At 64.8% G+C, this 46,130-nt stretch carries 35 protein-coding genes; 25 read left to right on the plus strand and 10 right to left on the minus strand.

What is annotated here, in order from left to right:
• Positions 1 to 159: 159 nt before the first annotated feature.
• Positions 160 to 1,692 (minus strand): type VI secretion system contractile sheath large subunit, encoded by a 1,533-nt coding sequence (gene tssC, locus QUG03_RS22830; RefSeq protein WP_107799468.1) that lies wholly within the window; start codon positions 1,690 to 1,692, stop codon positions 160 to 162.
• A 15-nt stretch (positions 1,693 to 1,707) separates the two neighbouring features.
• The gene (tssB, locus tag QUG03_RS22835; RefSeq protein ID WP_500821077.1) at positions 1,708 to 2,214 is read right to left on the minus strand and encodes a type VI secretion system contractile sheath small subunit; all 507 of its coding nucleotides are present in this window, start codon (positions 2,212 to 2,214) and stop codon (positions 1,708 to 1,710) included.
• A 504-nt stretch (positions 2,215 to 2,718) separates the two neighbouring features.
• Here tssB and tssK point away from each other — a divergent pair.
• The 12 genes from tssK to QUG03_RS22895 all read left to right on the plus strand — a co-directional run bounded on the left by tssK (position 2,719) and on the right by QUG03_RS22895 (position 16,151).
• Positions 2,719 to 4,062 carry a type VI secretion system baseplate subunit TssK gene (tssK, locus tag QUG03_RS22840; protein WP_500821078.1) on the plus strand — a complete coding sequence of 448 codons (1,344 nt, stop codon included), beginning with the start codon at positions 2,719 to 2,721 and terminating at the stop codon, positions 4,060 to 4,062.
• The gene (locus tag QUG03_RS22845) at positions 4,059 to 4,721 is read left to right on the plus strand and encodes a DotU/TssL family secretion system protein (RefSeq protein ID WP_107799465.1); all 663 of its coding nucleotides are present in this window, start codon (positions 4,059 to 4,061) and stop codon (positions 4,719 to 4,721) included. The genes tssK and QUG03_RS22845 overlap by 4 nt, the downstream gene beginning before the upstream one ends.
• Positions 4,722 to 4,733: 12 nt before the next feature.
• Positions 4,734 to 6,377, plus strand: coding sequence for an OmpA family protein (locus tag QUG03_RS22850; protein WP_500821079.1), 1,644 nt, complete (start codon positions 4,734 to 4,736; stop codon positions 6,375 to 6,377).
• 125 nt (positions 6,378 to 6,502) lie between these two features.
• Positions 6,503 to 6,988, plus strand: a complete 486-nt coding sequence (locus QUG03_RS22855; protein ID WP_107799463.1) for an Hcp family type VI secretion system effector — start codon at positions 6,503 to 6,505, stop codon at positions 6,986 to 6,988.
• A 148-nt stretch (positions 6,989 to 7,136) separates the two neighbouring features.
• Positions 7,137 to 9,758, plus strand: a complete 2,622-nt coding sequence (tssH, locus tag QUG03_RS22860) for a type VI secretion system ATPase TssH (protein ID WP_500821080.1) — start codon at positions 7,137 to 7,139, stop codon at positions 9,756 to 9,758.
• Positions 9,759 to 9,950: 192 nt separating this feature from the next.
• Positions 9,951 to 10,808, plus strand: a complete 858-nt coding sequence (gene motA / locus QUG03_RS22865; protein WP_500821081.1) for a flagellar motor stator protein MotA — start codon at positions 9,951 to 9,953, stop codon at positions 10,806 to 10,808.
• Between the two features lie 15 nt (positions 10,809 to 10,823).
• On the plus strand, positions 10,824 to 11,753 hold the full coding sequence (gene motB, locus QUG03_RS22870) for a flagellar motor protein MotB (protein WP_107799461.1): 930 nt from the start codon (positions 10,824 to 10,826) through the stop codon (positions 11,751 to 11,753).
• A gap of 19 nt (positions 11,754 to 11,772) precedes the next feature.
• Entirely contained in the window at positions 11,773 to 12,516 is a 744-nt protein-coding gene (locus tag QUG03_RS22875; RefSeq protein WP_227103703.1) for a class I SAM-dependent methyltransferase, read from the plus strand.
• Positions 12,503 to 13,828, plus strand: coding sequence for an HDOD domain-containing protein (locus QUG03_RS22880; protein ID WP_227103701.1), 1,326 nt, complete (start codon positions 12,503 to 12,505; stop codon positions 13,826 to 13,828). Before QUG03_RS22875 ends, QUG03_RS22880 begins: the two co-directional genes overlap by 14 nt.
• A 5-nt stretch (positions 13,829 to 13,833) precedes the next feature.
• Entirely contained in the window at positions 13,834 to 14,637 is an 804-nt protein-coding gene (locus QUG03_RS22885; RefSeq protein WP_227103699.1) for a TrmH family RNA methyltransferase, read from the plus strand.
• A 30-nt stretch (positions 14,638 to 14,667) separates the two neighbouring features.
• Positions 14,668 to 15,228, plus strand: coding sequence for a hypothetical protein (locus tag QUG03_RS22890; protein ID WP_500821082.1), 561 nt, complete (start codon positions 14,668 to 14,670; stop codon positions 15,226 to 15,228).
• Between the two features lie 110 nt (positions 15,229 to 15,338).
• Positions 15,339 to 16,151 carry a rhomboid family intramembrane serine protease gene (locus tag QUG03_RS22895; RefSeq protein ID WP_500821083.1) on the plus strand — a complete coding sequence of 271 codons (813 nt, stop codon included), beginning with the start codon at positions 15,339 to 15,341 and terminating at the stop codon, positions 16,149 to 16,151.
• 20 nt (positions 16,152 to 16,171) lie between these two features.
• On the opposite strand, the gene QUG03_RS22900 is transcribed toward QUG03_RS22895, so the two are convergent.
• The 7 genes from QUG03_RS22900 to trkA all read right to left on the minus strand — a co-directional run bounded on the left by QUG03_RS22900 (position 16,172) and on the right by trkA (position 24,884).
• Positions 16,172 to 17,290, minus strand: coding sequence for a 2-methylaconitate cis-trans isomerase PrpF family protein (locus QUG03_RS22900; protein WP_486636988.1), 1,119 nt, complete (start codon positions 17,288 to 17,290; stop codon positions 16,172 to 16,174).
• Position 17,291: 1 nt separating this feature from the next.
• Entirely contained in the window at positions 17,292 to 18,515 is a 1,224-nt protein-coding gene (locus QUG03_RS22905; RefSeq protein ID WP_500821085.1) for a multifunctional CCA addition/repair protein, read from the minus strand.
• A gap of 15 nt (positions 18,516 to 18,530) precedes the next feature.
• Positions 18,531 to 19,478 carry a complex I NDUFA9 subunit family protein gene (locus QUG03_RS22910; protein ID WP_500821086.1) on the minus strand — a complete coding sequence of 316 codons (948 nt, stop codon included), beginning with the start codon at positions 19,476 to 19,478 and terminating at the stop codon, positions 18,531 to 18,533.
• Between the two features lie 203 nt (positions 19,479 to 19,681).
• A complete protein-coding gene (locus QUG03_RS22915; protein WP_500821087.1) occupies positions 19,682 to 21,577 on the minus strand; it encodes a lytic transglycosylase domain-containing protein in 1,896 nt (631 codons plus the stop codon).
• A gap of 80 nt (positions 21,578 to 21,657) precedes the next feature.
• Positions 21,658 to 23,112 carry a TrkH family potassium uptake protein gene (locus tag QUG03_RS22920; RefSeq protein ID WP_227103684.1) on the minus strand — a complete coding sequence of 485 codons (1,455 nt, stop codon included), beginning with the start codon at positions 23,110 to 23,112 and terminating at the stop codon, positions 21,658 to 21,660.
• Between the two features lie 3 nt (positions 23,113 to 23,115).
• Positions 23,116 to 23,508, minus strand: a complete 393-nt coding sequence (gloA2, locus tag QUG03_RS22925; RefSeq protein WP_199226016.1) for an SMU1112c/YaeR family gloxylase I-like metalloprotein — start codon at positions 23,506 to 23,508, stop codon at positions 23,116 to 23,118.
• Between the two features lie 2 nt (positions 23,509 to 23,510).
• Positions 23,511 to 24,884: a Trk system potassium transporter TrkA gene (trkA, locus tag QUG03_RS22930; protein ID WP_107801804.1), complete on the minus strand. Its 1,374-nt coding sequence runs from the start codon at positions 24,882 to 24,884 to the stop codon at positions 23,511 to 23,513.
• 183 nt (positions 24,885 to 25,067) lie between these two features.
• Between trkA and QUG03_RS22935 the strand changes: the two genes are divergently transcribed.
• The 7 genes from QUG03_RS22935 to QUG03_RS22965 all read left to right on the plus strand — a co-directional run bounded on the left by QUG03_RS22935 (position 25,068) and on the right by QUG03_RS22965 (position 33,207).
• Complete coding sequence (locus QUG03_RS22935; RefSeq protein ID WP_500821088.1) at positions 25,068 to 25,799, plus strand: glutathione peroxidase; 732 nt, start codon at positions 25,068 to 25,070, stop codon at positions 25,797 to 25,799.
• Between the two features lie 148 nt (positions 25,800 to 25,947).
• On the plus strand, positions 25,948 to 27,342 hold the full coding sequence (locus QUG03_RS22940) for a dihydrolipoyl dehydrogenase (RefSeq protein ID WP_500821089.1): 1,395 nt from the start codon (positions 25,948 to 25,950) through the stop codon (positions 27,340 to 27,342).
• 517 nt (positions 27,343 to 27,859) lie between these two features.
• The gene (locus tag QUG03_RS22945) at positions 27,860 to 28,591 is read left to right on the plus strand and encodes a DUF1120 domain-containing protein (protein ID WP_500821090.1); all 732 of its coding nucleotides are present in this window, start codon (positions 27,860 to 27,862) and stop codon (positions 28,589 to 28,591) included.
• Between the two features lie 135 nt (positions 28,592 to 28,726).
• A complete protein-coding gene (locus QUG03_RS22950; protein WP_500821091.1) occupies positions 28,727 to 29,455 on the plus strand; it encodes a fimbria/pilus chaperone family protein in 729 nt (242 codons plus the stop codon).
• Positions 29,456 to 29,470: 15 nt separating this feature from the next.
• The gene (locus QUG03_RS22955) at positions 29,471 to 30,142 is read left to right on the plus strand and encodes a DUF1120 domain-containing protein (RefSeq protein WP_500821092.1); all 672 of its coding nucleotides are present in this window, start codon (positions 29,471 to 29,473) and stop codon (positions 30,140 to 30,142) included.
• Between the two features lie 33 nt (positions 30,143 to 30,175).
• Positions 30,176 to 32,653: a fimbria/pilus outer membrane usher protein gene (locus tag QUG03_RS22960; RefSeq protein ID WP_500821093.1), complete on the plus strand. Its 2,478-nt coding sequence runs from the start codon at positions 30,176 to 30,178 to the stop codon at positions 32,651 to 32,653.
• On the plus strand, positions 32,650 to 33,207 hold the full coding sequence (locus QUG03_RS22965) for a DUF1120 domain-containing protein (protein WP_500821094.1): 558 nt from the start codon (positions 32,650 to 32,652) through the stop codon (positions 33,205 to 33,207). Before QUG03_RS22960 ends, QUG03_RS22965 begins: the two co-directional genes overlap by 4 nt.
• A 10-nt stretch (positions 33,208 to 33,217) precedes the next feature.
• On the opposite strand, the gene QUG03_RS22970 is transcribed toward QUG03_RS22965, so the two are convergent.
• Positions 33,218 to 34,525: an MFS transporter gene (locus QUG03_RS22970; RefSeq protein WP_235089064.1), complete on the minus strand. Its 1,308-nt coding sequence runs from the start codon at positions 34,523 to 34,525 to the stop codon at positions 33,218 to 33,220.
• A gap of 99 nt (positions 34,526 to 34,624) precedes the next feature.
• On the opposite strand from QUG03_RS22970, the gene QUG03_RS22975 reads away from it, so the two are divergent.
• The 6 genes from QUG03_RS22975 to QUG03_RS23000 all read left to right on the plus strand — a co-directional run bounded on the left by QUG03_RS22975 (position 34,625) and on the right by QUG03_RS23000 (position 45,886).
• Entirely contained in the window at positions 34,625 to 36,007 is a 1,383-nt protein-coding gene (locus tag QUG03_RS22975; protein ID WP_500821095.1) for an ATP-binding protein, read from the plus strand.
• A complete protein-coding gene (locus QUG03_RS22980) occupies positions 36,004 to 36,648 on the plus strand; it encodes a response regulator transcription factor (RefSeq protein ID WP_107799444.1) in 645 nt (214 codons plus the stop codon). Before QUG03_RS22975 ends, QUG03_RS22980 begins: the two co-directional genes overlap by 4 nt.
• Positions 36,648 to 37,424 carry a DUF2861 family protein gene (locus QUG03_RS22985; protein ID WP_235089059.1) on the plus strand — a complete coding sequence of 259 codons (777 nt, stop codon included), beginning with the start codon at positions 36,648 to 36,650 and terminating at the stop codon, positions 37,422 to 37,424. The genes QUG03_RS22980 and QUG03_RS22985 overlap by 1 nt, the downstream gene beginning before the upstream one ends.
• Before the next feature lie 83 nt (positions 37,425 to 37,507).
• Positions 37,508 to 39,772 (plus strand): glycoside hydrolase, encoded by a 2,265-nt coding sequence (locus tag QUG03_RS22990; RefSeq protein ID WP_500821096.1) that lies wholly within the window; start codon positions 37,508 to 37,510, stop codon positions 39,770 to 39,772.
• Positions 39,773 to 40,176: 404 nt separating this feature from the next.
• A complete protein-coding gene (locus QUG03_RS22995) occupies positions 40,177 to 42,768 on the plus strand; it encodes a TonB-dependent receptor (protein WP_500821097.1) in 2,592 nt (863 codons plus the stop codon).
• Positions 42,769 to 43,315: 547 nt separating this feature from the next.
• Positions 43,316 to 45,886: a TonB-dependent receptor gene (locus QUG03_RS23000; RefSeq protein ID WP_486636998.1), complete on the plus strand. Its 2,571-nt coding sequence runs from the start codon at positions 43,316 to 43,318 to the stop codon at positions 45,884 to 45,886.
• Positions 45,887 to 46,130 lie beyond the last annotated feature (244 nt).

Genomic DNA, 46,130 nt, shown 5'->3' on the forward strand with positions numbered 1-46,130 from the left:
GAAGGGCCGGCCCAGGGTTTCGTCCAGGGTGAAGGATTCGACCGACAGCAGCTCGGCCGGCAGTTCGGCGATCTTCAGGTGATAAAACTGTTGCGGCGGCATGGCGGAGTCTCCAGGTGGACTTGCCCCTCGGGCCGTGGAGGCGGCCCGAGGGAGCGCTTAGTTCTTGGCCTTGGGCATTTGCGAGACCAGGGACAGGTTGATGTCCAGGCCTTCCACCTGGAAGTGCGGCACGATGAACAGCTTGACCTTGAAGAAGCCCGGATTGTCTTCGATGTCTTCGACGACGACCTGGGCGTCGCGCAGCGGGTGCGAGGCTTGCAGTTCGTCGCTGGGGTCGGTCATCTCCGTGACCAGGAGCTTGATCCAGGTGTTGAGCTCCAGTTCCAGCAGACGGCGGTCCTTGGTGGCGCCGATGTTTTCGCGCTGGATCAGCTTCAGGTAGTGCGCCAGCCGCGACAGCAGGAAGATGTAGGGCAGCCGCGCGTTGATGCGGCTGTTGGCGCTGGCTTGCTTGGTGTCGTACAGCGCCGGTTTTTGCGTGGAGTTGGCGGAGAAGAAGCAGGCGTAATCGCGGTTCTTGTAGAAGGACAGCGGGATGAAGCCCAGGTTGGCGAATTCGAATTCGCGGGTTTCCGGTATCAGCACTTCGGTGGGGATCTTCACCTGATTGCCTATGCCCAGGTCGTACAGATGAATGGGCAAGTCTTCCACCAGGCCGCCGGCCTGCGGACCGCGCACTTGCACGCACCAGCCGTTGCCGATGAAGCTGCGCACCATATTGGCGGCAAAGGCGAAGCCGGCGTTGGTCCATAGGTAGCGCTGATGGTCCGGGCCTTTGACGTTTTCGGCGTAGTTGAAGCTGCGCACCGGCACGGTGTCGGGGCCGTAAGGCAGGCGGGCCAGGAAGCGCGGCAAGGCGAGACCGATGTAGCGGGCGTCGTCGCTATCGCGGAAGCTGCGCCATTTGATGTATTCCGAGCGGTCGAAGTAGTTGGCCACGTCCTGGATGGCGGCGACTTCGTCCATGCTCTCCTTGCCGAAGAAGGCCGGTCCCACGGCGCCGATGAAGGGCATGTGGGCTGCGGCGGACACTTTGGCGATGTCGCGCAGCAGGGCGATGTCCTGCGGGCCGCGGTCGAATTCGTAGTTGGAGATGATGGCGCCTATCGGTTCGCCGCCGGGGGTGTCGTATTCCTGGATGTAGGTGTGTTGGTACAGGCCGCTCTGAATCACTTCCGGCGCGTCGTCAAAGTCGTTGCGCAGGTCTTCCTTGCTGACGTCCAGCACTTCGATCTTGACGTTTTTGCGGAAGTCGGTGCGATCCACCAGGAAACGCAGTCCGCGCCAGGCGGATTCGATTTGCTGGAAGGACGGGTTGTGCATCACCGCGTCCAGCTGACGGCTGATTTGCGCGTCGATGCGGGCGATGTGAAAGTCCAGCAGGCTTTTGTCCAGGCGGTCCACTTTTTGCGAGGATTCCTGAATCATTTTCAGGAATACGTTCACCGCCACGGCGATGCGCTCGTCCAGCGGCGCGTCCGACATCGCTTCCGCGGTTTGGTAAGCCTCGATGGGCTGGGCGCTGGCCACCGGGGACAGGTTGATCTTGGCGCATAGCGATTCATACACGCTGGCCGGGGACTCCAGCACGATGGTGTCCTCGGGCTGCTGTTGTTTTTGGGTCGACATGAGCGGGCTCCTGATTTAGTGGGCGGCTTGGCTGAGCGGGATGATGCGTTCCAGTTCGCTGCGCAGGTTGGCGGAGAGGGAGTCGTCGCGCAGGATTTTTTCCAGCTCGCGGCGGAAGGAGGCGTTGTCCAGCAGATTGGCTTTGAGGTCGCGCAGCAGATTGCGCATCGCCAGCAGCGCGCGCAGTTCCGGAATCCGCGCCGCCACCTGTTCCGGGTGAAAGTCCTTCATGGCCTTGAAGTCCAGTTCCACCGCCATTTCGGAACCGTCGCCGGCCAGCGTGTTTTCCACCACCAGCTTGGCCTTGGGGTTGAGTTCGGCCAGCACCGCGTCGAAGTTGTTTTTGTCGATGGACACCTTTTCCCGTTCCGCCAGAGACCGCTGTTCCTGGCCATGGCTGTAGTCCCCCGCCACCAGCAGTTTCAGCGGGAGTTCAACTTTCTTCTGCGCTCCGCCGGTATGCAGGTCCAGCTTGATGTTGACCCGCGCGGCGGGCACTTCGTTTTGAAAGCTTTCAGCCATGGTGTTTCCTCCTGCGATCAAGGTTTGAAGCATGTCCATTTCCCATGCGGGCAAATGGGCGGTTGGCCATGTTTCGCGTCGTCGCCGTATTTTTTGGCGATGCGCGATCTGGCGGATATTCTGTGTTTTCCCCTTTTTTATTTAGGTCAACAAGCTTGCGTTATTTGATTTTGTATTTATGTATTTTTCGTTTTGTTTTTCAATGTTAACCAGATTATGTGGTTTGAGGCAATATGGTCGTTGGGTTGACAGGGTGGCTTGTTTGGTGGCTAGAATACGCCATGTTTATGGCTTCATGCCTTGTTGATTTCAATGTCATAAATAGTTTATTTGTTTTTTTGGATTGATTTTATGGTTTAATTTTTGAAAATGTTTTTTTGTTTTTATTGATTATTTATTTTTGATTTTTTATTGTGATTGGCTTGCTGTGAATTTTCAAAAACTCCGTGCGCTGTTTTCAATGTTACGGCGTGCTGTTTCAGAGCCTAATCAGAGGTTGTCCGCATGAAAGTTTTTCGTCCGATGTGGGTGGAGGGCGCTTTATTGTCCCCTCAGCATTTTCAGCAGCAGTCCTTGTGGTTTTCCCATTTGGCGGCCTTGTTCGGACGTTTGGCTCAGCCCTATTTTTGGGGCTGTTGGGAGGTAGAGTGGGATGAGGCCGCGCTGAGCCTGGGCAAGCTGAAGCTGGAAAGACTGCGTTTGGTCCTGCCGGACGGCGCCGTGGTCGACTGCGCCGAGGCGGACCGCTTGCCGCCGGCGCGGGATTTTGCCGCGCCGGCCGAGGCGCTGAGCGTGCAGGTTTTTCTGGGCTTGCCTTTGTGGGAGGCCGGGGGAGGCAATTGCGAGCGCGAAGGCGAGACGCCGGCGCGGCCCAGGCGGCAACGTTGCGAATACCTGGAAGTGGAGGACTTGTACGACGGCCCGCCGGCGGAGCTGGCGGTGGAGCGCGGCAATTTGCGCTTGCTGTTGGAGTTTGAGGAGCGGGCTGACTATGTCTGTTGCCCCTTGCTGCGTTTGAGCCGCAACGGTCAGGGAAGATGGACGCGGGATGCGACGTTCTGGCCGCCGGCGCTGCGTTTGGACACCGCGCCGGGTTTGCTGGACATGCTTGGGCGGATAGAGGAGATGCTGCTGGCGCGCAGCCGCCAGTTGTCGGAGCGCCGCCGCGAGCGCGGACACGGCTTGGTGGATTTTTCAGTGTCGGACGCGGGCCTGTTCTGGTTTTTGCACTGCGTGAACAGCGCCTGGCCGGTGCTGGCGCATTTGCGGCAGACGCCGGCCAGCCACCCGGAAACGCTGCACCAAGCGTTGGCGCAGTTGTGCGGCATGCTGTCCACGTTTTCGCTACAGCAAGATCTGGCGGATATTCCCGCTTACCGGCATGAAGACGCCAGGCCGGGTTTCCTGCGGCTGGAAGACTGGATCAGGGGCTGCCTGGATACGGTGATCCCCTCCCAGGTGGTGTCGGTGCCTCTGCAGAAAGGGGAGTCGTCGATGTGGCATGGCCAGTTGGCTGATCCCAGGCTGGGCGAGCAGGGCGGCTTTTATCTGTCGGTGAGGGCGGATATGCCGCCGGCGCAGTTGCTGGAGCGTTTTCCAGCGGTGTGCAAGATCGGCGCGCCGGAGGATGTGGAGACCGTGGTCAGCACCGCTTCCGGCGGCGTGCCTTTGAGCGTGCCGCCGCGTTTGCCCGCCGCCTTGCCGGTGCGGATGGAAAACCTGTACTTCGTTCTGGACGCCGGCCATCCGGCCTTCCAGCGCATGCTGGCCGCGCAGGCGTGCTCTTGCTATGTGCCCGCGTCTTTGCCGGGCGTGGTGGTTGAACTCTTCGTGGTGTTGAAATCATGAGCAAGCAATTTCCGCCGGAGGCTTTGGCCCGCAGTTTCCGGGACACCGCGCTGACGGTGTCGATGTTGGCCGACAAGGACGCGCCGGAGCATGTGGAGGATTGGCGCGAGCACGCGGCCGGACTGGTGAGCGCGACGCGCGAGGCGCTGCGTCAGGCCGGCGCAGGCGAGGCTTTGATCGAGCGGGCCAGTTACGCGCAATGCGCCTTGCTGGACGAGGCGGCGCTGCGCCGACTTGAGGGCGCGAAGCGGGCGGCTTGGGCGCGGGAGCCTTTGCAAGTGCGCTTTTTCAACAGTTATCAGGCCGGTGAGGTGCTGCTGGGACAGATGCGGGCGCATTTGGCGCAGCCGGCCGCGGAGCCGGCGCTGGGCTGGTGCTATGCGATGGTGCTGGCCTTGGGGTTTCGCGGCGGGGAGGACGACGCGGCCAGTCAGGTCCTGTTGGGGCAGTTGAGCGCGGGCCTGCCTGCGCCCTTGCCGCTGCCTTCCGGCGAATTCGACGGCGGGGTTGCCATGTTGCGCGGCGGCGCGTCCCGGCGTTTCCGGCGCTTGGCTTTGCCGCTGGCCGCGGCTGGGGCGGGCTTGCTTGCGGTGTGGCTTGCGCATGCCGCGCTGAGCGGCTGGTTGAATGCCGCCGATGCCGCCTTGGCGTTGACGTAAAGGGGGCGGGCGATGCGTATTCACGCGCATTTTTTCTGTTTATGGGCGCTGTCGCTGGCGGCGGCCTTGTGGTGGTTGGCGCAAATGGCGCCGTGGAGCGGGGCGGCGCGCCTGGGCGCGGGGCTGGCGGCTACGGCGTTCTGCTTGGGCTGGGCGGGCTTGAGGCTGCGGCGCTGGCGCCGCGACGGCGCGACGTGGGAGTTGTTGCTGCCGGGTTTGCTGGATTTGCCGCAGGGCTGGCGCAGCGGGCGCGCTGCGGTGGTGGAACTGGAAAGCCGGCGCGGCGCCTATGTGGCGGTGGAGGACGGCGTGCTGAGGGTGATGGTGCCGACTCCGGCTTTGCTGGAGCGCGCGGTAGCGGAACTGGTGGCCTGGCGGCGGGGTTCGCCGCCGGACGCCTTGGCCTTGCGTTTGGACGCGGCGGCCGAATGCAGCGAGCCGGCCTGGTTGGGGCGCTTGCAGGCGTGGCGACAGGCGATTGCCGACGTGGAACGTCGTTTGGCTTGCCGCTTGCCGGTTTATTTATTGGTGGGATTCCCCGCGCCGGCGCGCAGCGCGGGCATGGACGGCGCTCTGGGCGTGGTGTTGCAAGGCGCTCCGTGCGCCAGCCTGCGGCAGTGGCGAGAGCGGTTGGAGGATTGGCGCGGCCGGATGGAACTGCAGCCGCCGGCCTTGGGCGACGAGGGCGCGCGAGCGCTTTTCGATTTGCGTTTGCGCGCCGGCGCGGTGGGAGGCTGGCTGGGCGCTCAGGTCTTGCCCGCCATATTGCAGGGGGCGACGCCGGCCCCGGCGCCCGGCTTGCAGGGCATCGCCTTGCTGCCGGCTCAAGGGCGGGACGCGGCGCTGTCGCCGTGGGGCCGTTGCCGGCAGGCCTTGAGCGGTTTGGCTGTGCGTTCGCTCAGCCTGGACACGGGCGAGCCGGAAGGCGTGCCTGGAAGCTGGCTGTTCGGTTTGGCGCCGGGCGCGCGCTTGCCTGCCGTCTGGCGGCTGGTTTTGAGCCTTTGGCTCTTGGCTTGCCTGACGGCCGTGGCGGCGTTCGCCGCTTCGGCCTGGTCCAACCGAGCGTTGCTGGAGCGCTTGTCGGCCAATGTCGCGCATTATCGCGCGCTGCCGATAGAGCGGGACGAGGCGCGTCGCCAGGCGCTGCTGACGCTTGAAGGCGACGCGCGCGAGTTGCGGAGCCATGTCGATCTCGGCGTGCCTTTGCGCTTGGGATTCGGCTTTTACCGGGCTCAGCCGTGGCGGGAGCGCATTGCCCGGCTGATAGCCGATTACCGCCCGCCGGCGGCGGCTCCGGCCTCGGTGTCGCTGGACAGCCTGTCCTTGTTCGATAGCGGCAAGGCGGTGTTGCGCGCCGGAGCGGAGGCGGCGTTGCAGCCCGCATTGGCGGCGCTGGCGCGTTATCCGGAGCGAAATGTGCTGGTGGCCGGCCATACCGACAGCGTGGGCCAGGCGGAAGCGAATCAGCGCTTGTCGTTGCAGCGCGCCGCGGCGGTGCGCGACTGGCTGGCGCAGGAGACCGGCTTGCCGCTGACCCGTTTTGCCATCCAGGGCTACGGCGCTACGCGGCCGCTGGCGGGCAATGAGGATGAGGGGGGCCGGGCGCGCAACCGGCGAGTAGAGATTACCTTGCTGCCGGCGCTGCCCGTCAGGTGACGGGCGGCAGGCGGCGAGGAGGCCGCAGGGTGCGGCGCGCTTGCTCCGCGGCGTCGAGCTAGGACGAGACGGCGAGCGAGCTTGTTTAAACTTAAGTTATTAAGTTAAGCCAAGGAGGGTTTGATATGGCGATACCAGCGTATATGTGGTTGAAAGACGACGGTGGCGCGGACATCAAGGGTTCTGTGACGGTGCAAGGCCGGGAGAACAGCGTGGAGGTGGTGGAGTTCGACCACGCGGTGCGCATTCCCACCGATGGCAACACCGGCAAGTTGACCGGCACCCGCGTGCATGAGGCGCTGACCCTGGTCAAGGAGTTCGATGCTTCATCGCCTTATCTGTACAAGGCGGTGACCAGCGGCCAGACGCTGAAGGAGGTCGAGTTCAAGTGGTATCAGATCGACGACGCCGGCAGCGAGCAGGAGTACTTCAACATCAAGCTGGACAACGTCAAGGTCGTGTCGGTGGCGCCCAAGATGTACAACATCAAGGACCCGGACCGCGAGCGCTACAACCACTTGGAGGAGGTGGAAATGCGCTACGAGAAAATAACTTGGGCTTACAAGGACGGCAACATCATCCACTCCGACAGCTGGATTGAAAACCGTTAGCGCCGCCGCGCACGGCAAGCGCGGGGCTTAGGCGAGCGGCCGGCTTGGCGGTTCGTCGCAGCGCCTCGCGCTTGCCGGCGGGGGTCCAAGGGAATTAGCGATGCCGGCCTTTCTGGCCGGCATGCGCTTTGTTTGGGAAAAGACGGACATGACTCTCGATTCTGTTCATTTGCTGCGGAGACTGAACGAGCACTGCGCCCGGGCGCTGGAGTCGGCGGCCGGGTTGTGCCAGGCGCGCACGCATGCCGAAATCACGGTTGAGCACTGGCTGGTGAAGTTATTGGAGCAGGGAGACGGCGATCTGGCCGCTTTGCTGCGGCATTACGAGATCGACGTGGATGAGATCTGGCAAGGCTTGCTGGCCGCGCTGGAGCGCCTGCCGCGGGACCGGCGCGGCAAGCCGGGCTTGTCGCGAGGGCTGCAGGAGTTGCTGCAGGCCGCCTGGTTGATCGCTTCGCTGGATTTCGGCGGCCAGCAGATGCGTTCCGCTCATCTATACCTCGCCTTGCTGGCGGCGCCGGAGCGTTTGTCTTGCCGGCAGGCCTGGCCATTATTCAGTTTGTCCGCCGCGCAGGTGCGCGCGCGCTGGGCCTGGCTGGAGCAGGTGTCGGCGGAATCCGAGGCGTTGGGATCTGTGGAGGCCGCGGCGTCTGCGCCGCCGGAGGCCGGCCGCGACGGGGCCGCGGCGGCGGATGAGCTGCCTGAGGTGTTGAGCCGTTTTGCCGGCGACCTGACAGCCAAGGCGCGCGAGGGTTTGATCGATCCCGTGTTGGGGCGCGACAAGGAAGTGCGCCAGATGGTGGATATCTTGCTGCGTCGGCGCAAGAACAATCCGATCCTGGTGGGCGAGCCGGGGGTGGGCAAGACGGCTTTGGCCGAGGGCCTGGCCTTGCGCATTGCGGCGGGCGAGGTGCCGGAGGCATTGCGCCGGGTGCGTCTGCTCGCGCTTGATCTGGGCTTGTTGCAGGCCGGCGCGGGAGTCAAGGGCGAGTTCGAGCAGAGGTTGAAGCAGGTGATAGAGGCGGTGCGCACGGCGGCGGAACCGATTTTGCTGTTCATCGACGAAGCGCATGTGCTGGTGGGCGCCGGCAATTCCGCCGGCGGCAGCGATGCGGCCAATCTGCTGAAGCCGGCGCTGGCGCGCGGCGAGCTGCGGACGATAGCCGCCACCACCTGGTCCGAGTACAAGCAGTATTTCGAGCAGGACGCGGCGCTGGAGCGTCGTTTCCAGATGGTGAAGGTGGACGAGCCGGACGATGCCGCGGCCTGTTTGATGCTGCGGGGCTTGAAGCCGCGCTATGCCGAGCATCACGGGGTGGCGATCCGCGACGAGGCGATTACGGCGGCGGTGAGCTTGTCGCGGCGCTACCTGGCCGGCCGGCAGTTGCCGGACAAGGCCGTGGATTTGATCGACACGGCGGCGGCGCGGGCGCGGATGAGCCTGGAAGGGGCCGCGGCGGAGCTGCAGGGCGCGCAGGCGCGGGTCTTGGCGCTGGAAAGCGAGAGAGAGGCTTTGCGGGAGGATGCGCGGCTGGGCGCGGGCAACGCGCAGCTTGAGTCCCGCCTGAGGGCGATCGAGTCAGAACTGGCGGCGGCGCGGCTTGAGAACGAGGCTTTGCAAGGGCGTTATCAGCAGGAACGGCAGGGCGCCGAGGCGCTGCGCAGGCTATGCCGGGAGTGGGCCGGGCGGCCGGACGGCGCTGCGCGGCTGGTCCAGGCGCGGGCCGATCTGGCGGCTTTGCAAGGAGAACGCCGCCTGGCGGCCGCCGACGTGGACGCCGCCTTGGTGGCGGAGGTGATTGCCGATTGGACCGGGGTGCCGGTGGGCAAGCTGTTGGCGGATGACGCGGCCAATCTATTGGGTTTGGCGCCGGCCTTGCGGGAACGGGTGCGCGGTCAGGAGGCCGCGGTGGCCGAGATCGCCCAGTCCCTGCTGGCGGCCAAGTCCGGATTGGCGCCGGGGCGAGGCCCTTTGGGCGTGTTCTTGCTGACCGGGCCGTCCGGCGTCGGCAAGACCGAAACCGGCCTGGCCTTGGCCGATCTATTGTTTGGCGGCGAGCAGGCCTTGCTGACCATCAATCTATCCGAGTATCAGGAGGCGCATACCGTCTCGCAATTGAAAGGCTCGCCGCCGGGTTATGTCGGCTATGGCCAGGGCGGGGTGCTGACCGAGGCGGTGAGGCGGCGGCCGTACAGCGTGATCTTGCTGGACGAGGTGGAAAAAGCGCACCGCGATGTGCTGAACCTGTTCTACCAGGCGTTTGACCGGGGTTTCATGCGGGATGGGGAGGGCCGCGAGATCGATTTTCGCAATACCCTGTTTCTGATGACGTCGAATCTTGGCAGCGAGCTGTTGCTGGAACAGGAGGGGGAGTGGGAGCGCGGGGCCTGGCTGGACGCGTTGCGCCCCGTGTTGCTGGCCCATTTCCAGGCGCCGCTGCTGGCGAGGATGCAGGTGGTGCCGTTTGGGCTGCTGTCCGAGTCCGCCTTGGCGGAGATTGCTCAATTAAAGCTGGCGACGCTGGCCGCGCATCTGAAGGAGTCGCAAGGCATTGAGCTTGAGGCCGGAGAGGACTGCGCGCGGGCGATGGCCGGGGCTTGCGGTAGGCGAGACAACGGCGCGAGAGGCCTGGATCATCTGATCCGGCAGCAGTTGTTGCCGGAAATGGCGGCGCAGTGTTTGCAGTGGCGTTTGGAGCGGGGGGGCATGCCGGCGCGGATTGAGCTGGCGGCGGGGCAGGACGATCAGCTGGAAATGACGTTGTTGTAATCGTCCCGGAGCCTCGCCGATACTTGGCTTCGTCATTTTTCAGCGCTAGTGAATATCACCTTCCATGTTTTTTGCAGCTGGGAAAGCGGATTGATACAATTCAATCCGCTTTTTCTATTATGAATAGAATAAAAGTCGTGCTGTAATGGAAATCGCAGCGATCCGAAAAATCACAAAGACAGGACTTGACGCATGTTCGTCGGAATCGGGTACCTCATAATTCTTGGCTCCGTGCTGGGGGGATTCGTCGCTGCGGGGGGGCATCTCGCCGCGTTGATGCAGCCGCTGGAGGTGGTGATGATCGCGGGCGCCGCGCTCGGCGCTTTCGTGGTGGCCAACGGCGGCGCGCCGCTGAAGGCCACGATGAAGGCTTTCCCCTCCGTGTTCAAGGGCACGCCTTACAGCAAGGCCTTCTACATGGAGTTGTTCTCGCTGCTGTTCGAGATTCTGACCAAGGTGCGCAAGGAAGGCCTGATGTCCATCGAGGCCGATGTCGAGAATCCGGAAGCCAGTCCTGTCTTTTCCAAATACACCACCGTTCTGCACGACCACCACGTGGTGGAATTCATCTGCGATTACCTGCGCCTGATGGTGGGCGGCAACCTCAACGCTTTCGAGATCGAGAACCTGATGGACGTGGAGATCGAAACCCACCATCACGAGGGCGAAGTGCCGGTCAACGCGGTCAAGGGCCTGGCCGACGGCTTGCCGGCCTTTGGTATCGTGGCGGCGGTGATGGGGGTGGTGCACACTATGGAGTCCGTGGGCGCGCCGCCGTCCGAGCTGGGCATGCTGATCGCCCACGCGCTGGTGGGCACCTTCCTCGGTATTTTGCTGGCCTACGGCTTTGTCGGCCCGCTGGCCACCATTCTGGAGCACAAGCTGGGCGACGGCACCCGAGTCTACCAAACCATCAAGGTCACCATTCTGGCCAGCCTCAACGGCTACGCGCCGCAAGTGGCGGTGGAGTTTGGCCGCAAAGTGCTGGCTTCGCATGATCGTCCGTCCTTCAAGGAACTGGAAGACCATGTGAAACAGGCGAAGAAATAAGCGGGGGGCGCGATCATGGCTGACGAATCGCAACGGCCCATTATCGTCAAACGCATCAAGAAGGGCGGCCACGGCCACCATGGCGGGGCCTGGAAGATCGCCTACGCCGACTTCGTGACCGCGATGATGGCCTTCTTCCTGCTGATGTGGCTGCTGGGTTCCGCGTCGCAGGGCACTTTGAACGGCATCGCCGAATACTTCAAGACGCCGCTGAAGGTGGCGCTGTCCGGCGGCGCCGGCGCCGGCGACGCCACCTCGGTGATCAAGGGCGGCGGCAATGATTTGACCAAGCAGACCGGCCAGGTCAACAAGTCCGGCTCGCCGCAAGACGAGATCATGCGCAAGCAGCAGGAAAAAGCGTCGATGGAGCAGCTGCAGAACAAGATCCAGAGCACGGTGGATCACAGCGAGCTGCTCAAGGAGTACAAGAATCAGCTCAAGCTGGAAATCACCCCGGACGGGCTGAAGATCCAGATCGTGGACGAGCAGAACCGTTCGATGTTCGACTCCGGCAGTTCGCGCATGCTGCCGCATACCCGCGTCTTGCTGCAGCAGCTGGCGAAAGAGCTGAACATGATGCCGAACAAGATCAGCATCTCCGGCCATACCGACGCCAAGCCATTCGGCAGCGGCCAGGGCGGCTACAGCAACTGGGAGCTGTCGGCGGACCGCGCCAACGCGGCGCGGCGCGAGCTGGTGGCCGGCGGCTTGCAGGACAACAAGGTCTTGCGCGTGGTGGGCCTGTCCTCGGCCAACCCGCTGGTGAAGACCAATGTGTTCAGCCCGGAAAACCGGCGCATCGCCATTGTGGTGCTGAACAAGGAAGCCGAGAGCAATATCCTCAACGACGGCTACAAGCCGCAGATGAACCAGGATGTGATTGGCGGGCCCGCGGAGGGCGGGGCGGAGCCGGCAGAGGCGCCGGCGGAAGCGCCGGCCAAATAATGCCGATGCGAGCCTTGCCTTGTTGAGCCGCTTGCGCCATTTGGGCCTGCAAGTGCTGGCGGCCTTGGCGGCGATGTATTTCGTCGCCCCCGCCGCCCAGCCCTTGGCTTGGGCGATCCTGCAGGGCCTATGCGCGGCGGCCTTGGCCATTTTCATGCGCCTGCCGGGCTGGCAGCGTTTGCTGCACGGGCTGTTCGTGCCGGCGCTGGCCTTGATGCATCAGGCGGCCTTGCCGCCTTGGGTGTATTTGCTGGGGCTGGCGCTGACTTTCGCGCTGGGCCGCAACGCCGTGCTGGAACGCGTGCCCTTGTATCGCTCTTCCGCTCAGGCGGCGGAGCGCCTGGCCGAGCGCCTGCCGGGGCGGGCCGCCTTGCTGGAGGCCGGCTGCGGAGACGGCAGGCTGGCGGTCTGGCTGTGCCGGCTGCGGCCGGATGTCAGGGTTAGGGCGCTGGAAAGCGCCTGGGGCAGCTGGCTGTTGGCCCGCGCGCGCTGGTGGCTGGCGCGGCGGCCGCGGCGGCTGGAGTTCGCCTGCCGCAGTTTTTGGAGGGAATCTTGGGGAGAGTACGATGCGGTGTACGTGTTTCTGTCCCCGGAACCGATGGCTAAGGTCTGGCGCAAGTTTGTGGCGGAAGGCCGGCCCGGCAGCCTGCTGGTCAGCAACACCTTCGCCGTGCCCGATGTCGAACCCGATGAACGCATCCCGCTGGGAGGCGCTTTGCAAACCGAATTACTGATCTGGCGCCACCCACATGGAGCTTGCTAACTGGATCAAGTCCATCGCCGAACGGCGTTGGCCGATTCTGCCCAATACGCTGGGCGAGCTGAAGGACATCTGCGCTCGCCACAGCGATCTGATCAATTTCACCGACCTCGCCAATCTCTGTCTGTCCGACCCCTTTCTGCTGTTGGACCTGGTCCGGGTGGTGGGCGGTTCGCGCGCCTTGCAGCGCAATGAAAGCATTCCCTCGGTGGAGCAGACGCTGCTGCTGATGGGGCTGGAGGCGGTGACCAACCGCTTTGGCCGCGTCGCCGCGCTGGAGGCGGTGCCGGACAAGCTGGACGCCGAGGTGCTGGAGGCGGTGGAGGACTGGCTGGGCCGCTCCCGGGTGGCCGCCTTGCTGATCAAGGAGTGGCTGTCTCTGCAGGGCGATCACAAGGTGGAAGACTGTTTCGTGGCCGCCTTGCTGTACAATCTGCCCGCCTGCCTGTTCATGATGCAGCGCAATCAATTGCCGGACCGCCCGCTGCTGCAGGAAATGTCCAACGCCTTCGATTGCGATTACGCCCAGGTGCTGGAGCAATTCATCAAGCTGATGCCCTTGCCCACCGGCCTGAACGCCCTGCTGGGGCCGGGCAGTCCGACCAAGCGCCGCCAATTGCTGCGCCTGGCGATGGCCACCGCCAACTCTCTGGAGCAAGGCATTTGGCGCAGCACCTGGCAGGTGGGCGTGGAGGCCGCGGCCAAGCTGATAGGCTGCGCGCCGCATCTGGCGCATCAGGCGGTGGTGCACGCGGCCTTGTCGGTGGCGCGCCACCCCCGGGCGGTGGGCTATATGTACCCGGTGCGCAGTCTGTTGATGCTGGAAGGGGAGTACAAGCGGCCCAGCTTGCAGAAAACCGCGGCCTTGAGCGACGCGGAGCAGATGGAAAAGGCGATACGCGAATCCATCCGCCACCTGGCCAACGATCTCAAGTTCGAGCGGGTGTTGTACTACCGTTACGATCAGGACGCACATGCGCTGAAGCTGCGTTATCAGCTGGGCCTGGGCGACAGCCATCCGCTGCGCAAGCTGGCCCTGGGGCTGGAGCCGGGCTCTTTCTTCGCGGTGTTGACCAGCAAGCCGCAAAGCTTTCACGCGCCGGCCCTGGTGCGCCAGCAGTTGGAGCGGCGCTACGAGGACCTGTTTTTCGAGCATGTCGGGGACAATGAATTCGCCCTGATCACCCTGTTTGTCGGACATGCGCTGTCCGGCGTGTTCTATGTCGACAACGGCCATAGCGGCCAGGCGATCGACGAGGACAGTTACCACCGTTTCAAGGATTTAGTGGCGCGCCTGACCCTGCTGCCGCAATAGGACACATGTCGTACATCAGCAAAACCATCACTTCCGCCCATAACGACGAAATCAAGCAATTGGCGCGCCTGGCGCAAAGCCCGCGCGAACGCCGCAAGCAACAGTTGATGTTGCTGGAGGGCATTCATCTGACCGAGTCCTGTCTGGACGCCGGCATCGTTCCCGAGCGGGTGTATCTCAACGAGGCGGCGCAAGCACATCCTGAGGTGCAGGCCTTGTTGCGGCGCCTGAGCGCGCCGACGGTCGTGGTCACGGTGCCGGAAGCGGTGTTGGCCAAGGCCACCGCGCTGGCCAGCGCCGGGGAATTGCTGGCCTTGTGCCCGCGGCCGCAAGCGCGGCCCTGCCCGGAAGCCGCGTCGCGGGTGATGCTGGAGGATATCCAGGATCCGGGCAATCTGGGCACCATTCTGCGGTGCGCGGCGGCGGCTGGCGTCAGCGAGCTGATGTTGTCCAAGGGCTGCGTCGACGTCTATTCGCCCAAGGTGCTGCGCGCCGGCATGGGCGCGCACTTCGTGCTCAATATCCACGAGCAGGCCGATCTTTGCGCCGAACTGGCACGCTACGACGGCCGCAAGCTGGTCACCCATCTGGAAGGCTCGACTTCTTTGTACGCGCAGGACCTGCGCGGACCGGTGGCTTTCGTGTTCGGCAACGAGGGCGCCGGCGTCAGCGCGGAGGCGCTGGCCCTGGCCGATGCGCGGGTGCGGATTCCGATGCCGGGCCACGCCGAATCGCTGAATGTGGCGATGGCGGCGACGGTGTGTTTGTTCGAGCGGGTGAGGCAGCTGGAGACGGATTTCTCATCCTGAGCATTGAGAACGCTGGACAAGGGGGGATATATGACTAGGTTCGCGCTGGCGGAGCGCATTCTGCCCAATTATCAGTTTGTCGAGACGCATTCCCGCATTCTGGCCGCCGATGCGGCCTCGACGCTGGACGCGGTGCAACGCGTCGCGCCGGCGGACGACCCTTGGGCGCGGCGCTTCATGGCGCTGCGCGAACTGCCCGGCCGCCTGAGCGGCGCCTTGCCCGGCAATCGTCCGCCGTTCGGCATGCACAGCTTCACGCCGCTGGCGCGCGACGGCGATAGCGAATTGACGCTGGGCCTGGCGGGCGCCTTTTGGCGCGCGGACTTCGGCCTGCGCGAGATCGGCGGCCTTGAGGATTTCATGGCTTTGAATGAGCCGGGCGTGGCCCGGCTGTTGCTGAGCTTTCACTGCGAAACCGTCGCCGAAGGCGTGCGCCTGTCGACTCAGACCCGCGTGCATTGCCCCGATGCGGGCACCCGTTGGCGTTTTGCGCCGTACTGGTATCGGATTCGTCCGGTCAGCGGCCTGATCCGCCGGCGCATGCTGCGGCAGGCGGAGCGGGAGTTGTTGCGCGACCCGGCAAGGGCTTGAAGCCTTGCGCATGAAAATTGAGTAGCGTTTGATTTTTATTTTGCCTGGTTTGCTTTATCATGCGCCGGAGATATTTAAACGGCAAATTGAAACAAAGGAAACCAGCACAGATGAATGAGACCGCGCTTGATTCTTCCCCATCCCGCTTAGGCGGGCTTTCTTCTTTTCTGCGGCAGCAGTGGGCCACCATCGGCCTGGTGCTCGCCAATCTGATCGTTTACGTCTGGATGGGCGCCTCGGGCGTTTCTTGGACTGAGCCCGATCCCGAGCAACTGGTGAGCTGGGGCGCTAATCTGGCGCCGTTCACTCTGGGCGGCGAAAGCTGGCGGCTGCTGAGCAGCATGTTCGTGCACGGCGGCGCCATGCACCTGCTGCTCAATATGTATATGTTGCTGCTGATCGGCCCCTTGGCGCAGAAGCGCTTCGGCGGCATCGGCTTTCTGGCGATTTACCTCGCCACCGGCCTGACGGCGGGCCTGGTCAGCGCCTGGTGGTACGGCACGCATCCGGTGACCAATCTGCTGATGCAGAGCAGCATCCGCCTGGTGGCCAGCGTCGGCGCGTCCGGCGCCTTGATGGGCCTGGCCGGCGCACTGTGCGTGGCCGGCCTCAGCGACGCCGACATGGGCGGCTCGCAGGGCAAGGCCTTGGCGCAAGTGGTGCTGCTGAACCTGGGCATGGGTTTCATGGTGTCCGGCGTGGACCAGGCCTGCCATATCGGCGGCCTCCTGGCCGGCTTGCCCTTGGGCGTGCTGGGCTGGCTGCGCCTGCGTCCGCTGCCGCGGCTGTTGATGTTCGCGGCCTTGGCTGGCGCGGCGGCGCTGGGCGCGCATCAGGCGAGCCAGGCGCTGGGGTCCGAAGATCTGAGCGAGTTGGCGGCGCAGCTGCGTCAAGCGCCTGCCGCGGAGCCCGCGCAGCCTTGACGCGGCGGTCCGCTGGCCGGCTAGTCCAGCGGGATGTAGACTTCGCCGCGCATCAGCGGCCTGGCGGTGCGGGTCATCACCACTTCGCTGATGGTCCAGCCGTATTCGTCCGAGTGGCCCAGCACCGCTTCCACCGTTTGTCTGCCGCTGGCGTGGCTGAAGGTCAACGGCATGCCGCGCACCGGCGCGCCGGCCACTTGCTGCGGCAGCGTGCCTTCGGTGGCGCAGGCGCAGGCCAGCGCGATGGCGCCGGTGCCGGTGTAGGCGTGGTGGAGCGAGCGGCCGGAGGTCAGGATGCGGGCGTTGATCTGGCAATCCTCGTCCCGGCTTTCCGATAGCAGGCTGATCCGAGGCGAACCGGGCCGTTCCCGCCGGGCGGCGAAAATGTCGGGCGCCAGGCCCATGACCACGGCGGCGATTTCCCGCGCCCATTCCAGCCGGTGGCGCGCGGCCTCCGACAAGGCCGCCATTTCTTCGTCGCCCTTGAGGCCGAAGTCCCGGGCGCGGACGAACACCGTGGGATTGCCGGCGTCCACCAGGGTGGCTTCCACCCGGCTGCCGTCCGGCAGCGTCAATTCGTCCACCAGCTTGCCGGTGGGGTAGAGTTCGCCGGAGCTGCCGCCGGCCGGGTCCAGGAAACGCAGCCGGATCGGCGCGCCGGGAAAGGCGACGCCGTCGATGCGGTAGTCGCCTTGCCAGACCGGCTGGCCGTGCATGATTTCCAGTTCGGCGACGATGCGCTTGCCGACATTGGCTTGCCAGATGCCGATGGAGGCCACGCCGTCGCGCGGCTCCACCAGTTTTTCCATCACCGCGAACAGCGGCACCGCGGCGCTGAGGTTGCCGCAGTTGCCGGACCAGTCTATCAGCGCGTGTTCTATCGATACGTGGCCGAACAGGCAATCGACGTCGCAATCGTCGCGCCGCGACGGGCTGAGTATCATCACCTTGCTGGTGCTGGCCCGGCCGGTGCCCAGGCCGTCGATCTGCTTGCCATGAGGGTCCGGGCTGCCGATGGCGCGCAAGAGCATGCGTTCCCAGGAGGAGGTGTCCTCGGGCAGCGCATCGGCGCGGATGAACAGACCCTTGCTGGTGCCGCCGCGCATCAGCGTGGACGGCAGACGGTAGATCGCGGCCATGTCAGTGCGTCTCCAGTTGCTCCTTGCGGACGGCGATGGCGCGGGTCCGGGCGCGATCTATCGCTTCCGGCAGCGTGCGCTTGTCTTCCCACTGGCGGGCGATGCCGCCGGCGTCCACCGCCAGCGCCGCGTCCAGCAGCGCGGACAGGTAGTCCGCCTGCGGATAGGGCCGGTCGTGGAAGCCCAGGCGTCCGCGCGCGTCCGCGCGGCAGGCGTCCAGCATCAGCAAGAAGCGTTCCGGCCGCCGCAAGGCGTCGGTTTGCTTGAACAATCTCAATATTGTGCTTGGCTTCAATTCGAAAGCACAGTGTACTTTGGTATGGCTCAACAGCGTGACGCGCGCCAGATCGCGACAGTCGGCCGGCACCCGCAAACGCTGACACAGCGTCAGCAGCGGGGCTTCGCCGGCGGCCTCGTGGCCGATGTGGCGCGGCAGCATGTCCGCCGGCGTCAGCGCCTTGCCCAGGTCATGGGTCAGCGCGGCGAAGCGCGCCGCCAGCGGCAGGCCTTGCTCGGCGGCGCAGTCCAGCGCCCGCATCACGTGGTCGCCGGTGTCGATTTCCGGGTGGTGGTCGGCCCGCTGCGGCACGCCGAACAGCGCATCCAGCTCCGGTAGCACGCGGGCGAGGGCGCCGCAGGCGCGCAGGACCAGGAACATGCGCGACGGCTGCTCCTCCATCAGGCCCTTGGCCAGCTCCTGCCACACCCGCTCAGCCACCAGGGCGTCGGCTTCGCCGTCCGCCACCATTTGCCGCATCAGCGCCATGGTGTCCTCGGCCACGGCGAAGCCGAAACGGGCGGCGAAGCGCGCCAGCCGCAGGATGCGCACCGGGTCTTCGGCGAAGGCGGGGCTGACGTGGCGCAGGACGCCGGCCTCGAGATCGCGCTGGCCGTGGTAGGGGTCGATCAGGCTGCCGTCCGCCGCCTCGGCGATGGCGTTGATGGTCAGGTCGCGTCGGGCCAGATCCTGTTCCAGCGTCACGTCCGGCGCGGCGTAGACGGCGAAGCCGTGGTAGCCCTTGCCGGTTTTGCGCTCGGTGCGCGCCAGCGCGTATTCCTCGTGGGTGTCCGGGTGCAGGAACACCGGAAAGTCCTTGCCCACCGGCTTATAGCCCAGCGCCAGCAGGTCTTGCGGGCTGGCGCCCACCACCACCCAGTCGCGGTCTTTCACCGGCAGTTTCAGCAGGCGATCGCGCACGGCGCCGCCGACGATATAGCATTGCATTGATCCGTTTCCCGTTCAGCGCGCGATCTGGCGGCGGTAGGCGGACATCTGCAGATTGAATTCCTCCGTGCCCAGCAAGGCCGGCGCCAGCGCTTCCAGCGCCGTGGGGCTGAAGCCCAGCAGAGCGGCGGGGAAGGGCTGGTCGCTGACATTGTCCACGCTCAGCGAGCGCACATTGTCGCGGCTGATCAGCGCCGGTCCGGGCAAGCATTCCATCAATGCGGCCTGCAGCATGGCCAGGCCCTGCGGCAGCGCGATTACCGGACGCGGTTTGCCGATATGACGGCCCACCAGGCTTACCAGCTCGGCCAGCGTGTAAACGCCGGGGCCGGCCAGGTCCAGGCTTTGGCCGATGGCGGCGCGGCGCGACAGGCAGGCCGCCACCGCGTGGGCGACGTCGCCGGCCCAGATCGGCGCGAAGCGCGTCTTTGCGCCGGCCAGGGGCAGAAAGGGCGCTTTGCGCAGCAGGCTGGCGAACATATTGAGGAAGCTGTCGCCGTGGCCGAACACCACGGACGGCCGCAAAAGGGTCCATTCCAGGCCGCTTTCGCGCACGCGCGCTTCGGCGCGGCCCTTGCTTTGCTGGTACAGGCTGGGGCCGCGTTCGTCGGCGCCCAGCGCGCTGATGTGGATCAGCCGGCGCACGCCCTGGCTGCGGCAGGCCGCGATCACCTTCTCGGTCAATTGCACATGGGCTTTGTCGAACTGCGCGGCGCTGCCGTGCAGGATGCCCACCATATTGATCACCGCGTCGTGGCCGGAAATCAGTTGTTCCAGCGCTTCCGGACGGTGGATGTCCGCTTCCACCAGCTGCGCGCCGGGCAGCACCAGCAGCGAGGCCTTGGCGCGTTCGCGCCGGCGGGTGGCGATGGTCAGCTGGCAGTCTTGTTCGGTCAGCCGTTCCGCGATGTAGCTGCCGATGAAGCCGCTGCCGCCGATGGCGCAGATGCGTTGGTAAGTCATGGGTTCCCTTTCTTCGAGCCTGTTCAAAGCCTGCTGCGCGTCGTCGATACGGCGTTAAAAACGATTTCGAAATGCTCATGCATCGCATGTACATTCCGCTTTCTCTATCGTTTTCGCCTTGTCTCGCTCTCGCTCGCTAGCCCTTGAACAGGTTCTTTATGGTACTTGTGGGAGGGCGCGCCGCCCTTGGGCGGCGCAGGCTTTCAGCGGGACGGCACCACGCCCATCCGGTTTTTCAGCGAGATGTTGGCGTGGCCGAAGGTGCTGGAGTAATAAGCGGCGTTGGCCATCACTTTCTGCACGTAGTCGCGGGTCTCGGTGAAGGGGATGGTTTCGGCGTAGATGGTGCCGTCCAGCGTGCGGTCCGCCTGCCAGGCGCGCGCGCGTCCCGGGCCGGCGTTGTAGGCGGCGGTGGCCATCACTTCGTTGCTGGACAGGCTGTCCAGCACGTAGCGCAGATACCAGGTGCCCAGCTGCACATTGGTTTCGATGTCGTTGACCGCGTATTGGCCCAGGCCGATTTTCTTGGCCACCCATTTGGCGGTGGCCGGCATCAGCTGCATCAGGCCGGAAGCGCCGACGCCGGAGCGCGCCATGGTGATGAAGCGGCTTTCCTGGCGGATCAGGCCGTAGACCCAGGCGTCGTCGATGTCCAGTTGCTTGGCGTAGCGCTGGGTGACGTCGCGGTAGGGCGTCAGGTAGCGCAAGGAGTAATCGTGTTCTTCCTTGGTGCGTTCGGCGCTGTAGATGGCCATATCGTAGAAGCTGGCGCGGCGGCCCACTTCGGCGGCGGCCAGCAGTTCGATGTCGCTGCGGTTGCGCATCGCCCAGCGCCATTCACGCTGCGCGTCGGCGCGGAACTCGGGCTTGACGTGGCGTTCGGCCAGCTCCAGCAACGCCAGCGCGCGTTTGATCGCCGGCTCCTCGCTCATCTGCTTGATGTCGTCCTTGGCCGGGCCGCTTTTGCTGGCCGGGGTGGACAGGCTGTTGCCCAGTTCTTCCAGCGACAACAGCGCGTAGTAGTTGTGGCCGATGCTGGCCTGGCTGAACAGCGGCGTCGCCTCGTTCTGCCGGCCCAGCTGTTGCAGCGAGCGGCCGCGCCAGTAGCGCCAGGCCGGTTTGGCGCCGACGGTGGCGGGCATGGCGCGGATGATTTTCTCCAGCTGGGTCCATTGCTCCAGGCGCAGCGCCGAGCGCGCCCACCATTCCCATTGCTCGGAGGTCAGCTGGTCGGCGTCGGCCTTGTCGAACCACTGCAGCGCTTGCGCCGCCTGCTGTTTGCGCGCGGACAGCAAGGCCAGTTGGCCCCAGGCGAAGCCGGCGCGTTCCTTGCTCAAGGACTTTTCGTGATCGAGCAGTTTGCCCAGGCCGTTGCTGATATTGGCCTTGCCCTTGATCACGATGTCGTAGACCGCCGCTTCCTGGCCGCCGGGGGTGGACAGATCGGCGTTGGCCGGCTTGCTGAGCGCGGCGTTGTCCAGCGGCAGGCCGGTGTTGGCGGCCAGTTGGCGCGCCTGGCTCAGGTAGTTGCCGGCCAGGAGCAGGCGGGCGCGCTGCCACAGCCAGTCGCGCTTCACGACGCCGCGGCGCGCGGCCTCGGCGATCAGGCGGTTGCAGCCTTCCGGCAACGGACGGCTTTCCAGGAAGCGGTCCAGATCCGTCGGCGCCTTGCCCTGATTCAGCTCGTTGAGCTGACCGTAGCAGCTGGATTCTTCGTCCCGGCCTTCCGGCGGCAGTTTTTTCCACTCCGCGGCGAAACGGCTCCAGCTTTCGCGCGCGGCCAGCTTTTTCAGCCATTCGTTGCGCACGCGCTCCGGCATCAGGCCTTCGTCCACGCGGGCCAGGAAGTTCTGGGCCGGGCCGTCGTCGTCGCCGTCCAGCGCCTTGAGCGCCAGCCAGTAAGCCGGGTAGTCCTTCAAGGGGTAGTTGGACGGCATGCCGCCCGCCAGGCTGGCCAACTGGCCCTGCTTGTTGCCGCGAAAGGCGTCGCGGGCGGCGATCAGTTCGTCGTCGGCGCCGGCGAAGGCGGGCAGGGCGGCCGTCAGCGCCAGGCTGAGGGCGAGCATGCGGCTGGGGGCGGTGAATGTCATAGGGTTCATGATCCGGTTTCGTCTTTATTATCCGGCGCGGGGCGCCGCTTTGGTTCAGACCCGCGCGCGGCGGGTAAATTCTTCGCGTCCTATTTGCGCCAGAAGGCCGGCGTGAACAGGATCAGCAGGGTAAACACTTCCAGCCGGCCCAGGAGCATGGCCAGGCTGCAAGTCCATATCTGGAAGTCGGACAGCGACGCGTAGTTCGACGCCGGCCCGACCACGCCGAGCCCGGGCCCGGCATTGTTGATCGAGGCGATCACCGCGGTGAAGGCGCTGAGAAAATCCAGGCCGCTGGCGATCAGCGCGAAGCTTAGTATCACTATGCACATGCAGTAGACAAATATGAAGCCCATTACCGACAGCATCACGTCTTGCGGCACCACTTTGCCGCCTATTTTCACCGGGCGCACCGCCGCCGGATGCAGCAGCCGCGTCATTTCATTGACGCTTTGCTTGCTCAACATCAGGGTGCGCACCATCTTGATGCCGCCGCCGGTGGAGCCGGAGCAGGCGGTGACGCTGGACAGGAAGAGCATCCACAATGGCACGAAGATAGGCCAGCGCGCGTAGTCCACGCTGGCGAAGCCGCTGTCGGTGGCGATGGAGATCAGATTGAAGCTGACGTGGCGCAGCGCGGTGGGGAAGTCGTAGACGCGGTGGGCCCACAGATAGGCGCTCATCGCCAGAATGCTGCCCAGCAGCAGCCACAACATGGCCTTGGCCTCCGGGTCGCGCAGATAGGCGCGCAGCGAGCGCTGACGCAGCGCCAGGAAGTGGGTGGCGAAGTTCATCGCGCCGACTATCATGCCGAAGCTCAGGATCAGTTCCACCGGCAGGGAGTCGAATGCGCCCACGCTGCTGTCCCGGGTGGAGAAGCCGCCCAGGGACAGCGCGGCGAAGGCGTGGCACACCGCGTCCAGCCAGCTCAGGCCGGCGGCTTTCAGGGCCAGGGCCACCGCCAGCGTCCAGCCGCTGTAGACCAGCCACAGGTTCTTGGCGGTTTCGGTGATGCGCGGCGCCAGCTTGCTGTCCTTCATCGGCCCCGGCGTTTCCGCCTTGTACAGCTGCATGCCGCCGATGCCGAGGATGGGCAGGATGGCCACCGCCAGCACGATGATGCCCATGCCGCCCATCCAATTGAGGAAGTGGCGCCAGAAGTTGAGCGAGGCCGGCAGGGCGTCCAGGCCGCTGATCACGGTGGAGCCGGTGGTGGTGAGGCCGGACATCGCCTCGAAGAAGGCGTGGCTGAAGGACATGTCCGGCCGCGCCAGCATGAAGGGGAAGGAGGCGGTGATGGCGAAACCCACCCACAGCGTGGTGACCAGGATGAAGCCGTCGCGCGGCTTCAGTTCGCGCTGGTAGCGCCGGGTGGCGGACCACAATGCGAGGCCGATGGCCAGGCCGGCCACGGCGGCGGTGACGAAGGTGTCCAGCGCGCCGTCGCGGTACAGGATGGAGACCAGCGCCGGCGCGAGGAAGGTGCAGGAGAACAGCATGATCAGCTTGGACAGCACATAGAGGATGGCGAGTATCTTGCGCATGTCTCAGTCCCGCGGCTGGTAGAACTCGAGCGGCAAGCCGTCCGGATCCGCGCAGAAGAAAAAGCGCGCGCCGGTGTATTCGTCCACGCGGACATCCTCCACCGCCACGCCCTCGGCCAGCAGGCTTTGGCGACAGGCGGCGAGGTCGGCGCAGGCGAAGGCCAGGTGGCGCAGGCCGCAGGCTTCCGGCCGCGTGGGGCGCGGCGGCGGCGAGGGAAAGCTGAACAGTTCCAGCTGGCCGCCGCCCGGCGCGGCCAGGTCCAGCTTCCAGGACTGGCGCTCGGCGCGCCAGTGCTCGGCCAGGATGGGCAGGCCGAGGACGCGGTGGTAGAAGTCGCGCGAGCGGGCGTAATCGGAGGCGATGATCGCCACGTGGTGCAGGCCGGTCAGATGCATGGTCACAGAAAGCCCAGTTTGACCTGAATGAGTTTTTCCACCTGGCGGATCACCCGGCGGCGCGACAGGAAGATGATCAGATGGTCGCCGTTTTCCACCGTCAGATCGTGGTGCGCCATCAGCACCTGTTCGCCGCGGATGGCCGCGACGATGTGGCTGCCGTGCGGCATGTCGATCTGCTCGATGCGGCGGCCGGTCAGCCGCGATTGCTGCGCGTCGCCGTGGATGATGACTTCCATCGCCTCCGACGCGCCGCGGCGCAGCGGATGCACCGCCTCCACGTCGCCCTGGCGGATATGGGCCAGGATGGAGCCTATGGTGGACAGGTGAGGCGAAATCACGATGTCGATGCGGTGGCCTTCCAGCAGGTCCACATAGCTGGTGCGGTTGACCAGGGCCACCACCCGGCGCGCGCCCATGCGCTTGGCCAGCAGCGTGGACATGATGTTGTCCTCGTCGTCGTTGGTCAGCGCGCAGAACACGTCCATCTCGTCCACGTTCTCGGCGTCCAGCAGCTCTTCGTCGGTGGCCTCGCCGCGCAGCACCAGCGCGTGTTCCAGCCGTTCCGCCAGCCATTGCGCGCGTTCCGGCCGCGCTTCTATCACTTTGACGCTGAAATCGTTCTCCAGCAGTTTGGCCAGCCGGTAGCCGATATTGCCGCCGCCGGCGATCATGATGCGCCGCAAGGGCCGCTCGCTGAAGCGCAGCTCCTTGAGCATGGCCTGCACGTGCTCGCGCGCGGCGACGAAGAAGACCTCGTCGCCTTCCTCCAGCACGGTGTCGCCGTCCGGCACCAAAAGCGTGTCCCGGCGGTGGACGGCGCAGACGCGGCAATCCGCGTCCGGCATGTGTTCGCGTATATGGCGCAGCGGCATGCCCAGCAGCTTGCCGCCGGAGTGGGCGCGGGACACCACCAGTTGCAGCTTGCCGTCGGCGAAGTCCAGCACTTGCAGCGCGCCGGGGTAGGCGAACAACTGATAGATGTGGTCGGTGACGATCTGTTCCGGACAGATGGCGGATTCGATGCCGAAGTGGGCGAGCGGATCGCCGTGCTCGGATTCCAGGTAGTCGCTGGAGCGGATGCGGGCGATGCGGGTGGGGATGTTGAAACAGGCTTCGGCCATTTTGCAGGCCACCAGATTGGTTTCGTCGTCGCGGGTCAGCGCCAGCACCATGTCGCTGTCCGCCGCGCCGGCATCGGCCAGCACCTGAGGATGGGCGGCGTTGCCGGCCACGGTGCGGATGTCCAGCCTGTCCTGCAGCTGTTTGAGCCGCGCGGCGTTTTGATCCACCACCGTGATGTCGTTGTTTTCCGAAAGCAGGTTTTCCGCCACATTGGCGCCGACCTGTCCGCCGCCGAGAATCAGAATCTTCACCGCGTTGGCCTGATTGTTGGTTTGTTTATGCAATTTTAACGGTTAGCGCGGCCGCTTGCTTGTCGATTAAAAAAGCAAATCAGCAGCCTTGCCACAATCAATTAGACGAATTTGCTCTCAGCTATCAGAATGCACCCATCGATTTATTAAACCTGTCAGTCAATCCAAACAAGGAGTCTCGCCATGTTGCAAAACCGTGAAGGCCAACGCGTACCGAATGTCACTTTCCGTGTTCGTGACAACAACGAGTGGAAAGATGTCAGCACCGCCGAACTGTTCGACGGCAAAACCGTAGCGGTGTTCTCGCTGCCGGGCGCGTTCACCCCCACATGTTCCTCCACCCACCTGCCGCGCTTCAACGAGTTGGCGCCGGCCTTCTTCGCCAGCGGCGTGGACGCCATCCTCTGCGTATCGGTCAACGACACCTTCGTGATGAACGAATGGGCCAAGGATCAGGAAGCGCAGAACCTGGTGATGATCCCGGACGGCAACGGCGATTTCACCGCGGGCATGGGCATGCTGGTGGATAAGCAGGACCTGGGCTTCGGCAAGCGCAGCTGGCGCTACTCCATGCTGGTGAAGGACGGCGTGGTGGACAAGATGTTCATCGAGCCGCAAGAGCCGGGCGATCCGTTCAAGGTGTCCGACGCCGACACTCTGCTGAACTACGTCAATCCCAGCGCCAAGAAGCCGGACCAAGTGGTGGTGTTCTCCAAGACGGGTTGCCCGCATTGCGCGCGCGCCAAGGCGGTGCTGAGCGAAAACGGCTACGACTTCGTCGAAGTGCCGCTGGATAACAAGGTGCGCGGCAAGGTGCTGGGCGCCGTGGCCGGCAAGATGACCGCGCCGCAGGTGTTCATCAACGGCCAGCTGATCGGCTCCGCCGACGAAGTGGAAAAGTACTTCTCCAAGTAAGCCTCAACCGTGTTCGTCCCCGGTGGCTCGGGCCCTGATGCCACCGGAGTTGTTGCGGGCCGGATGCTCCGTCCGGCCCTTTTTTTACCGGGATACGAGACGGCATGCCCAGCGTGCCGTGCCGTATCCCGATACCGAAAGGAATGAAATGCATACCTTGAACATCGATGTCGCCGTGATCGGCGCCGGCACCGCCGGCCTCGCAGCCTACCGCGCCGCCAAGGCTCGCGGCGCCAGCGCCGTGGTGATTGAAGGCGGTCCTTACGGCACCACTTGCGCCCGCGTCGGCTGCATGCCGTCCAAGCTGCTGATCGCCGCCGCCGAGGCCGCGCACGAACTGCGTCACAGCGCGCCTTTCGGCGTACATGTGGACGGGGACGTGCGCATCGACGGCCGCGAGGTGATGGACCGCGTCAAGCGCGAGCGCGACCGTTTCGTCGGCTTCGTGCTCAAGGGCGTGGAAAGCATTCCGCCGCAAGACCGGCTGCGCGGCTACGCGCGCTTCATCGACAACACCACCTTGCAAGTGGACGAGCACACGCTGGTGCAGGCGCGCCGCGTGGTGATCGCCACCGGTTCCTCGCCCTTGATCCCGCCGCCGTTCCAGGTATTCGGCGATAGATTGATCATCAACGACGATGTGTTCGATTGGGACACGCTGCCGGACAGCGTGGCGGTGTTCGGCCCCGGCGTCATCGGTCTGGAACTGGGGCAGGCGCTGTCCCGCCTGGGCGTCAAGGTTCGCGTGTTCGGCCGCGGCGGCGGCGTCGGCCCGCTGTCGGACCCCGCTGTGCGCGACTACGCCAGCCGGGCGCTGGGCCGGGAGTTCTATCTGGACCCGGACGCCAAGGTGCTGGAAATGGGCCCGGTCGACGACAAGGCGCAAATCCGCTACGTCAATCTGGACGGCGAAGAAGTCTGCGAGCGTTTCGATTACGTGTTGGCCGCCACCGGCCGGGCGCCCAATGTGCGCGGTCTGGCGCTGGAAAACGCCGGCCTGGAACTGGACGCGGGCGGCGTGCCCAAGTTCGATCCGCGGACGCTGCAGTGCGGGAATTCGCCGATTTTCATCGCCGGTGACGCCAACAACATCCTGCCGCTTTTGCACGAGGCCGCCGACGAAGGCAAGACCGCCGGCGACAATGCCGCGCAGTATCCGGCGGTACAGCCCGGCCTGCGCCGCTCCAGCATCGCCGTGGTGTTTTCCGATCCGCAGATGATGATGGTGGGCAGCCGCTTCGCCGATTTGCCGGCGGATGGCTTCGTGGCGGGCGCCGTCAGTTTTGAAGACCAGGGCCGCAGCCGGGTGATGGGCGTCAACCAGGGCCTGCTGCATGTGTACGCCGAGCGCGGCAGCGGCCGCTTCCTGGGCGCGGAAATGATAGGTCCGCGCGCCGAGAACCTGGCTCACCTGCTGGCCTGGAGCCATCAGCAAGGCCTGACCGTTACCCAGATGCTGGAGATGCCCTTCTATCACCCGGTGATAGAAGAAGGCTTGCGCACCGCGCTGCGCGACGCCGCCGCCAAGCTGGCGCAAGACTGAGTCTTGCCGGCGGCATTCCCAAGCGGGATGTCGCCGTTTTTCCGCCCGTCCATGGTCCCCGCCATGGCGGGCTTTTTTGCGTCTGTCTAAGACCCGCTAACCAAACCCCTGATCCTGTGTTGCGCCTCCTTGTCGTACGGCTGGCGCTGCCTGCGTCGGCGCGCCTTGGCTCAGCTACGCTGCGCGGCTTGTTAGCGGCTCTAAGTGGAAGGCCATGAGTGAAATCCTCAACAATTCTAAATATTAATATATTAATTATTTAGAATTATTGATTTTTTTGAAGTGATGTGACTGAGGCTTGTTGTGCGTTTTATATTTGTGAATATTGAAATGGAATTGGTGTGTTTGTTGTTTTTTTAGGAAAAATCCTATTGTAGGCGTTCTTGCGAAAAAGCAAGATGACATCGCCGCGGATCAATAAGCGGATGTCGCCGGAATGAGGCGGCTGTCTTGCAAGAAAACATCGTTTAATGCGAATGATTTGATTGCGAACTTTCATCTAATTGGAGGTTGAATCGTGAAGAAGCAGAATATGATTTTGGTGGTGGCCACGGTTTTTGCCGGAGCCGCTCAATGGGCTGCGGCAAATAGCGCGGATTTGCTGATTACCGGCAAATTGGTGCCGCCCGCGTGCACGCCGGCTTTGAGCGGCGGCGCGGTGATTGATTATGGCGATATCCCGGTATCCAACCTGAGAAATGGCGCCGCGTACACGCTGGAAGATCGTGATGTCAGCCTGACGGTAACCTGCCAGGAGGATACCGCGCTGGGCATCCGCATCACCGATGCCCGCGCGGAGAGCAAGCCCTTGCTGGGAGGCGAAATTCCGCAACCGGTCAAGCATTCTCAGTCCAATCTTATTGTTGCTTCCAACAATAACCAAACCATGGGTTTGGGAAATGACGGAGCAGTGGGCAAGCTTGGCGTGTGGTGGATGACTATTGATAAAACCAAGCTGAAAGCAACCAATAGCCAGTCCGAAGAAGTAAGCGAGCCAAAATTGTTGTTCTCGGCCAATAATGGTATGAGTTGGGGGGAAACTATCGCCGCACCGCTGGATCCGCATTTTGCCGGAGCCGGGGTAGGGGCTTTCGCGATCAAGAGAATTGGGTCATCTAGTCCTGCTGTGGCTTCCATTCACGAGTTTCCCATGGTGGTGGGGGCGGCGTTGAATGCCAAGGAACGCTTGAATTTGAAGGGTGACACCAAGCTGGACGGCAAGGGTACTTTCACTATTTATTACCAGTGATTCACCCAGGCGAACCGGCGCTGAATAAGTCTTGATTTAGCGCGCTTGAATACGGGCCGGCGGCATGCTTGCCGGCCCGGTTGATACGGCTTGGCGTGGTGAATAAACGCCGTCCTTGATGGAAAAGAGTTGCATATGTTGCATGCGCTGAATGTGTTCGCCGTCGCGGTCCGCGGCGGCGCTATGGCCGGCGCCTTGGCGCTGGCCCTGCTGCCCGCGGCGGCCTGGTCCGCCGGCGTGGTGCCGGAAACCTCGCTGGTGGTGGTGGAGGAAGGCGATGGCGAGGGCGTGATCAACGTCAAGAATACCGACGCCCACGCCAGTCTGATGTATGTCCGGCTGGAAAACCTGCCCGAGGACCCGGAGCAGCTATTGCTGGCGACGCCGCCGATTTCCCGGGTGGAAGGCGGGGAGAAACAACTGGTCCGCTTTTTGTTGAAATCGCCGCAGCCGCTGCGGACCGAGCGGTTGATGCGGGCGTCTTTTGAAGGCATTCCCGCAGTGCCGGCCGACATGGGGCATCGCATTCAGATGACTTTCAATCAGAACCTGCCGGTGTTGATCCGTCCCAAGGGCCTGCCGCGCGAGCGGGAGCCGTGGGTCAAGCTGCAGTGGGGCCTGACGGAAGACGGCCGGGTGGAAGTCAAAAACGACAGTCCTTACGTGGTGCGCCTGTCCACGCACAAGGTGGAGTTGCAGCCCGGCAAGCAAGCGCTGGAGCTGCCCAAGGCCTATATCCTGCCCGGCGAGCGCTTGCAGCTGGCGTCGGCCGGCCAGACGCCCTTGGACGCCACTCACGTCAAGCTGTGGCCGGCGACCAGCTACGGCTATGCGGTGGACTCCTTTACCGCAGCCTTGAACTGAGCGGCCTAGCCCGTGATGAAATATCGCCAAGCAATCGCCGCCGCGCTATGCGCATCCATGCCGGTGCTGGCGGCGAACGCGCCATTCGCGCTGACGGCCGAGGTGGTGCCGCCCAGCTGCACGCCCGGCTTTTCCCATAACGGCATGGTCGATTACGGCCTCATCCCCTGGTCGGCCTTGAATCCAGGCGCGACGCTGTTGGGCGAGCGGGAGATCAGCTTGCATGTGCAGTGCGATCAGCCGGCGCTGGTGGGTTTGAGCATACGGGACAACCGCGGCGACAGCCGCGCCGGCATCGCCGCCATGGCCGGGCTTCAGACGACGGGGGCCGCATCGCCGTCGCTGCCGGCGGAGGCGGAGCAGACTCTGGGCCTGGGCCGGGACAGCCGCAAGCAAGCGCTGGGCTATTGGTGGCTGAGCCTGATCGAGGCTCATGCGGACGAGCGTCCGGCGACGCTGATGCGCAGCGCCGGCCGGCAGGAAGGCTGGTCGCAGGCCGGCGGCGAACCGCTAAACCTGCGTTACGGCTATGCCTTGGGCTCGCCGCAGCGTCAGGCGCTGCAGCCGGCCGGCACCCACGTGTTCAAGCTGCGCGTCGGCGCGGCGCTCAGGGGGCGGCAGGCGCTCAGCGCGCGCGAACCGGTGCGCTTGGACGGCCACGCCACTGTCACGGTCTTCTATCCCTGACGTCTCCATCCATCCAATCTTGGGTCCTGTTAGATGAAGTGTTCAATTGAATGGCTGCTCAGACCCATTCCGCTATTGCTGTGGCTGGCCGGGGCGTTCCCGACGGCGTCGCTGGCGGAGACCGGGGCGCGCGACGCGCCCGGCGAGGGCGTGCAGTTTGACCTGGGCGTGTTGAAGGCGAGCGGCATCGATCCCGGCGTGGCGGAGTACTTCAGCCTGGGCGCGCGCTTTGCGCCGGGCAGGAATCGGGTGTCCTTATTCGTCAACGGCGCCGGTCGCGGCGGCGCCGAGGTGAGCATAGACGATGGCGGCCGCCTGTGCGTCGACGAGGGATTCTGGACGGCAGCCGGCTTGCTGCCCGCGGACGGCCAACCGCCGGCGGAGGCGGGCTGCCGCGAGCTGACGGCTTTTTATCCGCAGGCGGTGGTCAAGCTGCGGCCGGAGCTGGCGCGGGTGGACATCCTGGCGCCCAGCGGCGCCTTGCGGCGCGAGCAGGAGCCACTGGGCGGCTACGACAGCGGCGGCATGGCCGGCCTGTTCAATTACGAGGTGTTGGCCATGCGCAGCAGCGGAGGCGGGCGGAGCCAGCAGTATCTGCAAGGTTTCACGGAAATCGGCTTCAATTGGCGGGACTGGATGGTGCGCAGCCGGCAAAACTTCGCGCGCAACGAGGCGAGCAATCGTTTCCAGTATCTGTACAGCTATGCGCAGAAGACCCTGGTGGACAGCAAGGCCATCCTGCAAGTGGGCGAGTTGTCGCTGAACAACCCCCTGTTTGCCGGCGTGAATTTCTCCGGCGCGCAGTGGCTGCCGCAAGGAGCCTTGCTGCCGCGCGGCAATCAGCCGCAGGTCAGGGGCATTGCCCAGAGCGAGGCCCGGGTGGAGGTGAGGCAGGCCGGCGCTTTGGTGTACAGCACATTGGTGCCGCCCGGCGCTTTCGAATTGAACGATGTGCCCATCCTGTCGGCGGGCTTCGATCTGAATGTCACCGTCACCGAAAGCGATGGCGGCCAGCACGCCTTCACCGTGCCGGCGGCGGCGTTTTTCGCCAGCCCGGGCGGCGACGTCGAGGGCTTCAATATGGCGGCGGGCAAGATGCGTCAGTTTGGCGGCCAGGACGGCGACACGCCGTGGTTGTTCTCCGGCAGCCGCAGCTGGCGGCTGGGCCGGGAGCTGGACCTCAGCCTGGGCGGCCTGTGGTCCGAACGCTTTCATTCCGTCGGCGGAGCCTTGTCTTATTTGTTGAGCCCCGGGCTTGTGGCCGGCATGCGCGCGGTGGCTTCCCGCGACGGCGAGGCGGGGCGGAGCGGCGCGCAATACAGCGCGTCCTTGAGCGCGAGCTGGGGCGAGCGCCTGTCCGGCGCGCTGAACCTGAGCCGGCAGAGCGCCCACTTCCGCACGCTGTCGGATTACGCGGCTCGTCAACAAGAGGCGCCGGCCGCGCTGACGCAGTACGGTCTGTCCTTGTCCTACCACCATGAACTCATGGGCGCGTTCAGCCTGGGCGCGACCCGCTCGCATCACGGCGGCGACGCCTCGCAGCGCTTGAACGGCGGCTGGTCGCGGCGGATGTGGGGCGCCAATGTCTCTTTGAACGTGGGCCGAGATTTGAGTCGGGGCGCGGGCGCGCATCGCAATCAGTTTTACTTGAACGTGGATCTGCCGCTGGAGCGCGCCAGCCTGAGCGCGTATCTGCAACGCTATGGCCAAAGCCAAACTTTGGGGACCAGCTACCGCGAAGTCGTCAGCGACAGCTTGAATTACGGCGTGGCGGTGGATCGCGACGCGGACCGGAACAGCACCGGCTTCAACGGCAATCTGCACTGGATTCCGCGTTACGCCCAGCTGGGCCTGGGCATGAGCCAGCGCGGCGGCGCGCAGTCGTACAACGCCAGCCTGCGCGGCGGCGCGCTGCTGCATGAGGGCGGACTGACCTTCTCTCCCTATCCGCTGCGCGACAGCGTCGGGGTGCTGTCGGTGGGCGGCTTGCCCGGCGTGAAGTTCAGCACGCCCAGCGGCCCGGTGTGGAGCGATGGCGACGGCCATGCGGTATTGGCCAATCTGAACGCTTACGCCGATACCCGAGTGGAACTGCAGACGCCTAGCCTGCCGCGCAATGCGGACGTGGCGAACGGCTTGAAAGTGGTGCGCGCCGGACATGGCTCGGTCAGCCGGGCGGAGTTCTCGGTGCTCAAGACCCAGCGCTTGCTGATCCAGATCGCGGCGGAGGACGGCGAAGCCTTGGCGTCCGGCCTGAGCGTGGTGGATGGGGAAGGGCGTTTCATCACGCTCACCGGGAGCGGGGGCGAGGTGTTTCTGGATCAGGCGACCGCGCGGAACGGGCTGTATGTGGAGTCTCCGCCAAGGCGGCGCTGTCGCTTGGACTATGTCTTGCCGGACGAAGACGTTTCCGCCTTGTACCAAACCGTCAGGGCGCGCTGCGCGCTGGGTTCGCCGCTTGAAGCGGACGCGTCGGAGCGCGGCGTCGGAGACCGAGGAGTTGAGGGATGAGCATGGGGAAATGGGTTTTGATGGCGCTGGCGGCCTTGAGCGCGGGCGCGGCGGCCGAGGAAGAGCCGTGCACGTTGAGCTTGAGCGCGTCCAATCTGGACTATGGCGTGCTGCCCGTGGCGGCCTTGCGAGAGGGCTTCGGCCGGGGCGCGCCGGGGGGCGGTCTAGAGGCGCGTACCTTGAGTTTGCAGGCCGTTTGCGAAGGGCCCCGGGCTTTGGCCCTGCGTTTCAACGGCCCGGCGGCGGACGCGGCCTCGTTCCGCTTCGGGCCTCAGGGCGCGGCGCGTCTGATCTTGCGCGCGGCGACGCTGGATGGCCGCGACGCCTATTTCCGCGTGGAGGGGGAGAGCGGCGGCGAGCGCCTGCGCTCGGCCCCGCTACGCCCCGGCCAACTGGTGCGGGTGTATCCGGACAGCGGCGGCGGGACGGGGCGGGCCTTGCGCTTGGAGCTGGAAGTCCAGCCGCTCTTGCCGGCCAGCGCGACGCATGCCCGCGAGCGGGAGCGCTGGCGGATGGACGGAGTGTTCGAACTGCAGGCCTCCGCCGCGGAATGAAGCGCCGGTCTCAGTCGCGCAGCGCGCGCAGCCAGTCCAGCCGCTGTCGCCAGATCACCGGCGCGGCGCTGAGCAGGTGCAGGGTGGCCAGGATGTTGAGCGCGGCGGTGGCCAGCAGCAGGATGGCGATGCTGTCGTAAAGCTTCAGCGCCAGCGCGCTGCCGATGGCGGCGGCCACCATGTAGAAGCCGTTGGCGATATTGTTGGCGGCCACGGCCTGAGAGCGGAAATCGTCCGGGCTGGCGGTTTGCAGCCAGGTGTACAGCGGCACGGTGAAGAAGCCGCCGAAGAAGCCCAGCAGCGCCACGTCGACCATATTGCGCCAGCTGCCGGCGCGGGCCAGGTAATCGGCGAGGCCGATCAGCTCGCCGCGGTAGTGCGGCAGCGCGGACAGCGCCAGATCGCCGCCGAACAGCGTCATGCCGACGCTGCCCACCAGCACCATGCCCAATTGCAGTTTGCCTTGCGACAGCTTGGCGCACACCACCGAACCCAGGCCGATGCCGATGGAGAACAAGGCCAGCAGCAGGGTGTAGACGGCGGCGTCCCCGCCCAGATGCAGGCGGGTGAAGGTGGGCAGCTGGGTGGTGTAGACCGCGCCCATCAGCCAGAACCAGGAAATGCCGAGGATGGCGCAGCGCACGTCGCGGAGGCGCCAGGCGTCGCGCATCAGCAGCACGGAGTCTTTGAGGAAGTTGAAGGACAGCTTCAGCTGCGGCGCGCCGGGCCGGGCTGGCGGCATCTCGCGGCTGGCGCCGTAGCCCAGCATGGCGGTGGCCAGCAAGGTGGCGGTGATCAGCAGAGGGCCGCCGGTGGTCAGCATGCTGCCGCCGATCTGGCCGATCAGGATGGCGAGAAAAGTGCCCATCTCGATCAGGCCGTTGCCGCCCACCAGTTCTTGTTCTTTCAGATATTGCGGCAGCACCGAGTATTTGAGCGGGCCGAAAAAGGCGGAGTGGGCGCCCATCAGGAACAGCGCGGAAAGCAAGAGGCCGGCGGAGTGCAGGAAGAAGCCGGTTCCGGCCAGCAGCATGATGGCGATCTCGGCCAGCTTGATCCAGCGGGCGATGGCGGCCTTGTCATAGCGCTCCGACAATTTGCCGGCGGTGGCGGAAAACAGGAAAAAGGGCAGGATGAACACGCCGGCGGCCAGATTGACCAGTTGTTCCGGCGGCAGCCCGGCCAGGCTGAGTCCGTGAAAGCTGATCAGTACCACGATGGCGGTTTTCAGCAGATTGTCGTTGAAGGCACCCAGGAACTGGGTGCCGAACAGCGGGAAGAAGCGCCGGGTGGCGAAGAAGGAAAAGCCTGCTTTCACGGGGATGCCGATCTTGTGTCATGAGCCGGAAACGCATGCTAGCGGATTCGCGCCGGCCTGTCAGCCGAGCGGCGGCGGGTTTTCCGTATAATGCGGCGCATGAAGCTACGTCTGTGTTGTTGCCTATTGATCTGCCACGCGGCCTGGGCCGGCGAGCTGTCGTCGCGGCTGGACGCCGCCTTGGCCGAGTCGCGGCCGGCGCGGTCTTTGGCGCTGACGCGGATTCAGTCGCTGGACGAGGGGCTGATCGCGCCGGCGTCGTTGCAGCCGGCCTGGTCCCGCTACAGCCTGCGCGCCTTGCGGCAGCTGGAGGCGCACGAGCGTCGCTGCGAGGGGGATCTGTCTGCCCTGCCGGCGCTGTGGCGGGATTTCGAACGTCGGCGCTGCGCGGACGGACGTCTGCCGGACGACTGGCTGCGCCTGCATCCGGTTCATCCCTTGGGCGGCAGCAGCGCCGCGCACTGGCGGCAGGGCCGGCCGCGGGCGGCGGTGGCGGACTGGCTGCATGTGCGCGAACGCGACGACGATCTGGGGCTGTTGGGCGGGCTGTCGGACGACAATCTGGACGCCTTGCTGGCCGGCGCGCGTTGGCTGTGGCAGGACGGCGCGCTGTGGCGGCTGCGGGACGGCCAATGGCGGCTGTACCCGGCGGCCGCCTGGCGGGACCGGGCGGAAGCGGCCGGGGTCAGGGTGTCCGCGGCCGGCGCGGGCGCCTGCGCTGAGCGCCAGGACGGACTGTGCTTGAACCCGACGCCGGCGCCGGCCTGGCCCTGGCGGGCTTTACTGGCGGGCCTCGCCGGGCTGGCGCTGGCCGCCGGCGGCTGGCTGGCCTGGCAGTGGCGGCGCCTGGAACGGGAGCGGCGTTTCGCCTTGCAGATGCTCACTCATGAATTGCGCACCCCCATCGCCGGCCTGGCCGGCGTGGTGGAGGGGCTGCGCCGGGATTTCGACCGCCTGCCGGATTCCGCTCAAGATCAGTTCGGACATTTGGCCGGCGGCGTCAGCCGCCTGCGTCAGTTGGCCGAAGCCAGCCGCCATTACTTGTCCGCCGAACGCCTGGACGAAGGGAGGCAAGCGGTGCGGCTGGCGGAATGGCTGGACGCGATCACGGAGCGGCATCAGGCCGCGTTTTGTCTGAATGAGGACGCGACCGTGCTGTTGCCGGCCTATTGGCTGGGCTTGTGCCTGGACAATTTGCTGGCCAATGCGCGCCGGCATGGCCGGCCGCCCTGGCGCGTGCTGGCGGATTGGGACGGCCGCAATTTGACGCTGACGGTGTGCGACGGCGGCCGCCTGAGGGATTACCGGCTGCGCCGACTGGCGCGGCGCGACGGCGGCGGCGAGGGCATGGGGCTGGGCCTGGCCATCGTCCGGCGGGTGCTGAAGCGGCTGGGCGGCCGGTTGAGCCTGTCCGGGCCGCCCACGCGCTTTAGCTTGCAACTGCCCGTCAAGCGGGCGCCGCGACAGGATTCCCCGCGATGAACACCTTGCTCTTGATTGAAGACGACGCAACGCTGGGCGACGGCCTGAGCCGCTTTCTGGAGGACGCGGGTTATCGCTGCCTGTGGCTGCGGCGGGCGGAGGACGCGGCCGCGCAGTGGCTGCGCGCCGATCTGGTCATCCTGGACCGCAGCCTGCCGGACGGCGACAGCCTGCGGCATTTGCCCGGCTGGCTGGCGCAGAAAGCCTTGCCGGTGATCGTGCTGACGGCGCGGGTGGAGGTGGGCGACCGGGTGGCCGGGCTGGAGGCGGGCGCGCGCGACTATCTGAGCAAGCCTTTCGCCCATGCCGAGTTGCTGGCGCGGATTCGCGCCCAGTTGCGGCCTTTGGGCGACGGCAGCCTGAGTCTGGGGGCCTTGAGCCTGCAGCCGGCTAGGCAATCGGCGAACTGGCAAGGACGGGAGGTGGCGTTGACGCGCACCGAGTTCGAACTGCTGGCGTTGTTGGCGCGCATGGCCGGACGGGTGATGAGCCGCGACGAATTGCTGAATCAGGTCTGGGGTTACGACAGCTTTCCGTCCACGCGCACCGTGGACACTCACATCCTGCAACTGCGGCAGAAGCTGCCCGGCATCGCCATCGAAACCGTGCGCGGCGTCGGCTACCGTTTGGAGAAGAACTGATGCTGCGCGCATGGTGTTTGTGGCTGGCGCTGGCCGCGCCGGCCGTCGCGGATCCGCTGGCGGCCTTGAACCGCGCCTTGCTGGGCGCGGACGACGCGGCCGCCTGGCAGGCGCTGTCCGAAAGCTGGCCGGCCTTGCGCAGCCAGGCGCAGCGGCAAGCCTGGGCGCAGGCCTTGGCGGCGCTGAGCGCCGAGCACTGCGGCAAGGACGCGCCGCTGACGCTGCCGGCCTGGCTGCCGCAACTGACGCTGGAGCTGGCGCAGCGCGATATGCCGCTGGCGCGTGCCTACCGGGTGGTGCTGAGCGGCCGCGGCGCGCTGGAGGACGCCCGGCTATTGGACGCACAGGGGCATGATCTGCTGCGCGGCGGCTTGCTGGAGCGGGAAGACGGCCAAGGCTTCCGCCTGGAAAGCGCGGACCTGAGCCGGCCCCTGGCAGCGGGCGCTTACCGCTTGCAGCTCAGCGCCGCCGGCCGGCAATGGCAGGCCGAGCTGGCCTTGCCTGAGGTGGCCAATCTGGATTGGCTGTCGCGCAGCCCGCTGGCGGTGTCGCGCTTGCCGCCGCCGCGCGCGGCCTGCGCCCAGCCCTGGCTGGAGCAATCGCTGTTGCGTCGCAGCGACTACGGCTTTGTCTGGTGGCGGCGGCGCGAGCTGGGCGAGGCGCTGCGCTGGCCGCCCGGCCGGGGCGAGCTATGGCAGAGCGTGGCCCTGGTGCGCGCCGAGGCGCGCGGCCAATTGGTGTTGAGGCTGGCGCACCGTCAGGTGGGGCCGCGCTGAAATCCTGACATTGGCCTGACAATCGGGGCGGCCTTTGCCTTTTTAATCTCTCCGTCTTGATTCCCATACGGAGAGTGCCCGCAATGCCGATATCCCCTCATTCCCTTGTTTTTGCGCTGGCGGCGATGTGTCTGCCCCTGAGCGCCTGGGCGCAGATCCGGCTGGAGAACGCGCAATGGAGGGTGGCGCTGGACCCGGCCACCCTGGCGGTGACCGCGACGCCGGCCGGACAGCCGCCGCTGGCGGTGTCGAGCGGCGGCCCGGCGCGCGCGGTGGCGGATCTGAACGCGGACGCGGCCGGCGCCGCCTGGTCCTGGGAGCGCGGCCGTTATCGCTTGAGCGCGCGCCTGGATGGCCCGGACCTGACGCTGACGGTTCAGGCCGGAGCCGGCGCCGCGGAGACCGTGCCGCTGCTGCGGCAGCCGGCGGCGGCGATGGGGCGCGGCTTGCTGCTGCCCTTGGCCGAGGGCAGTTATGCGCCGGCCGGCGACCCGCTGTGGCTGGATTTCCTGCCGCGCTTTGCCGGCGACGGGCTAAACACCTCGGAAAACCTCAGCCTGCCCTTGTGGGGCATGGACTATGGCGCGAGCAGCCTGCATTGGCTGCTGCTCAATCCCTTCAACAACCGTTTGAAGGTAAGCCGGGACGGCGCCGGCCTGGGGCTGGCGCTCAGCCATGATTTCAACGCCTTGAACCGGCGGGAGCCGATGACCTTGCTCTTGCACCTGGCGGACGGGGACCTCTTGGCCGGGGCCAAGCGTTATCGGCAATGGCTGATCGGGGCGGGGCGTTTCGAAAGCCTGGCCGACAAGATGCGCGCGCAGCCGGAAACCGCCAAGCTGGTGGGCGCCAGCCATGTCTATCTATGGGGCAACGATTTGCTGGGCGCGGAGGATGTGCGCGACTGGGGACGCTGGCTGAGCTTGCTGCGCGGCGACAGCGCGCTGGCGCGGCGGCTGAGAGGGCGCTTCGACGCCGAAGCCGCCGCGGCGCTGCGGACGGCCTCGGCCCGGCCCGACGCCTACCAGCGCCGGGTGCTGTTGGCGGCCTTCAATCAGGCGGCCACGGCGGAGGCGCGCGCCGGCTGGTTGAGCGCCGCGCCGGCGTGGAACAAGCTGGCCGAGCCTTACCGCCGCCTGCGGCGCGAGGTGAGGGAAGTGTTCGGCGCAGCCTTGGGCGAGCCTGACGATTGGGGCGGCGGCTTGTCGCTCCGCACACTGCGGGCCTTGCGCGCGGCCGGCCTGGAGCGCCTGTGGCTGGGCATGGACAATTGGGAGGGCGGCTTGTGGCAGCCGCAAGCGATGAAGGCGGGCGTGCGCGCCGGCTATCTGATGGCGGCCTACGACTCCTATGAAACCGCCTTGCCGCCGGGGCAGCGCGAGGATTGGCTGACGGCGCAGCAGGGCGCCGCCGCGTACCGGAACTGCGGCATTACCTTGGCCAGCGGCCGGCGCAAGAGCGGATTCCAGCAGTCCGGCTATTACACCAACCCGGATTGCGTGCGGCCGGTCTTGCGTCAGCGCAGCCAGGCGCTGCATCAGGCGCTGGGTTTCAACAGCTGGTTTCTGGACGCCTACGCCACCGGCATGGTGTTCGACGATCACAGCCCCGGCCGGCGGACCAGCCAGGCCGGCGTGGCGGCCGGCAATGAACGCAGCATGGCCTGGGTGCGGGACCGCTTCGGCGTGCCGGTGGGTTCGGAAAACGGCAACGCCGCCACCTCGCGCGGCATCGCCTTCGCGCACGGCATGCAGGTGCCGGTGCTGGGCTGGGGCGATCCCGATCTGCAGAAAAATCCCAAATCGCCGTACTTCCTGGGCCGCTGGTTTCCGGCGAATCAGCCTGAGGTGTTTTTTCGCTCCGTGCCCCTGAAACAGCCGTATCTGAATATTTACTACCAGCCGGGCTACCGCTTGCCGCTCTACCAGGCGGCGTTCCACGACTCCATCGTCACTAGCAATCACTGGCTGTACGACAACCTGAAGTTCAGCAACGCCTATGCCGACAATCTGCTGACGCAATGGCTGTACAACACGCCGCCGCTCTGGCACCTGAGCGCGGAGAGCCTGGAGAAGCGGCTACCGCTGATGCGCTGTGCCGATCAGGTGTTCCGGCCGCTGCACCGGCAACTGGCGACCCAGGCCATGACTGGTTTTGCCTGGCTGACGCCGGACCGCTTGTCGCAACAGACCCGCTTTGCGGACGGCAGCCGCTTGACGGTGAATTTCAGCGCCGAGCCGCGGCAGCTGGAAGGACGCGAACTGGCCGGCCGGGCGATGCGGGTGCAACTGTCCGGGCAGCCGGAGCGCACGGTTTCCTTAAAGGATTGCGAGCCGGCTCCGGCCTGATGGACCGCGGTTTGGCCCGGTGTTCCGCAGGCATGAGTTAAATGCATTGATTTAATCGTCTATCTGATTTTTACACATGTCATAAAAATATCGTGCCACACAGCGCATTGGCAAAATGACAACGCGCCGCTGTAAACGCCACAGCGGCGGCCTGCGCGCCGCCATCGGGCGTAAGCCTTTGCCGGCGGCCTTTCCGGCCGCTGGCGGCGCGGCGGTTTTCATCCAGAACGCCGCCGTGGGCGGAAAGACGGTATGTGACGATTCATGATGTCGATTGACCGTCTGTAATAAATGCTCCAAGCATCGTGTCAGGCCATATGACAAATAGTCTGCGGCTGGATGATCTGCCGAAAGCGTGTCTAGAGAAGCGCGCTAAGCAGGTTAGACACATGACTGGAGAAATCATGAGAACTAGCAAGAAGAAGTTGGTGCTGGCCCTGGCCCTGGCAGGCCTGGGCGGCCAAGCCGGCAGCGTTTGGGCGGCGGAATCGAGCAGCGGCACCCTGGACCGGGTGGAAATCACCGGGTCCAACATCAAGCGCAGCATCAAGCAGGAAAAAGCGCTGCCGGTGACGGTGGTTCGCACCGAGGAAATGAGCAAGCAGGGCTTCACCACGGTGGAGCAGGTGGTGAATTCGCTGGCCAGCAACCAGTCCAGCATGGTGGGCGCTTCGTCGGTGCAGACGGTGTCGGGCGGCGCCTCCTACGCCAGCCTGCGCGGCCTGGGCTCGCAGTACACGCTGGTGCTGCTGGACGGCCGTCGCGTCGCCAGCCAGGCGATTGGCGGCTACGCCACGGATTTGAACGCCATCCCGCTGTCGGCGATTGAGCGCATCGAGGTGCTGCGCGACGGCGCCTCCGCCATCTACGGCACCGACGCCATCGGCGGCGTGATCAACTTCATCACCAAGAAAAGCTATCAGGGCGTGACGGTGGCGGGCGAGCTGGTGTCCACCGACCACAAGGGCGGCAATACCGGCAGCGCCAGCATCACCGCCGGCATCGGCGATCTGAACAAGGACGGCTACAACGTTTACGGCTCCCTGAGTTATCAGAAGCTGGACGCCATCACCACGCTGAACCGTTCCTTCGCCAACAAATACCTGACCGCGGACAATCTGAGCGGCCGGGTCTTCCCGTCCAACTTCACCTACAAGGGCAACGCCTACAACCCGACGGCGCCGAATTGCAAACCGCCGTACGCCAAGCCGATAGACGCCAACTCCTGTGGCGAGAACGCCACCCTCTACATGGACTTGACGCCGGAGGTGGAGCAACTGACCGCCTTCGCCAAGGGCACCAAGCAGATTGGGGAACATACCCTGTCGCTGCAGTACATGGGCGCGCGCAACCTGAGCACCACGCGCATCTCGCCGGCGCCGCTGGCCAAGATCGCCACCCTGAAGGCGGGCGACAAGTATTATCCGACCCATTTGCCGGACGGCACGCCCACCGACGGCAGCGATGTGGTGATCAACTCGCGCGCGGTGCCGCTGGGGCCGCGCGTGACCGAGAGCCTGTCCACCACGCAGCGGCTGGCTTTCAACGCCGAAGGCTTGCTGGCGGGCTGGGATTACCGCGGCGGGGTGGCCTACTCCGAGAACAAGACCATCATCAATTACAAGTCCGGCTATGTGCACGGCGACAAGGTCGCTGCCGCCTTCCAGGACGGCACCATCAACCCCTTTGGCGATTCCGCGCCGGGCGCCTGGCAGAGCACCGAGCTGAAGGGCGACGGCTGGATCGCCAAATATCAGACGGTGATGGCGGACTTCAAGGTCAGCAAGGAGGTGTTTCAGCTGCCGGCCGGCATGGTGGCGACGGCTTTCGGCGTGGAAACCCGGCGTGAGAAACTGGACAGCCAGATCCAGGACATCGCCCAGTTCGCGCTGGGCTCCGGCATCGCCGATTCCAAGTCCACCAGCGGCAGCCGCGGCGTGACCGCGGCCTATGTCGAAGCGGACATCCCCATCTTCAAGAACTTCGACGCCCAGCTGGCGGCGCGTTATGACCGCTACACCGACTTCGGCAGCTCCTTCAACCCCAAGATCGCCGTCAAGTATCAGCCTATCCCCCAGGTCTTGTTCCGCTCCTCGGCCAGCAAGGGCTTCCGCGCGCCGACGCTGTACGACGTGTTCACGCCCAACAGCAAGACCTACACCGCCAACAAGTTCAACGACCCCTTGCGCTGCCCGGGCGGCACGCCGGCCAACGGCGGCAACAAGGTGGACGATTGCAACACCCAGTTCGAAGCCTTGCAGGGCGGCAACAACAATTTGTCGCCGGAGAAGGCCAGCTCGCTGACCTTCGGCATCGTGATCGAGCCGATCAAGGAAATCACCGCCAGCGCGGACTTCTGGTGGACCACGGTGAAGGACACCATCGGCGCGCTGGATCCGGGTGTGATTTTCGCCGATCCGAGCAAGTACGCGGACAAGTTTGTGCGCAACCCCGACGGTTCGCTCAACCATGTGATCACCACCACCCAGAACCTGGGCACTCTGAGCGCGGCCGGCGTGGACATCAGTCTGGCTTTCCGTCTGCCCAAGATGGCTTGGGGCAATTTCGGCGTCAATCTGGACGGCACCTACACCTCCAAGTACCAGCAGCAAATGGAGCCCAAGGGCCCTTATCTGAGCTCTCTGGGCGGTTGGTATCAGAATATTCTGCAGCCGACCTTGCGCTGGAAGCACAGCCTGGCGTTCAACTGGGCCCAGGGGCCGTGGAGCGGGGTATTGGTGCAGAACTACTCGTCCGGCTACACCGACCTGAATCCCAACGATGAAGGCCATAATGTGCGCCCGTACTCCAACTGGAACCTGTCCGGCAGCTATGTGTGGGACAAGAAGCTGACCATTACCGCCGGCATCCGCAATCTGTTCGACCAGGAGCCGCCGTTCAGCAACCAGACCAAAACCTTCCAGTACGGCTTTGACCCGGTGGTGGCGGACCCGGTGGGGCGCGCCTACTTCCTGAAAGCCAGCTACAAGCTCTAAGCCTCGCCAAGGTGGTTTGATCAAGCCCCGTCGCGCCGTTTGGCGCGGCGGGGTTTTATGTTTTTGGAATGTATTTGTCTGGGGGCATGCTGCTAAGTTGGCGTGGTTTAGATTGGATATGAATGTTTTTTTACATGCCTGCCATTAAAAAAACGAATGCATAAGTTTTTGCAAAATTAGTCTAATCTGAAATTCTTGTACGAATTTGTCGTAAAAATGCAAAAAAGCAACAATGGCAAGTTGTTCTCACCATGGAAAATGACATGGAATTAGCGGCTTTCTGTAAAAGCTGCTGGCAAAAATCAGGGGCATAGTCTATTGATTTTCAAGCGCTAACATGATTTTTGCGCATTTCTCCGTCAAAAGGCGCGTTTAAACGGGGCGCCGGACGAGCAGGATCGCCCCTCAACAAATATTGACGGGGGGCAACAATCCTTAACACACTCGAAACACGGTCATGACGTTCGATTGTCGACGACCTGCAGTATCCAGCAAACGTTCGTCAGAAGCGCTGCTGGTTTCCGTGTGCAGTTAAGGAGAAATCAAGTTGAGAAGTCAAAAGAAGCAGCTAGTGCTTGCCCTGGCCATGGCCGGCATGGCGAGCCATGCGCCGTTCGCATTCGCCGCTGAGGCGAACTCCGGTCAACTGGACCGGGTGGAGATCACCGGTTCCAACATCAAGCGCAGCATCAAGCAGGAAAAGGCGCTGCCCGTCACCATTCTCAAAACCGAAGACCTGGCCAAGCAGGGTCTGACCACGGTGGAGCAGGTGGTCAACAGCATCGCCGCCAACCAGTCGTCGCAAGGGGCTAGCGCCTCGGTCGGCGCGTCCTCCGGCGGCGGCTCTTTCGCCAGCTTGCGCGGCCTGGGCAATCAATACACGCTGGTATTGCTGGACGGCCGCCGCATGGCCAATCAGGCGATTGACGGCACCTCCGCCGACCTGAACGCCATTCCGCTGTCCGCCATCGAGCGTGTGGAAGTGTTGCTGGACGGCGCCTCCGCCATCTACGGCACCGACGCCATCGGCGGCGTGATGAACTTCATCACCAAGAAGAGCTTGAAGGGCTTCAGCATCGGCGGCAGCCTGGCCAATCCGCAGCACGGTGGCGGCGATGAAAAGCGCGTCAACGCCTCCTACGGCATCGGCGACTTGAACCAGGACGGTTTCAACGTCTACGGCGCCATCGACTACCTGAAGCAGGATATGGTGATGGCGGGCCAGCGTGATTTCGCCAAGCAAATCACCCCCTATACCAGCACCAGCCCCAATGCATGGCCCGGCAACTATCTGGACGGCAGAACCAACAAGTGGGTGACGCCTTCCGCGCCGAAATGCGCGCCGCCCTTTTCGCAGTACGTAGGCGGGCGTTGCGTTGAGTATTTCTCTTTGTACCCCAGCATCATCCCGCAGGTGGAGCAGATTTCCGGCCTGATCAAGGCCACCAAGCGCATTGGCGACAACCACGAGCTGTCGCTGCAATACACCCGCACCGAAACCATCACCACTGCGCAGAACGCGCCGCTGCCGACCGCCGGCGACATCACCCGCGCCAACGCGGTGGACCCGAGCAAGCGCGACAAGCTGTATGTGCGCACCATTCCGCTGGGCAATCGCGAGACCGAAGCCAACTCGGTCACGCAGCGCCTGATGCTGAATATGGAAGGCCTGATCGCCGGTTGGGATTACCGCGCCGGCATCGGCCGTTCGGAAAACCTGATCAAGGAAAACCTGACCTCCGGCTACGTCAGCAAGAGCAAGATGCAGTCCGCGGTCGACAGCGGCGCGCTGGATCCGTTCGATCTGTCCGGCAACAACCTCGCTGCCTGGCGCTCTGTGGGCATGACCGGCCAGACCAAGGAAGCCAAGTCCACCATCGACATGGCCGACATCAAGGCCAGCCGCGAAGTGTTGCAACTGCCGGCCGGCATGCTGGCGATCGCGCTGGGCGCGGAAGTGCGCCGCGAGTCCTTGAGCACGATCTACAACAAAGCGGTGACCCGCGACGCCTTGAGCACGGGCCAGGACAAGACTGAAGATTCCAGCGGCAGCCGTTCCGCCTACGCTTTCTACGGCGAGGCGGACATTCCGGTGCTGAAGAACCTGGATGTGCAACTGGCCGCGCGCTACGACCACTACAGCGATACCGACAGCTCGATCAACCCGAAAGTCGCCTTCAAGTTCCAGCCCAGCTCGCAAGTGATGTTCCGCGGCTCGGCCAGCACCGGCTTCCGCGCGCCGTCGCTGTACAATATCTACCGCCCCAACCAGTTGCAGCTGACCAGCAGCAGCTACGTTGATTACGGCGCTTGTCCGGACGGCGTGAATCCTGCGCCGGGCGCAGACGGCACCGCTTGCACCAAGATGCAGCGCAATAAGCGCATTGCGGGCAACAAGAAGCTGGAACCGGAAAAGTCGTCCTCCTTGTCCTTCGGCATGGTGATCGAACCGGTCAAGGACTTCACCGCCAGCGCGGATTTCTGGTGGACCATGATCAAGGGTCAGATCAGCGTTCTGGACGAAACCGCCATCTTCGCGGATCCGGTCAAGTACTCTAAAAACTTTGTCCGCGACGGCAACGGCAATCTGTCCTACATCATCGACGACTACGACAACCTGGGCAATCTGAGCGCCGCTGGCGTCGACGTCAAGCTGAACTGGGTATTGCCCAAGACCGCCGCCGGCACCTTCACCGCGACCCTGGACGGCACTTATCTGTCCAAGTACTCCTACCAGAACGAGAAAAACGGCCCGTATTACAGCAGCCTGGGCTCGTACATCGACGGCGGTCCGACTTTCCGTTGGCAGCATAACCTGACTTTGGGCTGGGCTTACGGCCCGTGGGGCGCGATGCTGGCCCAGAACTACAAGTCCGGTTACACCGATGCCAACCCGGCAGGTCAGGACCACAACGTCAGACCTTACTCCACCTGGAATATGTCTGGTTCCTATACCTGGAACAAAAAGCTGACGGTGACCGCCGGCATCAAGAATCTGTTCGATCAAGAGCCGCCTTACTCCAATCAGTTAACGCGTTCGACTCAGCAGAACTACGATCCGCGCTTTACCGATCCGATGGGCCGTTCCTTCTTCCTCAAGGCTAATTACAAGCTCTAAGGCGGCGGGAAACTGGATGGGGCGGACTGGAGTCCGCCCCGTTCTCGGGCCCGGCGGCGTGCCGCCGCCGGGCGAATCAGAAGACAGTGGATATAAACATGACGAGCATCACAGCCAGAGGAATCGGCGGTCCCCCGCCCAAGCGCCGCATCGCGGGCTTGGTCGGCGTGATCGTCTTCCATGCACTGTTGATCTACGCGCTGGTGTCGGGCCTGGCCCAGGGCGTGGTCAAAGTGATCCAGCA

This window comes from Chromobacterium sp. CCUG 30098 (assembly GCF_059916605.1).

Coding starts and splice junctions, on each gene's coding strand:
- QUG03_RS22975 (WP_500821095.1), top strand. CDS start 34,625: ATGAAGCTACGTCTGTGTTGTTGCCTATTGATCTGCCACGCGGCCTGG.
- QUG03_RS22980 (WP_107799444.1), top strand. CDS start 36,004: ATGAACACCTTGCTCTTGATTGAAGACGACGCAACGCTGGGCGACGGC.
- QUG03_RS22920 (WP_227103684.1), bottom strand. CDS start 23,112: ATGCGCAAGATACTCGCCATCCTCTATGTGCTGTCCAAGCTGATCATG.
- QUG03_RS22995 (WP_500821097.1), top strand. CDS start 40,177: ATGAGAACTAGCAAGAAGAAGTTGGTGCTGGCCCTGGCCCTGGCAGGC.
- QUG03_RS22905 (WP_500821085.1), bottom strand. CDS start 18,515: ATGCAATGCTATATCGTCGGCGGCGCCGTGCGCGATCGCCTGCTGAAA.
- QUG03_RS22890 (WP_500821082.1), top strand. CDS start 14,668: ATGACTAGGTTCGCGCTGGCGGAGCGCATTCTGCCCAATTATCAGTTT.
- QUG03_RS22855 (WP_107799463.1), top strand. CDS start 6,503: ATGGCGATACCAGCGTATATGTGGTTGAAAGACGACGGTGGCGCGGAC.
- QUG03_RS22990 (WP_500821096.1), top strand. CDS start 37,508: ATGCCGATATCCCCTCATTCCCTTGTTTTTGCGCTGGCGGCGATGTGT.
- QUG03_RS22885 (WP_227103699.1), top strand. CDS start 13,834: ATGTCGTACATCAGCAAAACCATCACTTCCGCCCATAACGACGAAATC.
- QUG03_RS22965 (WP_500821094.1), top strand. CDS start 32,650: ATGAGCATGGGGAAATGGGTTTTGATGGCGCTGGCGGCCTTGAGCGCG.
- QUG03_RS22900 (WP_486636988.1), bottom strand. CDS start 17,290: ATGGCCGCGATCTACCGTCTGCCGTCCACGCTGATGCGCGGCGGCACC.
- tssC (WP_107799468.1), bottom strand. CDS start 1,692: ATGTCGACCCAAAAACAACAGCAGCCCGAGGACACCATCGTGCTGGAG.
- tssH (WP_500821080.1), top strand. CDS start 7,137: ATGACTCTCGATTCTGTTCATTTGCTGCGGAGACTGAACGAGCACTGC.
- motB (WP_107799461.1), top strand. CDS start 10,824: ATGGCTGACGAATCGCAACGGCCCATTATCGTCAAACGCATCAAGAAG.
- QUG03_RS22955 (WP_500821092.1), top strand. CDS start 29,471: ATGAAATATCGCCAAGCAATCGCCGCCGCGCTATGCGCATCCATGCCG.
- QUG03_RS22985 (WP_235089059.1), top strand. CDS start 36,648: ATGCTGCGCGCATGGTGTTTGTGGCTGGCGCTGGCCGCGCCGGCCGTC.
- motA (WP_500821081.1), top strand. CDS start 9,951: ATGTTCGTCGGAATCGGGTACCTCATAATTCTTGGCTCCGTGCTGGGG.
- QUG03_RS22950 (WP_500821091.1), top strand. CDS start 28,727: ATGTTGCATGCGCTGAATGTGTTCGCCGTCGCGGTCCGCGGCGGCGCT.
- QUG03_RS22850 (WP_500821079.1), top strand. CDS start 4,734: ATGCGTATTCACGCGCATTTTTTCTGTTTATGGGCGCTGTCGCTGGCG.
- tssB (WP_500821077.1), bottom strand. CDS start 2,214: ATGGCTGAAAGCTTTCAAAACGAAGTGCCCGCCGCGCGGGTCAACATC.
- QUG03_RS22915 (WP_500821087.1), bottom strand. CDS start 21,577: ATGAACCCTATGACATTCACCGCCCCCAGCCGCATGCTCGCCCTCAGC.
- QUG03_RS22845 (WP_107799465.1), top strand. CDS start 4,059: ATGAGCAAGCAATTTCCGCCGGAGGCTTTGGCCCGCAGTTTCCGGGAC.
- QUG03_RS22880 (WP_227103701.1), top strand. CDS start 12,503: ATGGAGCTTGCTAACTGGATCAAGTCCATCGCCGAACGGCGTTGGCCG.
- tssK (WP_500821078.1), top strand. CDS start 2,719: ATGAAAGTTTTTCGTCCGATGTGGGTGGAGGGCGCTTTATTGTCCCCT.
- QUG03_RS22935 (WP_500821088.1), top strand. CDS start 25,068: ATGTTGCAAAACCGTGAAGGCCAACGCGTACCGAATGTCACTTTCCGT.
- QUG03_RS22910 (WP_500821086.1), bottom strand. CDS start 19,478: ATGACTTACCAACGCATCTGCGCCATCGGCGGCAGCGGCTTCATCGGC.
- QUG03_RS22940 (WP_500821089.1), top strand. CDS start 25,948: ATGCATACCTTGAACATCGATGTCGCCGTGATCGGCGCCGGCACCGCC.
- QUG03_RS22895 (WP_500821083.1), top strand. CDS start 15,339: ATGAATGAGACCGCGCTTGATTCTTCCCCATCCCGCTTAGGCGGGCTT.
- gloA2 (WP_199226016.1), bottom strand. CDS start 23,508: ATGCATCTGACCGGCCTGCACCACGTGGCGATCATCGCCTCCGATTAC.
- QUG03_RS22960 (WP_500821093.1), top strand. CDS start 30,176: ATGAAGTGTTCAATTGAATGGCTGCTCAGACCCATTCCGCTATTGCTG.